This is a genomic window from Streptomyces sp. CC228A (genome assembly GCF_021390935.1).
GTDB lineage: Bacteria > Actinomycetota > Actinomycetes > Streptomycetales > Streptomycetaceae > Streptomyces.
This window is the reverse complement of record NZ_JAJPUI010000002.1, coordinates 916,255-972,615: the sequence shown is the minus strand read 5'-3', so window position 1 is coordinate 972,615 and position 56,361 is coordinate 916,255. Positions and strand designations below refer to the sequence as shown.

The 56,361-nt window shown below is 73.2% G+C and carries 48 protein-coding genes, 8 pseudogenes and 1 riboswitch (2 of these 57 cut by a window edge); of the genes and pseudogenes, 25 read left to right on the top strand and 31 right to left on the bottom strand.

The window, feature by feature from the left end:
• Together L6E17_RS09765 and L6E17_RS09760 are read right to left on the bottom strand one after the other, a co-directional pair.
• Positions 1–550: pseudogene (locus tag L6E17_RS09765) on the bottom strand (AAA family ATPase) (its annotated part extends 710 nt beyond the left edge of the window); the annotation flags it as partial.
• 298 nt (positions 551–848) lie between these two features.
• Positions 849–1,205, bottom strand: coding sequence for a CU044_2847 family protein (locus tag L6E17_RS09760; RefSeq protein ID WP_236240333.1), 357 nt, complete (start codon positions 1,203–1,205; stop codon positions 849–851).
• A 223-nt stretch (positions 1,206–1,428) separates the two neighbouring features.
• On the opposite strand from L6E17_RS09760, the gene L6E17_RS09755 reads away from it, so the two are divergent.
• Positions 1,429–1,860, top strand: a complete 432-nt coding sequence (locus L6E17_RS09755) for an Lrp/AsnC family transcriptional regulator (RefSeq protein WP_236240332.1) — start codon at positions 1,429–1,431, stop codon at positions 1,858–1,860.
• Positions 1,861–1,912: 52 nt separating this feature from the next.
• Here L6E17_RS09755 and L6E17_RS09750 read toward each other — a convergent pair whose 3' ends face one another.
• A complete protein-coding gene (locus tag L6E17_RS09750; protein ID WP_236240331.1) occupies positions 1,913–2,452 on the bottom strand; it encodes a carboxymuconolactone decarboxylase family protein in 540 nt (179 codons plus the stop codon).
• A 47-nt stretch (positions 2,453–2,499) separates the two neighbouring features.
• Between L6E17_RS09750 and L6E17_RS09745 the strand changes: the two are divergent.
• Together L6E17_RS09745 and L6E17_RS09740 are read left to right on the top strand one after the other, a co-directional pair.
• Positions 2,500–3,941, top strand: a pseudogene (locus tag L6E17_RS09745) (PLP-dependent aminotransferase family protein).
• 57 nt (positions 3,942–3,998) lie between these two features.
• Positions 3,999–4,118, top strand: a pseudogene (locus L6E17_RS09740) (GntR family transcriptional regulator); the annotation flags it as partial.
• Positions 4,119–4,321: 203 nt separating this feature from the next.
• On the opposite strand, the gene L6E17_RS09735 reads toward L6E17_RS09740, so the two are convergent.
• From L6E17_RS09735 to L6E17_RS09725, 3 genes are read right to left on the bottom strand one after another with little or no spacing between them, the layout of a single operon-like run.
• Positions 4,322–4,756, bottom strand: a complete 435-nt coding sequence (locus L6E17_RS09735) for a hypothetical protein (protein ID WP_236240330.1) — start codon at positions 4,754–4,756, stop codon at positions 4,322–4,324.
• The gene (locus tag L6E17_RS09730; RefSeq protein ID WP_236240329.1) at positions 4,753–5,022 is read right to left on the bottom strand and encodes a hypothetical protein; all 270 of its coding nucleotides are present in this window, start codon (positions 5,020–5,022) and stop codon (positions 4,753–4,755) included. Before L6E17_RS09730 ends, L6E17_RS09735 begins: the two co-directional genes overlap by 4 nt.
• Positions 5,019–5,210 carry a hypothetical protein gene (locus L6E17_RS09725; RefSeq protein ID WP_374109030.1) on the bottom strand — a complete coding sequence of 64 codons (192 nt, stop codon included), beginning with the start codon at positions 5,208–5,210 and terminating at the stop codon, positions 5,019–5,021. Before L6E17_RS09725 ends, L6E17_RS09730 begins: the two co-directional genes overlap by 4 nt.
• 180 nt (positions 5,211–5,390) lie before the next feature.
• Between L6E17_RS09725 and L6E17_RS09720 the strand changes: the two genes are divergently transcribed.
• The 4 genes and pseudogenes from L6E17_RS09720 to L6E17_RS09705 all read left to right on the top strand — a co-directional run bounded on the left by L6E17_RS09720 (position 5,391) and on the right by L6E17_RS09705 (position 8,676).
• On the top strand, positions 5,391–6,737 hold the full coding sequence (locus tag L6E17_RS09720; RefSeq protein WP_236240327.1) for a tetratricopeptide repeat protein: 1,347 nt from the start codon (positions 5,391–5,393) through the stop codon (positions 6,735–6,737).
• Between the two features lie 8 nt (positions 6,738–6,745).
• Positions 6,746–7,039, top strand: a pseudogene (locus L6E17_RS09715) (PLP-dependent aminotransferase family protein); the annotation flags it as partial.
• A gap of 147 nt (positions 7,040–7,186) precedes the next feature.
• On the top strand, positions 7,187–7,468 hold the full coding sequence (locus tag L6E17_RS09710) for a hypothetical protein (protein WP_236240326.1): 282 nt from the start codon (positions 7,187–7,189) through the stop codon (positions 7,466–7,468).
• Positions 7,469–7,494: 26 nt separating this feature from the next.
• Positions 7,495–8,676, top strand: a complete 1,182-nt coding sequence (locus L6E17_RS09705; protein WP_236240325.1) for a glutathionylspermidine synthase family protein — start codon at positions 7,495–7,497, stop codon at positions 8,674–8,676.
• A gap of 152 nt (positions 8,677–8,828) precedes the next feature.
• Here the strand turns inward: L6E17_RS09705 and rocD are convergent, their stop codons facing one another.
• A complete protein-coding gene (rocD, locus tag L6E17_RS09700; protein WP_236240324.1) occupies positions 8,829–10,037 on the bottom strand; it encodes an ornithine--oxo-acid transaminase in 1,209 nt (402 codons plus the stop codon).
• 118 nt (positions 10,038–10,155) lie between these two features.
• Positions 10,156–10,246: riboswitch (ZMP/ZTP riboswitch) on the top strand.
• Between the two features lie 33 nt (positions 10,247–10,279).
• Between rocD and glyA the strand changes: the two genes are divergently transcribed.
• The 4 genes from glyA to L6E17_RS09680 all read left to right on the top strand — a co-directional run bounded on the left by glyA (position 10,280) and on the right by L6E17_RS09680 (position 14,521).
• Positions 10,280–11,551 (top strand): serine hydroxymethyltransferase, encoded by a 1,272-nt coding sequence (glyA, locus tag L6E17_RS09695; protein ID WP_236240323.1) that lies wholly within the window; start codon positions 10,280–10,282, stop codon positions 11,549–11,551.
• Between the two features lie 66 nt (positions 11,552–11,617).
• The gene (gene trpS / locus L6E17_RS09690; protein WP_268984904.1) at positions 11,618–12,688 is read left to right on the top strand and encodes a tryptophan--tRNA ligase; all 1,071 of its coding nucleotides are present in this window, start codon (positions 11,618–11,620) and stop codon (positions 12,686–12,688) included.
• 93 nt (positions 12,689–12,781) lie between these two features.
• Complete coding sequence (locus L6E17_RS09685; protein WP_236240322.1) at positions 12,782–13,378, top strand: 2'-5' RNA ligase family protein; 597 nt, start codon at positions 12,782–12,784, stop codon at positions 13,376–13,378.
• Positions 13,379–13,432: 54 nt separating this feature from the next.
• Positions 13,433–14,521, top strand: a complete 1,089-nt coding sequence (locus L6E17_RS09680) for a YihY/virulence factor BrkB family protein (RefSeq protein ID WP_308315854.1) — start codon at positions 13,433–13,435, stop codon at positions 14,519–14,521.
• A gap of 340 nt (positions 14,522–14,861) precedes the next feature.
• On the opposite strand, the pseudogene L6E17_RS09675 reads toward L6E17_RS09680, so the two are convergent.
• Positions 14,862–15,584 (bottom strand): annotated as a pseudogene (locus L6E17_RS09675) (D-alanyl-D-alanine carboxypeptidase family protein); the annotation flags it as partial.
• Positions 15,585–15,768: 184 nt separating this feature from the next.
• Between L6E17_RS09675 and L6E17_RS09670 the strand changes: the two are divergent.
• The 3 genes from L6E17_RS09670 (at position 15,769) to L6E17_RS09660 (ending at position 19,182) form a co-directional block, all read left to right on the top strand.
• A complete protein-coding gene (locus L6E17_RS09670; protein ID WP_236240320.1) occupies positions 15,769–16,020 on the top strand; it encodes an SCO4848 family membrane protein in 252 nt (83 codons plus the stop codon).
• A gap of 11 nt (positions 16,021–16,031) precedes the next feature.
• Positions 16,032–17,522: a metallophosphoesterase gene (locus tag L6E17_RS09665; protein ID WP_236240319.1), complete on the top strand. Its 1,491-nt coding sequence runs from the start codon at positions 16,032–16,034 to the stop codon at positions 17,520–17,522.
• Positions 17,523–17,622: 100 nt separating this feature from the next.
• A complete protein-coding gene (locus L6E17_RS09660) occupies positions 17,623–19,182 on the top strand; it encodes an ABC transporter substrate-binding protein (RefSeq protein ID WP_236240318.1) in 1,560 nt (519 codons plus the stop codon).
• A 30-nt stretch (positions 19,183–19,212) separates the two neighbouring features.
• Here L6E17_RS09660 and L6E17_RS09655 read toward each other — a convergent pair whose 3' ends face one another.
• From L6E17_RS09655 to L6E17_RS09610, 10 genes are all read right to left on the bottom strand, one after another.
• Positions 19,213–19,974 (bottom strand): TetR/AcrR family transcriptional regulator, encoded by a 762-nt coding sequence (locus L6E17_RS09655; protein WP_236240317.1) that lies wholly within the window; start codon positions 19,972–19,974, stop codon positions 19,213–19,215.
• Positions 19,975–19,983: 9 nt separating this feature from the next.
• Entirely contained in the window at positions 19,984–20,322 is a 339-nt protein-coding gene (locus L6E17_RS09650) for a hypothetical protein (protein ID WP_236240427.1), read from the bottom strand.
• 66 nt (positions 20,323–20,388) lie between these two features.
• Complete coding sequence (locus L6E17_RS09645) at positions 20,389–20,796, bottom strand: hypothetical protein (protein ID WP_236240316.1); 408 nt, start codon at positions 20,794–20,796, stop codon at positions 20,389–20,391.
• A 136-nt stretch (positions 20,797–20,932) separates the two neighbouring features.
• Complete coding sequence (locus L6E17_RS09640; protein ID WP_236240315.1) at positions 20,933–21,127, bottom strand: ferredoxin; 195 nt, start codon at positions 21,125–21,127, stop codon at positions 20,933–20,935.
• Between the two features lie 13 nt (positions 21,128–21,140).
• Positions 21,141–22,331, bottom strand: a complete 1,191-nt coding sequence (locus tag L6E17_RS09635) for a cytochrome P450 (RefSeq protein WP_236240314.1) — start codon at positions 22,329–22,331, stop codon at positions 21,141–21,143.
• A 167-nt stretch (positions 22,332–22,498) separates the two neighbouring features.
• The gene (locus L6E17_RS09630) at positions 22,499–23,257 is read right to left on the bottom strand and encodes a succinate dehydrogenase iron-sulfur subunit (protein ID WP_071265587.1); all 759 of its coding nucleotides are present in this window, start codon (positions 23,255–23,257) and stop codon (positions 22,499–22,501) included.
• On the bottom strand, positions 23,257–25,011 hold the full coding sequence (gene sdhA / locus L6E17_RS09625) for a succinate dehydrogenase flavoprotein subunit (protein WP_236240313.1): 1,755 nt from the start codon (positions 25,009–25,011) through the stop codon (positions 23,257–23,259). The genes L6E17_RS09630 and sdhA overlap by 1 nt, the downstream gene beginning before the upstream one ends.
• 19 nt (positions 25,012–25,030) lie before the next feature.
• Positions 25,031–25,507: a succinate dehydrogenase hydrophobic membrane anchor subunit gene (locus L6E17_RS09620; RefSeq protein ID WP_236240312.1), complete on the bottom strand. Its 477-nt coding sequence runs from the start codon at positions 25,505–25,507 to the stop codon at positions 25,031–25,033.
• Between the two features lie 8 nt (positions 25,508–25,515).
• A complete protein-coding gene (gene sdhC / locus L6E17_RS09615; RefSeq protein ID WP_308315852.1) occupies positions 25,516–25,896 on the bottom strand; it encodes a succinate dehydrogenase, cytochrome b556 subunit in 381 nt (126 codons plus the stop codon).
• Positions 25,897–26,079: 183 nt separating this feature from the next.
• Positions 26,080–26,496, bottom strand: coding sequence for a 2-oxo-4-hydroxy-4-carboxy-5-ureidoimidazoline decarboxylase (locus tag L6E17_RS09610; protein WP_374109029.1), 417 nt, complete (start codon positions 26,494–26,496; stop codon positions 26,080–26,082).
• 1,152 nt (positions 26,497–27,648) lie between these two features.
• On the opposite strand from L6E17_RS09610, the gene L6E17_RS09605 reads away from it, so the two are divergent.
• Both L6E17_RS09605 and L6E17_RS09600 read left to right on the top strand, forming a co-directional pair.
• Entirely contained in the window at positions 27,649–29,226 is a 1,578-nt protein-coding gene (locus L6E17_RS09605) for a glycoside hydrolase family 20 protein (protein WP_374109021.1), read from the top strand.
• 88 nt (positions 29,227–29,314) lie between these two features.
• Positions 29,315–29,899 (top strand): hypothetical protein, encoded by a 585-nt coding sequence (locus tag L6E17_RS09600; RefSeq protein WP_236240311.1) that lies wholly within the window; start codon positions 29,315–29,317, stop codon positions 29,897–29,899.
• Between the two features lie 105 nt (positions 29,900–30,004).
• Here the strand turns inward: L6E17_RS09600 and L6E17_RS09595 are convergent, their stop codons facing one another.
• The 4 genes from L6E17_RS09595 to L6E17_RS09580 all read right to left on the bottom strand — a co-directional run bounded on the left by L6E17_RS09595 (position 30,005) and on the right by L6E17_RS09580 (position 34,082).
• Positions 30,005–30,316 carry a hypothetical protein gene (locus L6E17_RS09595; RefSeq protein ID WP_236240310.1) on the bottom strand — a complete coding sequence of 104 codons (312 nt, stop codon included), beginning with the start codon at positions 30,314–30,316 and terminating at the stop codon, positions 30,005–30,007.
• Positions 30,317–30,449: 133 nt separating this feature from the next.
• Positions 30,450–32,381 carry a hypothetical protein gene (locus L6E17_RS09590; RefSeq protein WP_236240309.1) on the bottom strand — a complete coding sequence of 644 codons (1,932 nt, stop codon included), beginning with the start codon at positions 32,379–32,381 and terminating at the stop codon, positions 30,450–30,452.
• 39 nt (positions 32,382–32,420) lie between these two features.
• Positions 32,421–32,852 (bottom strand): DUF4440 domain-containing protein, encoded by a 432-nt coding sequence (locus tag L6E17_RS09585; protein WP_236240308.1) that lies wholly within the window; start codon positions 32,850–32,852, stop codon positions 32,421–32,423.
• A 585-nt stretch (positions 32,853–33,437) separates the two neighbouring features.
• Entirely contained in the window at positions 33,438–34,082 is a 645-nt protein-coding gene (locus L6E17_RS09580) for a histidine phosphatase family protein (protein ID WP_236240307.1), read from the bottom strand.
• 266 nt (positions 34,083–34,348) lie between these two features.
• Between L6E17_RS09580 and L6E17_RS09575 the strand changes: the two genes are divergently transcribed.
• On the top strand, positions 34,349–34,945 hold the full coding sequence (locus L6E17_RS09575) for an RNA polymerase sigma factor (RefSeq protein ID WP_236240306.1): 597 nt from the start codon (positions 34,349–34,351) through the stop codon (positions 34,943–34,945).
• A gap of 151 nt (positions 34,946–35,096) precedes the next feature.
• Here L6E17_RS09575 and L6E17_RS09570 read toward each other — a convergent pair whose 3' ends face one another.
• From L6E17_RS09570 to L6E17_RS09545, 6 genes are all read right to left on the bottom strand, one after another.
• Positions 35,097–35,390 carry a DUF6087 family protein gene (locus L6E17_RS09570; protein WP_236240305.1) on the bottom strand — a complete coding sequence of 98 codons (294 nt, stop codon included), beginning with the start codon at positions 35,388–35,390 and terminating at the stop codon, positions 35,097–35,099.
• A gap of 42 nt (positions 35,391–35,432) precedes the next feature.
• Complete coding sequence (gene tgmC, locus L6E17_RS09565) at positions 35,433–36,596, bottom strand: ATP-grasp peptide maturase system methyltransferase (protein WP_236240304.1); 1,164 nt, start codon at positions 36,594–36,596, stop codon at positions 35,433–35,435.
• Positions 36,593–37,558 carry an ATP-grasp ribosomal peptide maturase gene (gene tgmB / locus L6E17_RS09560; RefSeq protein WP_236240303.1) on the bottom strand — a complete coding sequence of 322 codons (966 nt, stop codon included), beginning with the start codon at positions 37,556–37,558 and terminating at the stop codon, positions 36,593–36,595. The genes tgmC and tgmB overlap by 4 nt, the downstream gene beginning before the upstream one ends.
• Positions 37,558–37,842, bottom strand: a complete 285-nt coding sequence (gene tgmA / locus L6E17_RS09555) for a putative ATP-grasp-modified RiPP (RefSeq protein ID WP_236240302.1) — start codon at positions 37,840–37,842, stop codon at positions 37,558–37,560. The genes tgmB and tgmA overlap by 1 nt, the downstream gene beginning before the upstream one ends.
• Before the next feature lie 497 nt (positions 37,843–38,339).
• Positions 38,340–38,696: an ATP-binding protein gene (locus tag L6E17_RS09550; RefSeq protein WP_308315851.1), complete on the bottom strand. Its 357-nt coding sequence runs from the start codon at positions 38,694–38,696 to the stop codon at positions 38,340–38,342.
• 809 nt (positions 38,697–39,505) lie between these two features.
• Positions 39,506–40,600, bottom strand: a complete 1,095-nt coding sequence (locus L6E17_RS09545; RefSeq protein WP_236239806.1) for an IS630 family transposase — start codon at positions 40,598–40,600, stop codon at positions 39,506–39,508.
• 584 nt (positions 40,601–41,184) lie between these two features.
• Here L6E17_RS09545 and L6E17_RS09540 point away from each other — a divergent pair.
• From L6E17_RS09540 to L6E17_RS09530, 3 genes and pseudogenes are all read left to right on the top strand, one after another.
• Positions 41,185–42,186: an IS630 family transposase gene (locus tag L6E17_RS09540; protein WP_236240391.1), complete on the top strand. Its 1,002-nt coding sequence runs from the start codon at positions 41,185–41,187 to the stop codon at positions 42,184–42,186.
• Between the two features lie 339 nt (positions 42,187–42,525).
• Positions 42,526–43,047 carry a GNAT family N-acetyltransferase gene (locus tag L6E17_RS09535; RefSeq protein WP_236240300.1) on the top strand — a complete coding sequence of 174 codons (522 nt, stop codon included), beginning with the start codon at positions 42,526–42,528 and terminating at the stop codon, positions 43,045–43,047.
• 565 nt (positions 43,048–43,612) lie between these two features.
• Positions 43,613–44,289: pseudogene (locus tag L6E17_RS09530) on the top strand (RNA polymerase sigma factor).
• A gap of 1,838 nt (positions 44,290–46,127) precedes the next feature.
• Here L6E17_RS09530 and L6E17_RS09525 read toward each other — a convergent pair.
• The gene (locus L6E17_RS09525; protein ID WP_236240299.1) at positions 46,128–47,111 is read right to left on the bottom strand and encodes a L,D-transpeptidase family protein; all 984 of its coding nucleotides are present in this window, start codon (positions 47,109–47,111) and stop codon (positions 46,128–46,130) included.
• A gap of 219 nt (positions 47,112–47,330) precedes the next feature.
• Between L6E17_RS09525 and L6E17_RS09520 the strand changes: the two genes are divergently transcribed.
• From L6E17_RS09520 to L6E17_RS09510, 3 genes are all read left to right on the top strand, one after another.
• Positions 47,331–48,911 (top strand): methylmalonyl-CoA mutase, encoded by a 1,581-nt coding sequence (locus tag L6E17_RS09520; RefSeq protein ID WP_236240298.1) that lies wholly within the window; start codon positions 47,331–47,333, stop codon positions 48,909–48,911.
• Positions 48,912–49,545: 634 nt separating this feature from the next.
• Positions 49,546–50,205 (top strand): leucine efflux protein LeuE, encoded by a 660-nt coding sequence (gene leuE, locus L6E17_RS09515; RefSeq protein ID WP_236240297.1) that lies wholly within the window; start codon positions 49,546–49,548, stop codon positions 50,203–50,205.
• 78 nt (positions 50,206–50,283) lie between these two features.
• Positions 50,284–51,159: a MerR family transcriptional regulator gene (locus L6E17_RS09510; protein WP_236240296.1), complete on the top strand. Its 876-nt coding sequence runs from the start codon at positions 50,284–50,286 to the stop codon at positions 51,157–51,159.
• Between the two features lie 681 nt (positions 51,160–51,840).
• Here the strand turns inward: L6E17_RS09510 and L6E17_RS09505 are convergent.
• Positions 51,841–53,223: an alpha-2,8-polysialyltransferase family protein gene (locus tag L6E17_RS09505; RefSeq protein WP_236240295.1), complete on the bottom strand. Its 1,383-nt coding sequence runs from the start codon at positions 53,221–53,223 to the stop codon at positions 51,841–51,843.
• Positions 53,220–54,212: a glycosyltransferase family 2 protein gene (locus L6E17_RS09500; RefSeq protein WP_236240294.1), complete on the bottom strand. Its 993-nt coding sequence runs from the start codon at positions 54,210–54,212 to the stop codon at positions 53,220–53,222. The genes L6E17_RS09505 and L6E17_RS09500 overlap by 4 nt, the downstream gene beginning before the upstream one ends.
• A 166-nt stretch (positions 54,213–54,378) precedes the next feature.
• Between L6E17_RS09500 and L6E17_RS09495 the strand changes: the two are divergent.
• Both L6E17_RS09495 and L6E17_RS31395 read left to right on the top strand, forming a co-directional pair.
• A pseudogene (locus L6E17_RS09495) lies at positions 54,379–55,652 on the top strand (DUF6716 putative glycosyltransferase).
• Positions 55,649–56,361, top strand: a pseudogene (locus L6E17_RS31395) (cytidylyltransferase domain-containing protein); it runs 852 nt beyond the window's last position. The pseudogenes L6E17_RS09495 and L6E17_RS31395 overlap by 4 nt, the downstream one beginning before the upstream one ends.

Here is a 56,361-nt window from a genome sequence, read left to right as displayed (position 1 = left end):
ACTTGCCGCAGCCCGACGGTCCGTAGAGGGTGACGGCGCGGTGCCCGCCGCGCAGGGCGGCGGCCACCTCCTCGACGTCGCCGTGCCGCCCGAAGAAGACGTCCTCGTCGTCCTCCTGGTAGGCCGCGAGGCCCCGGAACGGCGAGGGCGGGTCGAGGAGCGAGGCGAGGTCCGGCGGCAGCACGCCCAGCACCGTCCGCATGTGCAGGACGAACGCCTGGGCGTCCTCCCCTCGGAGCGTCGCCACGACGAGCCCGACCACCGCGCCCACCTCGTCGTCCCACACAGGGCTGCCGCTGAAGCCCTCCTCGATGCGCGTGGTCTGCCCGTCGGCGCGGGACAGCTGGAGCCACCCCTCGGCCGTGGCCCCGCCGAGCCTGCCCCGGAACCACCTCTCGCCCGGTTCGCCGCCCGTGAACCCGACCGTGCGCGTGCGGTGGTCCCAGACCTCCCCGGGTGCGGCGACGGGCAGCGGCCGCGCGCCTTCGGGGGCCGGGTCCCGCAGCCGCAGGACGGCGACGTCGCCGCGGCCGTGCCTGTCGATCCCCACCCAGTGCACGACCTCGGCGACCCGGCCGGCGGGCGGCTCCGGCAAGGGAGGCCGCCCCGGCCGGCGGGCGGCTCCAGCAGGGGGAAGCCGACCCGGACGGCGGTGCCGTCGGCCACCGCCGCCCCGCGCGGCCGGTCCAGGGCGTCGGACACCACGTGGGCGCAGGTCAGCACCACATCGCGGGCGACCAGGAAGCCGGCGCCGACCGGCTCCGCGCCGTCGTCGCCGCTGATGCTCACGACACCCGACGCCAGCGCCTCGTCCGCGCTGCGCCGCCCCGGCCCGCCGGGCACCCGCGTCACGCGGCCGGCCCGGTCCCCTCGGCCCTGTGCCAGGTGAGGGTCACGGAGAAGTTCGCCGCGGTCGCGGTGCTGGCGATGACGACGTCGGCGCCCGCCGACAGCGACACCCCGAACTCCAGGGTGATCTCGTCGGGCGCGTTCGCGAGGTCGCGGAAGCGCCCCACGAAGCTCTCCGCCACCGGCCGCACCGTGTCCAGCATCTGACCGAACGACCGCTCGGCGCGGACCACGGAGCGGCCGCCGCGCCCCACGCGGACCAGGGTCTCGTCCACTTCGCGGACCTGTACCAGGACCGTGTCGTCGCTGCCGTCGCCGAGGGGCACCTCGACGGTGCGGACAGGGCGGTCGCCCATGCCGTACCTCCAGAGTCGGGGGTGGCGAGCGTAGTGAGCCCGCCGGGGCGTCCGAGGGTGGTTTCACAGGTGCTTCACCAGGACGGGGAACGCCCGCGGACGGCCGCCGCAGGCCGGGCCGGGCCCCGCTGACCTGCGACATCTTAGGAAGGACCGCACCACACAGGGTTGCGGATCGTGGCGGTACGATCTTGCTGTGGGAAATCAAATCACTCTGGATGCGGTGGACCGCGAAATCCTGTTTCACCTGCGGCAGGACGGGCGACTGACCAACGTCGAGCTGGCCAAACGGGTCGGCCTGACCCCGCCGCCCTGCCTGCGGCGGGTCAAGCGCCTGGAGGAGGCGGGGGTCATCAGCGGCTACCGGGCCGACATCGACCCCCGCGCGCTCGGCCGCGGGCTGGAGGTCCTCATCGACGTGGAGATCTACGCCAGGGACCGGCAGGCCGTCGCGGAGTTCGAGGAGACCGTGGCCGCCTACGACGAGGTCGTCGAGTTCCGCCGCATGTACGGGCGGCCGGACTACGTCATCCGCGTCGCCGTCGCCGACCACGGGGCGTACGAGGCGTTCCTCACCGACCGGCTCAGCGGCCTGCCCGCGGTCCTGCGCCTCCAGTCCCACCTGACCATGAAGACCATCAAGGCGGGCGGCTGAGCCGCGCGCGTCCGCCCCGGCGCCCCTCCGGCCGCCCCCCGCTCCTTCTGCGCTACTTCTGCGCCGTGAACTGGCCCGGGGTGTAGTGGCCGGGCACCGAGCGGGACGTCACCGCGATCCGGTTCCAGGAGTTGATGACCAGGATCAGGGAGAGCAGCCGGGCCAGCTCCCGCTCCTCGAAGTGCTCCGCCACCCGCGCGTACACCTCGTCGGGCACGAAGCCGTCCGTCAGCAGCGTGACCGCCTCGGTCAGCTCCAGGGCGGCCAGCTCCTTCTCCGTGTAGAAGTGCCGCGACTCCCGCCACGCGCCGAGCTGGATGATCCGCTCCGCCGACTCCCCGGCCGCCAGGGCGTCCTTGGAGTGCATGTCCAGGCAGAACGCGCAGTGGTTCAGCTGCGAGGCGCGGATCTTGACCAGCTCCGCCAGCGCCGGATCCAGCCCCTCGTGGGCCACCGCGTCCAGCCGGATCATGGCCTTGTACACGTCGGGCGCCAGGCCGGCCAGGTTCAGCCGGGCAGGCTCCTCGGGTGCGTACCCGGGGGAGGCGGGAGAGTCGGAGGCAGTGGGCGCGGTGATCGTGTTCGTCGTCATGTCCTCGACGCTACGCGCCGGTTGACGCACCTGTATGGTCCACTTCCATGACGGATCCCTGGGCCACTTCCCCCGGCGGCACCGACTTCCACCTGGAGATACGCGGCCCCCGCCGGCGCGCGGGCCTCATGGAGGCGATCCGCGAGGCCGTGCGCACCGGGCGCCTCGCCCCCGGCGCCCGGCTGCCGTCCTCCCGGGCCCTCGCCGCCGACCTCGGCCTCGCCCGCAACACCGTCGCCGACGCCTACGCCGAACTCGTCGCCGAAGGCTGGCTCACCGCCCGGCAGGGCTCCGGCACCCGGGTCGCCCCCGCGCGCCCGCCCGCCGCACCCCCGCCCGCCCCGCGGGCGCCGCCCTGCGGCTGCCCTGGGCCCGCACCCCGGACGCACCCCGCCACACGCTCCACCCCGGCACCCCCGACCTCGGCTCCTTCCCCCGCACCGACTGGCTGCGGGCCGCCCGCCGCGCCCTCGCCGCAGCCCCGCACGAGGCCTTCGGCTACGGCGACCCGCGCGGCCGCCCGGAACTGCGCGCCGCCCTCGCCGACTACCTGGCGCGCGCCCGCGGCGTGCACGCGGACCCCGACCGGATCGTCGTCTGCTCCGGCTTCCAGCACGGCCTGATGCTGGTCGGCGCCGCCCTGCACGCCCGCGGCGCCCGGGCCGCCGCCGTCGAGCCGTACGGCCTCGACGTCTACTGGCGGCGGCTGCGGGAAGCGGGACTGCGCACCCCGGCGCTGCCGCTCGACGAGCGCGGCACCCGCACCGAGGACCTCGACGCCCGCGGCCCCGCGCGGCCCGCCGCCGTCTACCTGACCCCCGCCCACCAGTTCCCCCTGGGCGGCGCCCTCCCACCCGACCGGCGCGCCGCCGCCGTCGACTGGGCGCGCGCCTCGGGCGGGCTGGTGCTGGAGGACGACTACGACGGCGAGTTCCGCTACGACAGGCAGCCCGTGGGCGCGCTCCAGGGACTCGACCCCGAGCGGGTCGTGTACGCCGGCACGGCCAGCAAGTCCCTCGCGCCGGGGCTGCGGCTCGGCTGGCTGGTGCTGCCCCGCGACCTCGTGGCGGACGTCGTCCGCGCCAAGGGCGACGCCGACTGGGCGTGCGGCGCGCTCGACCAGCTGACGCTCGCGGAGTTCCTCACGTCCGGAGCGTACGACCGGCATGTGCGGGCCATGCGGCTGCGCTACCGGCGGCGCCGCGACCAGCTCGTGGCCGCGCTCGCCGAGCGGGCCCCGGAGGTGCGGGTCAGCGGGATCGCTGCCGGGCTGCACGCCGTGCTGGAGCTGCCGCCGGGCACCGAGCGGTCCGTCCTGAGGGCCGCCGCCCTCCACGGGCTCCACCTCCAGGGCCTGGACTCCTTCCGGCACCCGGACGCCCCGCGGCGCGCCGGTGGCGGCCCCGACGGCCTGGTCGTCGGCTACGCCACCCCCACCGACAGCGCGTGGACGGGCGCGCTGGACGCGCTGTGCCGGGTGCTGCCGTGAGAATCCGCGCATGAAACGCCCCGCCCGGCGCTTGGCCGAACGGGGCGGGGTGATTTCGCTCCGGGTGAGCGCATCCCGTCCGAAGCCGAGCTGTGCGAGCGACACAAGGCCGCCCGCGAGACAGCGCGCCGAGCGGTGCGCGTGCTCCGGGAACGCGGGCTCGTCGTCACCGAGTAGGGCAAGGGGACGTTCGTTGCCGGTCCCGCCGTGCGGGGCGAGGACGAGCACCAGGACGCGTAGGAGCAGGGGAGCCCCGCCCATGCGGCACAGGGGCAATGCACGGGCGGGGCGGTGTGGCAACGCTTCCGGTCGCGTTGCCACCGGCACACCGAAGGGCGGGGGGAGGGAACCCCGGTCTGCCGGGACTCAGCGGGGGCGGGTCAGATCGGGAATCGCCATGTGTCGTCCGGGGCGTTCGGCTCGCCGGCGGGCGGCCGGACCGGCCACACGCACAGGGTGTACGTGCAATCCGTGTCCGGGATCTCGACGAACAGCGGATGCCGGCCCTTGATGTGCTCGCGTGCCTCGCGTTGCTCGTCCGGGTCCGCAGCCCACGCGCGGAGTTCCGCGGGGCAGTCCGGCACGGGCACGGTCGCCGCGCGCATGGTCGGCTGCACCCACGCCGAACGTTGCGGGTCGGGGGCGAGCAGGTCCGCGATACGCAGCGCTTCCCCGCGGAGCCACCGGAGCACCAGCACGGAGGAAACGCTCTGCGTGGTGCCCAGGACGTACGGCAGGGTCTCGCCCGTGCCGTACACCGGCCCTTCCGCGCGTACCTCTGCCCAGTAGACCGCCGGCTCGGGTCTGTCGGTCATGACGGGCACCCCCGCCACATGACCCACGGGCGTTCGATCACCTCGGCATAGCTGGTGTGCTCCGGGTGCTCCCGCATGTGCATGAACGCCCAATCCTGCGGCCTGGCGGGGTCCCAGCTTGCGGGGGACCGTGCGGCACACTCGGTGTCGTCCTCGGTGAGCGCGAGGCACCGGAACGCGTAGGTCAGCGGCGGGGCGTCGTCGTCCTGGTCGGGCCGTAACGTCCAGTCGACGAACCGGAACGTGCGGCGGGCGGCGGCCGTCACAGCCGCTCCCCCCGGCTCCGGGCGTTCGCGCGGGCGATCTCGGCCCGCAAACGCTGCTCGGGACTCACCGGCCGCACGTGCTCGGGCTCCGCCTCCCACTCCGCGCCTCCGCCGACGGGACGCAGTGACCAGTACGGGCCGGCGACTCCGCGGAACTCTCCGACGCGGCGACGGCCCGTGTCCACCATCAGCGCACCCACGGAGGGCGGCACCGGCTCTCCACTCACCTCATCCATCCCCTTTCGCTGCGAGCCCGGCTGTTCGCTCTAGGCAACCGTGTGATGACACGCAGCGGTACCGTTAAGGGACGCGCAAGGATTAAGAGCGTTAAGCGCATGGCGCTGTCGTGCATGGGGAGTTGAGCATCTGTGGGCAGCAGCGAACCGAACACCGCGTTAGAGCGGCTGTTCCGCGAAACAGGGTGGACGCTGCGGCAGTGCGCGCAAGCCGTCAACCGGATCGCAACCGAGCGCGGAACCCCGAAGCAGTACCGTGCGCCATCCGTTCACCAGTGGTTGAACGGGACTGTGCCGCGCGACGATGCACGGTCGCTCATCTTGGAAGCGTTCGCCCGAAGGCTTGGGCGGCCCGTCACCCATGCGGAAGTCGGCTTTCCCGCTCCCAGGGCTGGGACGGAGGCGACCGCACCCAGCACGGTGGACGGGATCATTGATCTTGGGAGGCTGGACATGGACCCTTCCCGCCGTGGTGTGTTGAGCGCCGCCCTGTTCTCGGTCGCCCTGGCAGTCCCGGACTGGCCGGACGTGGTGGGGCGCATGGAAGCCGTCCGAAGAGGAGCCCGGACCCGACTCGGCATGTCCGATGTGCACACGGTCTCTGCGATGACGGAGCAGCTCTCGTCCATGGACGACCAGTTCGGGGGCCGCACCGCCCGCCCGCTCGCCGCGACGTTCCTGGTGAACACTGTTGCGCCCTTCCTGCGCACGGACGGCCCCGAGGACGTACGCAAGGCCATGATGTCCGCCGCATCCGACCTCTGCTACCTCACGGGGTACATGGCGGTCGACGAGGGTCTGCACGGACTCGCACAGCGCTACTACCTGAAAGCGCTGGAGCTTGCGGGAGCGTCGGAAGACCACTTGACGTACTGCACCACGCTCCGCGGCATGAGTGTGCAAGCGGTGGACCTTCATCAGGCCCCGATGGCCATGCGGCTTGCGGATGCGGCAGCTTCCGCCTCCCCGCAGGCGGGGCCGCGGATGCGTGCTTTCCTCGCCGGTCAGCAAGCACACGCAGCCGCGCAGATCGGAAACCGGCGATCCGCGCTCAGGTACTTGCAGGAAGCAGAAGTGGCCATGGACAAGGCAGAGTCCCGCGGCAAGGTTTTCGGGTCATACGACCCCGCAGCCCTTCAGTACCACACCAGCCAAGTGCGGTTCGAGATGGGAGACACGCACGGAGCAGTCGCCGCCATGCAGGAATCGGACCGGCTCCGGTACAGCGTTTATCGGCGCACCCGCGTCAAGGAACGAGCGATCCTCGCTGAGCGGCAACTGGCTGTGGGCCATCTCGAAGCCGCGTGCCAGACCTGGGCACTCGCACTGGAGGATTACCCCCTGGTCAACTCGGGTCGTATCGACAAGCGCATGACGGCCATGTTCCACCTGATTCGCCCCCACGCTCGAAACCACGACGCGCAAGCGCTGTACGAACGCGCCCGCGCTGTCGTCCGGCCCGAACTGATCCCGGCATAGCGAACCACCGGCGCCGCGACCAGCTCGTGGCCGCGCTCGCCGAGCGGGCCCCGGAGGTGCGGGTCAGCGGGATCGCCGCCGGGCTGCACGCCGTGCTGGAGCTGCCGCCGGGCACCGAGCGGTCCGTCCTGAGGGCCGCCGCCCTCCACGGGCTCCACCTCCAGGGCCTGGACTCCTTCCGGCACCCGGACGCCCCGCGGCGCGCCGGCGGCGGCCCCGACGGCCTGGTCGTCGGCTACGCCACCCCCACCGACAGCGCATGGGCGGGCGCGCTGGACGCGCTGTGCCGGGTGCTGCCGTAGGGCCTGCTGTTCCTGCCGGGAACCGGCAGGCGCCGGCCCCGTACGGCTTCCGTCACCCTGGCTTACGGCACCTCCCCGGCTGGCCCTACCCTGGCGGCGTCCCACGCGTCGACGGGGAAGCACAGAAGCACAACGGGGGAGAACGACATGCGCATACGGCGCTCACGCCAGGTGGTCCTGGGAGGGATGGGCGCGCTCGCCCTGACCCTCACGTCCTGCAGCAGCGAACCGGACAAGCGGTGCGTCGACCGCGTGACCCGCGAGCTGCTGCCCGACTACAAGTGCAGCAGCAGCGGGGGTTCCGGCGGCAGCAGCGGCACCTACTACTACGGCGGCAACGTCCGCAACGGCAAGGTCGAGGGCGGCAGCTTCGACAAGTCGGCCGTCCAGCGCGGGGGCTTCGGCAGCTCCGGCTCAAGCGGCGGCTGAGCCGGCACGGGACGGAGCCGCACACCATGAGACGCCACACCATCGAGCCGCGCCCCGACTGGCAGCGCACCGTCGAGGAGCAGGGCTGCATCTACCCGCTCACCCGCCACCCCGACGGTTCGCTGCGCCCCTACTGGGACGAGAGCGCCTACTACTCCTTCACCCTCCCCGAGGTGGAGGCCCTGGAGGAGACCGTCGAGGAACTGCACGCGATGTGCCTGGGCGCCGCCGCGCACATCGTGGAGCACGACCGCTTCGCAGACCTCGGCATCACCGACCCGCGCCTGGCCGAGCGGGTCGCCGAGTCCTGGCGGCGCCGCGCCGAACTGCCCTCGCTGTACGGCAGGTTCGACCTGCGGTACGACGGGGACGGCCCCGCGAAGCTGCTGGAGTACAACGCCGACACCCCGACCTCCCTCGTGGAGGCCGCCAGCCCGCAGTGGTTCTGGATGGAGGACCGCTTCCCCGGCGCCGACCAGTGGAACTCGCTGCACGAGCGGCTCGTCGACGCCTGGAAGCGGCAGGCCCGCCTGCTGCCGCCGGGGCCCGTGCACTTCGCGCACTCGGAGGGCGACGAGATCGGCGAGGACCTGATGACCGTCGCGTACCTCCGCGAGACGGCCGAGCAGGCCGGCCTGGAGACCGAGGCGCTGTCGATGGAGGAGATCGGCTGGGACCGGCTGACCGGCCGGTTCGTCGACGACCGGCTGCAGTTCATCCGCAGCTGCTTCAAGCTCTACCCGTGGGAGTGGCTCGCCACGGACGCGTTCGGCCCGCACGTCCTGGACACGCTCGACAACGGCGGCGGCACCGGCACAACCTGCTGGATCGAACCCGCCTGGAAGATGCTGCTGTCCAACAAGGCGCTGCTGGCCGTGCTGTGGGAGCTCCACCCGGGCCACCCGAACCTGCTGCCCGCCTACCTCGACGGCCCCCGGGAACTCGCCCGGGAGGGCGGCTACGTCGCCAAGCCGCTGCTGGGCCGGGAAGGCGCCGGGGTCACCGTCCACGAGCCGGGCGCGGACCCCGTCGTCCGCGACGAGCCCTGCTGCTACCAGGGGCTGGCGCCGCTGCCCGACTTCGACGGGAACCGGGTCGTGCTCGGCGCGTGGGTCGTCGAGGACGAGGCGGCGGGCCTCGGCATCCGCGAGTCGGACGGCCTGATCACCGACACGTACGCCAGGTTCCTGCCGCACGTGATCCTCTGAGGCGCCCGCCGGGCCCCCGGCCGTACACCCCTCCGGGGCGTACGCCGGTCCCGCCGCACGCGGCCACGTCGTCCGGTGGGGCGCCGCCCGGTGGGGAGGCCCCCGCCGGACGGCGCCCGCCCGCGCCGGTCCCGCCGGACGGCGCCCGCCCGTCAGGCCCCCAGCACCTCCCGCAGCTGGTCGAGGCCCCAGTCCAGGTCCTCCTTGCTGATCACCAGCGGCGGGGCGATGCGGATCGTGGAGCCGTGGGTGTCCTTCACCAGGACGCCCCGCTGCATCAGCCGCTCCGAGACCTCCCGCCCCGTGCCCTTCGACGGCGTGACGTCGACGCCGGCCCACAGGCCGCGCCCGCGCACCGCCTCCACCGCGCCACCGCCGACCAGCAGACCCAGCTCCTGGTGCAGGTGCTCGCCGAGCTCCGCCGCGCGCTGCTGGTACTCGCCGGTGCGCAGCATCGCCAGCACCTCCAGCGCCACCGCGCAGGCCAGCGGGTTGCCGCCGAACGTCGAGCCGTGCTCACCCGGCCGGTGCACGCCCAGCACCGCGGCGCTGGACACCACCGCCGACACCGGGACGACGCCGCCGCCCAGCGCCTTGCCGAGCACGTACATGTCCGGCACGACGCCCTCGTGCTCGCACGCGAACGTCCGCCCCGTACGGCCGAGGCCCGACTGGATCTCGTCCGCGACGAACAGGACGTTCCGCTCCCGCGTCAGCTCCCGCACACCCGCCAGGTAGCCCGGCGGCGGCACCAGCACGCCGGCCTCGCCCTGGATCGGCTCCAGCAGCACCGCCACCGTGTTGTCGGTCATGGCCTCCCGCAGCGCCCCGAGGTCGCCGTAGGGCACGATCTCGAAGCCCGGCGTGTACGGGCCGTAGTCCGCCCGCGCCTCCGGGTCCGTCGAGAAGCTGACGATCGTCGTCGTCCGGCCGTGGAAGTTGTCCGCCGCCACGATGATCTTCGCGGTGCCGTCGGGGACGCCCTTGACGCGGTAGCCCCACTTCCGGGCGGTCTTCACGGCGGTCTCCACCGCCTCCGCGCCCGTGTTCATCGGCAGCACCATCTCCATGCCGCAGAATGCGGCGAGCTGCTCGCAGAACTCCGCGAACCGGTCGTGGTGGAAGGCGCGGGACGTCAGCGTCACCCGCTCCAGCTGCGCCTTCGCGGCGTCGACGAGGCGGCGGTTGCCGTGCCCGAAGTTCAGGGCCGAGTACCCGGCCAGCATGTCGAGGTAGCGCCGCCCCTCGATGTCCGTCATCCAGGCGCCCTCCGCCGTCGCCACGACGACGGGCAGCGGGTGGTAGTTGTGCGCGCTGTGCGCCTCGGCGGAGGCGATCGCCTTCTCAGTGGTGCTCGACACGGGGTCTCCGTTCGTCTTTGTACGGCCGGTCGTAGAGCCCAGGTGGTGCTCTGGTCTCTATCGTCGCTCGCGATGCGGACGGGGAAACCAGGCCCCCGGCCCCGCGGTTAAGGTGGGGGGTACGCGCGGCGACTGGCGTACGGGGAAACGACCCCGGGGAAGCCGCGTGCGGCAGACCGCACAGGGTGCCGCCCGCCTGGGCACCCCGGCTCACGACCGACGCGCTGCCCCCGGAGGACGCCATGCCCGCACCCGCCGCCCACCACCCCGCCCTCGCCGCCGCCGACCCCGAGCTGGCCGCGCTCGTCGGCGCGGAGGAGCGCCTCCAGGCGGAGACCCTCCGCCTGATCCCCAGCGAGAACTACGTGTCCGCCGCCGTGCTGGAGGCGTCCGGCACGGTCCTGCAGAACAAGTACAGCGAGGGCTACCCGGGCCGCCGCTACTACGAGGGCCAGCAGGTCATCGACCAGGTCGAGCGGCTCGCCGCCGACCGCGCCAAGGCCGTCTTCGGCGTCGACCACGCGAACGTGCAGCCCTACTCCGGCTCGCCCGCCAACCTCGCCGTGTACCTGGCGTTCGCGCAGCCCGGCGACACCGTCATGGGCATGGCCCTGCCCATGGGCGGCCACCTCACCCACGGCTGGGGCGTCTCCGCGACCGGCACCTGGTTCCGGGGCGTGCAGTACGGCGTACGGCAGGACACGGGCCTCGTCGACCTGGACGAGGTCCGCGAACTGGCGCTGAAGGAGCGCCCCAAGGTGATCTTCTGCGGCGGCACCGCCCTGCCCCGCACCATCGACTTCCCGGCCTTCGCGGAGATCGCCCGCGAGGCGGGCGCGGTCCTGGTCGCCGACATCGCGCACATCGCCGGCCTGATCGCCGGCGGCGCCCACCCGTCGCCCGTACCGCACGCCGACGTGGTGTCCACCACCACCCACAAGACCCTGCGCGGGCCGCGCGGCGCCATGCTGATGTGCCGCGAGGAGCACGCCAAGGCGATCGACAAGGCCGTCTTCCCCGGCCTCCAGGGCGGCCCCCACAACCAGACGACCGCCGCCATCGCCGTCGCCCTCCACGAGGCCGCCCAGCCGTCCTTCCGCGACTACGCCCACGCCGTCGTCGCCAACGCCCGGGCGCTGGCCGAGGCGCTGCTGGCCCGGGGCTTCGACCTGGTCTCCGGCGGCACCGACAACCACCTCGTCCTCATCGACCTCACGGGCAAGGACGTGCCCGGCAAGACCGCCGCGAAGGCCCTCGACCGGGCCGGCATCGTCGTGAACTACAACACGGTGCCCTACGACCCGCGCAAGCCCTTCGACCCGTCCGGCATCCGCATCGGCACGCCCTCCCTCACCTCCCGCGGCCTCGGCGCGGAGCACATGGGGGCCGTCGCCGACTGGATCGACCGCTCGGTGGCGGCGGCGCAGAAGGGCGACGAGGACGCCCTCGCGGCCGTCCGCGCGGAGGTCGCCGACCTGATGGCGCAGTACCCGGCGCCGGGTATCCCCGCCTGAGCAGCGCGCGGTCGTTGCGTGAGGCACGGCAACGAGCGGTGGGCGGGACCTGAGACAATGAGCAGCATGGCCTCTGCTGATCGCGCTCCCGTCTCCCACCACCAGCCCCATGGGAATGGCTTCGCCCTGCAGTCCCGTCCGCGGGTGCTCTCCGGGATCCAGCCCACCGCAGGCTCGTTCCACCTCGGCAACTACCTCGGCGCGGTCCGCCAGTGGGTGGCGCTGCAGGAGACCCACGACGCCTTCTACATGGTCGTCGACCTGCACGCCATCACCGTCCCGCAGGACCCCGCCGAGCTGCGCGCCAACACCCGGCTGGCCGTCGCCCAGCTGCTGGCCGCGGGGCTGGACCCGGAGCGCTGCACCCTCTTCGTGCAGAGCCACGTCCCGGAGCACGCCCAGCTCGCCTGGGTCATGAACTGCCTCACCGGCTTCGGCGAGGCGTCCCGCATGACGCAGTTCAAGGACAAGTCCGCCAAGCAGGGCGCCGACCGCGCCACCGTCGGCCTCTTCACGTACCCGATCCTGCAGGTCGCGGACATCCTGCTCTACCAGGCCGACGCGGTCCCGGTCGGCGAGGACCAGCGCCAGCACATCGAGCTGACCCGGGACCTCGCGGAGCGGTTCAACCAGCGCTTCGGGGACACGTTCACCGTCCCGGCGCCGTACATCCTCAAGGAGACGGCGAAGATCTACGACCTCCAGGACCCCAGCGCGAAGATGTCGAAGTCGGCGTCCACGCCCAAGGGGCTGATCAACCTCCTCGACGAGCCGAAGGCCACCGCCAAGAAGGTCAGGAGCGCGGTCACCGACACCGACACGGTGATCCGCTTCGACCCCGAGGGGAAGCCCGGCGTCAGCAACCTGCTGACGATCATGTCCACGCTCACGGGCCGCCCGGTCGACGAGCTGGTCGAGGGCTACGAGGGCAAGATGTACGGCGCGCTGAAGACGGAGCTGGCGGAGGTCGTGGTCGACTTCGTCACGCCCTTCAGGACCCGCACCCAGGAATACCTGGACGACCCGGAGACGCTGGACTCGATCCTGGCCAAGGGCGCCGAGAAGGCCCGCGCGGTCGCCGCCGAGACCCTGGCGCAGACGTACGACAAGGTGGGTTTCCTGCCCGCGAAGCACTGAGCCCAAACGGCTCTGGCCACGGGACGGGCCGAGGCGCCACACTGACGACCGGACCATCGCATCACCGCGTGACCGACGGATGAGGAGAACGACGTGGGGACCGTAACGCTCGGCGTTTCGATCGCGGTCCCGGAGCCCTACGGCAGTCTGCTCCAGCAGCAGCGCGCGGGCTTCGGCGACCCCGCGGCCCACGGCATCCCCACGCACGTCACCCTCCTCCCGCCGACCGAGGTCGACGAGGACCGGCTGCCGGAGATCCGGGCCCACCTGGCCCGGGTCGCGGCCGGCGGCCGGGCCTTCCCGATGAGGCTCGCCGGCACCGGCACCTTCCGCCCGCTCTCCCCGGTGGTCTTCGTCAAGGTCGTCGAGGGCGGCGCGGAGTGCGCGGGCCTCCAGGAGCGCATCCGGGACGCCGACGGGCCGCTCGCCCGCGACCTGCCCTTCCCGTACCACCCGCACGTGACCGTCGCCCACGGCATCCCCGACGAGGCGATGGACCGGGCGTACGAGGAGCTCGCCGGCTTCGCCGCGGAGTGGACCGTGTGCTCCTTCGCCCTGTACGAGCAGGGCGCCGACGCCGTCTGGCGCAAGCTGCACACGTACGACTTCGCCCGCGGCGGGGCCGGGCCGACCGTGCCCGCCCAGGGCTCCCCGGTCGACGAGCACGCCACCACGACGCCCTCCTGCTGAACCGCGGGTGCGCCGAACGCCATGGCGGCCGCCCCGCGGTGGTAGGCGTACGGAATGGACTGGCTGACCAAGCTCCCCGTCATCGGCCCGTGGGCCGCCCGCCTCATGCGCACGCACCTGTGGCGGGCCTACGAGACCCTGGACCGCGCCCACTGGACGCGCCTGGCCGCCGCGATCACCTTCCTCAGCTTCCTCGCGCTGTTCCCGCTGATCACCGTGGGCGCCGCCGTCGGGGCCGCGCTGCTCAGCGACGAGCAGCTGCGCTCCATCGAGGGCAAGATCAGCGAACAGGTGCCCGGCATCTCCGAGCAGCTCGACATCGGCTCCCTGGTCGACAACGCCGCCACCATCGGTCTGGTCGCCGGCGCCCTGCTGCTCCTCACCGGCATCAGCTGGATCGGCTCCCTGCGCGAGTGCCTGCGGGCGGTGTGGGGCCTCGACGAGGAGGAGGGCAACCCGGTCGTCCGCAAGGGCAAGGACGCCCTGGTCCTGCTGGGCCTCGGCGTGACGGCCCTGCTGTCGCTCGCCGCCTCCTGGCTGGGCTCCACAGCGGTCGGCTGGACCGCCGACCAGCTCGGCATCGGCGGCGGCGGCGCGGGCGGCGCCCTGCTCCAGGCGGGCGCGCTCGCCGTCGCCGTGCTGGCCGACTTCCTGCTGCTCCTCTACCTGCTGACGCTGCTGCCCGGGGTGGAGCCGCCGCGCCGCGACCTGGTGGTGGCGGCGCTGATCGGCGCGGTGGGGTTCGAGCTGCTGAAGCTGCTGCTCGGCGGCTACATGCGGGGCGTCGCGGGCAAGTCGATGTACGGGGCGTTCGGCGTGCCGGTGGCGCTGCTGCTGTGGATCAGCTTCATGGCGAAGCTGCTGCTGCTGTGCGCGGCGTGGACGGCGACGGGCGCCCGGACGGACGGGCAGGAGGAGGTGGCGGAGAAGGCCCCTGACCGGCGGGAGACCCAGGAGAGCCGGGAGGGCGGGGAGGCTACAGGTCCCCGGAGCGGCTCCCGGCCGGATCCGCGACCTGCTCCGCGGCCGGCCCCGGAGCCACGCCCGCAGCCGGGTCCCGGGCCGGGTCCGCAGCCGGGGCCCCGGACGGACGTGCGGCCCGGTCCTCTTCCGGGGTCCTCCGGAGCGGCAGCCACCGATTGACGATCAGCACGACGGCGGCGAGCGCCACGAGCACCCCGCCGAGCACGGCCAGGGCGACCCCGGCACCGCTGGACGCCCGGGAGGCCCCGGTCCGCTGCTCCGCGTCCCCGCCGGCCTCGACCGTGCCCCCGTCCTGCTCCTGCCGCCCGGCCGGCTCCTGCGGCCGGGCGGACTTCGGCGGGACGAGCTGCCCGACCGGCTTCACCTTCCCGGCGGCGGCGAAGCCCCAGTCGAACAGCCGCTGCGTCTCCTTGTAGACGGCGAAAGGTTCCTTCGAGGAGGGGTTCATCACGGTCACCAGGAGCACGCGCCCGCCGCGCTCGGCGACGCCCGTGAACGTGGACCCGGCGTGCGTGGTGGTGCCGTTCTTCACCCCGGCGATGCCCTTGTACGGCTGGAGGTCGCCGGCCCCGGTCAGCAGCCGGTTGGTGTTCTGGATCTCGAACGTCCCGCGCTTCTTGCCCGGCTTCTCCTCCCCGGGGAAGGCCGCCCGCACGGTGGAGGCGTAGCGCCGGAAGTCCGCGTTCTGCATCCCGCTCCGGGCTATCAGCGTCAGGTCGTACGCCGACGACACCTGGCCCTCGGCGTCGTAGCCGTCGGGGGAGACCACGCGGGTGTCGAGCGCCTGGAGCTCCTCGGCGCGCGCGTTCATCTCCGCGACGGTCTTGGCTATGCCGCCGTTCATCGCCGCCAGCACGTGCACGGCGTCGTTCCCGGACCGCAGGAACACCCCCATCCACAGGTCGTCGACGGTGTAGGTGCTCTTCTCCTTGATCCCGACGAGGCTGGACCCCTCACCGAGCTGCGCCAGCTCCTGCGGGGCCACGCGGTGCTTCTGCGTCCTGGGGAACTTCGGCAGCAGCGTGTCCGCGAACAGCATCTTCAGCGTGGACGCCGGGGCGAGCCGCCAGTGCGCGTTGTGGGCGGCCAGCACCTGCCCGCTCTCGGCGTCCGCGACGATCCACGACCGGCCGCTCAGCTCCTTGGGCAGCACGGGCGCCCCGCCCGCCAGGTCCACCTGCGTGCCCGGCTTCGCCAGCCGCTCCCCGCCGACGTTCGACATGACGGCGGGCGGCTTCGGCTGCGGGGCGGGTACGGGCTCCTCCGCCAGGGCGGGACCCGCGGCGAGGGGCACCAGCAGGGCGGCGGCGGCGACGGCGGCCGGGACCTTCGTGAGAGCAAGCACGAGCGAGAACGTACCGCCACCCGGCTCCGCGGCCGACACCGGTGCACCCGATACTGGCTCCATGAAGCTGAGCCGCCCCGTCTCCTGGTTCCTGCTCGCCTTCGGCGTGTGGAGCTGGTTCATCTGGATCACTTTCGTCAAGAACCTGTGGAACGACGCGAGCGGCCTCGCTTTCGACGACGCGGGTGAACCGACCGGGTACTTCTGGGTCCATCTTCTGCTCGCCGTCACGTCCTTTCTCCTGGGGACGGCCATCGGCGTGATCGGGTTGCGGGGCCTGCGCGCGCTGCGCCGCCAGGACCCGGCGCGCTAGGGGCCCCGCACATGCTGCTCTTCGCCGCCGTCCTGGCCCTGGTCCTCACCCTGCTCGCCGTCGTCCACTGGTACGTGTGGCGCCGCCTCGTCCGCGACGTCACCCGTCCGGGGAGCGCCCTGCGCCGGGCCGGCACGGCGGCGGCCGTCGCCCTGCCGCTGCTGTCCCTCGGTGCGCTGACCGCCTCCCGCGCGGGGGCGCCGTTCTGGCTCCAGCAGGTCGTGGCCTGGCCCGGCCAGATGTGGCTGGCCCTGCTCCTGTACCTGGTCCTCGCCCTCCTGGTGACGGAGGCGCTCCGCCCGGTGCTCATGCGGTGGCCCCGCCCCCGCGGGTCGGCGGACCACCCCGTGCGGTCCGCCGACGCCCCCGCGCCGGGCGGTGCATCCGCGTCCGCCCCGGGCGGCAGCCCCGCGCCCGCGTCCGGTGCGGGCCGCGCCGCCGCGTCCCCGGCCGGCGCAGGACCCGCGCCCGCGGCGCCCGGCGGCCCGCGCCCCGCCGCGGCCCCGGCCGCGACGGCGGTGGCCGAGGCGGCGGGGCCGGAGCCCGCGGGGGAGGCGACGGAGCCGGAGGCACCGCAGTCGCCAGGGCAGGAGTCCGCCGGGCAGGAGGCACCGGAGCCCCGGCCGCAGGGGCCCGCCGGGGAGGAGGCCCGCCCGCAGGGGCCGGCCGGCGGGATGCCCCGGCGGCTGTTCGTCAGCCGTGTCCTGGGCGGCGGCGCCGCCGCCGCGGCGACCGCCACGGTGGGCTACGGCACGTACGGCGTGCTGCGCGGCCCGCAGGTCAAGCGGGTCACCGTCCCCCTCGCCCGGCTTCCCCGCGCCGCGCACGGACTGCGCGTCGCCGTGGTCAGCGACATCCACATCGGCCCCATCCTCGGCCGCGCCCACACCCAGCGCATCGTCGACACGATCAACCGCACGCAGCCCGACCTCGTGGCCGTCGTCGGGGACCTCGTCGACGGCTCCGTGGAGAACCTCGGCCACGCCGCCGAGCCCCTCGCCCAGCTCCGCGCCCGCTACGGCAGCTTCTTCGTCACCGGCAACCACGAGTACTTCTCCGGGGCCGAGGAATGGGTGGAGGAGGTCCGCGAGCTCGGCCTGCGGCCGCTGCGCAACGAGCGCGTCGAAGTCCCCGGCGGCTTCGACCTGGCCGGCGTCAACGACGTGGCGGGGGCGAACTACGGCGACGGCCCCGACTTCGCGCGGGCCCTCGGTGACCGTGACCCGGCCCGCGCGGCCGTCCTGCTCGCCCACCAGCCGGTGCTCATCCAGGAGGCGGTGCGCCACGGGGTGGACCTCCAGCTGTCCGGGCACACCCACGGCGGGCAGATGTGGCCGGCCAACCACCTGGCGGAGCTGGCCAACCCGACCCTCGCGGGCCTTGAGCAGTACGGCGACACCCAGTTGTACGTCTCACGCGGGGCGGGCGCCTGGGGCCCGCCGGTGCGGGTCGGCGCGCCCTCGGACATCACGGTGGTGCAACTGGCATCGCGTCAAGCGTAGTTGCGCGACCGCGCAGCGAATCCTATCCCTTTGACAAGTTAACAACCTGTGATTGAGTTTGCGCCATCGCACTGGGGAGGGCGTGAAAGGAATCACGGTTATGCGAGCGATCCGTGTCCGGATCATCATAGTTTGTCTTGCTCTGGTAGCTGCCGGGATAGGGGCCTGGCACCTGCTTCCGGTCAGAGGGGAGAACGGCCGGCCCATCGTGGTCGGCACCACCGACACCGTCACGTCACTCGACCCGGCGGGCGCGTACGACGCCGGGTCCTGGGCGGTCTACAGCAACGTCTACCAGTCACTGCTGACCTTCGAGGCGGGGTCCACGACCCCGGTCCCGGACGCCGCGAGCACCTGCGGGTTCCTCGGGACCTCGCTGACGGCGTACCAGTGCACCCTGCGGGAGGGGCTGACGTTCGCCAACGGCCGGGAGGTGACCGCCCAGGACGTCAAGTACTCCTTCGACCGGATGCTGGGCATCGCCGCGGACGTGGGCCCCGCGCCGCTGTTCCCGACGCTGGAGAGCGTCACGGCGGACGACCGCTCCGTCGTCTTCCACCTCGACGCGCGGGACGCGACGTTCCCGCAGAAGCTCGCCACGGGCGCCGGAGCCATCGTCGACCGCGACCGCTACCCGGCGCAGGGGCTGCGGGAGGACGCGGCGGTGGACGGCTCGGGGCCGTACGTCCTCGCGGAGTACCAGCCCGGCGTCCGCGCCCTGCTGGAGCCCAACCCGCTCTACCGGGGCGCCAACGACCGCCCTGCCGCGTCGATCGAGGTGCGCTACTACGCCGACGGCGAGCAGCTCGCCGCCGCCTGGCGGGACGGCGAGGTCGACGTGACGCACCGCCAGCTCCCGCCGAAGACGCTGTCCGCCCTGGACCCGGCCAAGGACGGCATCCAGATGACCGAGGCGACGAGCGCGGAGATCCGCATGCTGGTCTTCAACCTGCGCTCGGCGTCCCCGATGTCGGAGAAGGCGGTGCGGCAGGCCGTCGCCTCCGTCGTGGACCGGCCCGGGATCGTCACGAGCCCCTACGAGTCCACGGTCGAGCCGCTGTACTCGCTGATCCCGCGCGGGTTCCTGGGCCACGGCACGCCGTTCTTCGACCGCTACCCGGACGACGCCGGCCGGGTCGAGCGGGCGCGGAAGCTGCTGGAGGAGGCGGACGTCGAGACGCCGGTGGCCTTCACGCTCGGCCACCGCGAGGGCGCCGTCTGGGCGGCCGAGGCGGCGGAGCTGCGCCGGCAGCTGGAGGAGTCGGGGCTGTTCCGGGTGACGGTGAAGTCGGCCGAGTGGACGAGGTTCCAGGAGGGGTACGGGAACGGCGAGTACGACGCGTACGGCCTGGGCTGGGTACCGGACTTCCCGGACCCGGACAACTTCACCCAGCCGCTCGTGGGCCGCGACAACGCCCTGCAGAACGCGTACGAGAGCCCCGGGGTGGACAAGCTCGTGGCCGCCACGCAGGGCCGTGCGGACCGGTCGCGGGCGGTGCGGGACTTCCGGCAGATCCAGGAGGCGGTGGCGCAGGACGTGCCGGTGCTGCCGCTGTGGCAGAAGAAGGACTACGTCCTGAGCACGGGCGACGTGGCCGGGTCCCAGTACCTGTCGGACGGCACGGGCATCTGGCGGCTCTGGCACCTCAGCTGGCTCTAGACCGGGCCGCCGAGGGGCCGGCCGGCGCCGCTACGGCGCAGCCGCCCCCCGGCTGCCCCGCCCCTGCGCGTCCCGCTCCATGGCGTCCTTCGCGCCCGGCATGAACTCGACGATGACGTCGTGGGCCTGCCGGGCGAGCGGGCGCACCACCCGGAACCGGGACAGGGTGATGGCGCGGGCGGCGAGCGGTGCGGTGCGCTCCACGAGGCGGCGGCTGCGCTCGGCGCCCTCGCTCCGGTCGTAGACCCAGTACAGCACGAGCCCCATGTGCATCAGCCACATCATGTGGGGCAGCAGCGGGGCGAGCTCCGGGGCGGTCTTGGCGTCGGAGCCGTGCAGGACCCGCTCGTGGATGGAGATCACGGCGCGCCGGGCCTCGACGGAGTCGGGGGAGAAGGGGCTGAGCGGGCTCTCGGGGTCGGCGGCGTTCTTGAAGAACTGCGCCGCGAACCGGTGGTAGGGCTCGGCCACGTCCAGCCAGGTCAGGAGCGAGTCCCGGATGCGTACGGCGAGGTCCTTGTCGCCGTCGAGCACGGGCTGCACGGCCGTCTCGTGCTCGGCGGCGAGCCGGTCGTAGAACCCCTGGACCAGGTGCTCCTTGGAGGCGAAGTAGTAGTAGGCGTTCCCGACGGAGACGCCGGCCTCCTGGGCGATGGCCCGCATGGTGGTCTTGTCGAAACCGCGCTCCTGGAACAGGCGGAGCGCGGTTTCGAGGATCAGGGTGCGGGTCTGCTCGCTCTTGGCCGCCCTGGCGCCGGCCTTCGCGTCCTTCTGCTCCTGGTGCTCCTTCACAGGAGGAGCCTAACGGGGTGTTCCCGTGGTCCCGCACCGCCCGCCCGCGCAGGTCGGCGCGGTGGCCTCGCGCCACCTGGCGGCTGCGAGGACGGCCATCCGGGCGAACGGCCGACCGGTGGGGCCGGCCAGCCAGTGGGCCGTGCCGCGGTGTTCGGCGAGCGCCCACAGGCAGGTGATCCAGGCGTCGGTGCCCCGGTAGACCTGCCCGCCGTCCCCCACGACGGTGATCTCCTCCAGCGTGGCGCCGTGGTCCAGCGCGGGGAACCGCCGCCGGGCCTCCTCGGACCCGGCGGGCACGAGGTCGAGCGGTACGAGCACGGGCTGCCGGAGCAGCCAGTGCCGCATGTGCACGCACAGCGGGCACTGGTGGTCGTACAGCACGGTGAGCCGGGTGACGGGCTCCACGGCGGATCAGGCCCGGGCGGTGGGCGCGGTCCACGCCTGCGGCGGGACGGGCGGCTGCTGCCGCTGCTCCAGGGTGCCGCGGCGGCGGATGCGGTTGAGCACGTAGAAGTTGAACAGGTGCAGCACGCCGAGGACGAGCAGTACGACGCCGAGCTTCACCGAGAGCGCCTCCAGCAGCATCCGCGCGTCCGTGACGGCCGACTCCCGGCTGAGGTAGAGGGCCACGAACCCGAGGTTGACGAGGTAGAACCCCACCACGAGCAGGTGGTTCACGGCGGGGGCGAGCTTCTCGTTCCCCTTGAAGACGTCGGTGAGGAAGACCTGTCCGTTCTTGCTGAGCGTCCTCGCCACCCAGATGGTCAGAGCCACGCTGATCAGCAGGTAGACGACGTAGGCAACCACCGTGAGGTCCATGCCCCACCCTCCTTGAACACGTTCAAAACGCTGTCGGGAATGACTGTACGCCTTCTTTTGAACATGTTCAATGCGATCGGCGGGTGCTGCCCGTGCAGGGGCGGCACCCGCCGGACAAAAGGGGGGTGAGGTCGGTTTACGGCTCGGTGAGGGTGACGGCCCGGACGGGGCAGGCGCGGGCGGCCTCGCGGACCAGCGGGCTGCCCCCGCCGTCCTCGCGGCCCGGCAGCACCGCGCCGAACCCGTCGTCGTCCTGGGTGAACACGTCAGGTGCCGTCAGGGCGCACTGCCCGGCGCCGATGCACACGTCGCTGTCGAGGGAGATCTTCATGGGTCCAGGCTCCTCACCAGACGACCGGCAGCTCCACCATTCCCTGCAGCGTGTCGCCCGGTGTGAACGGGATGTCCTCCGCGGGGGCCGCCAGCCGCAGCCCCGGGAACCGGGCCAGCAGGGCGCGCAGGGCGATCTCCATCTCCGCGCGGGCCAGGTTCTGGCCGAGGCACTGGTGGATGCCGAACCCGAACGCCACGTGGTGGCGGGCCGCCCGCTCCCAGTCCAACCGGTCGGGGTCCTCGTACACCTCCGCGTCCCGGTTGATCACCGACGTCGGGAAGACCAGGCCCTCACCCGCCGCGATGGTCGTGCCCGCCACCTCGATGTCCTCCGTCGCGAAGCGCAGCATGCCGTCCGCGATCGACAGGAACCGCAGCAGCTCCTCCACCGCGGCCGGCATGCGCGACGGGTCGGCGCGCAGCTCCGCCAGCCGCTCCGGGTGCCGCAGCAGGGTGAAGGTGCCCAGCGACAGCATGTTCGCGGTCGTCTCGTGGCCCGCGATCAGCAGGATCAACGCCAGGTCGACCAACTCCCGGCGGTCGATGCGGCCCGGCGCGTACTGCTCCCGTACGAGGTCGTCGAGCAGGCCGCCGCCGGGCTCCGCCTGCTTCCGGTCGGCCAGGTCCCCCAGGTACTCCTCCAGGCGCTCCAGCGCCGCCAGGGAGTCCTGCGCCCGCGGCCCGCGCAGCGCCCGCCGCGACTGCTCCTCGAAGAACTCGTGGTCCGCGTACGGCACGCCGAGCAGCTCGCAGATCACCATGGACGGCACCGGCAGCGCGAACGCGCTCACCAGCTCCGCGGGCGGACCGGCCGCCTCCATCGCGTCCAGCAGCCCTTCCGTGATCCGCTCGATGCGCGGCCGGAGCGCCGCGACGCGCTTCACGGAGAAGCCGGAGATCAGCATGCGCCGCTGCCGGTTGTGCTCCGGGTCGTCCTGCCCGAGCAGGGCGGCCCGGCGCCGGCTGCGGACGGCCTCGGCGCGCTCCGCGGGGACCGGGAACGCCTCATGGGTGGTGTCCGTGGACAGCCGGGGGTCGGCCAGCAGCTCGCGGGCCGCCGCGTGGCCGGTCACCAGCCACACCGGGCGGCCGTCGTAGAGCCGGCCGCGGGCCAGCGGCCGGGAGGCGCGCAGCGGGGCGTAGCCGTGCGGCGGGTGGTAGGGGCACGTGCGGTCCTGCGGGAAGGTGACGTCGTTCGCCATGGGGGACCTCGCACTCGGACGGGGACGGCGGACACGCAGACGTGATCGGCACGCCTGCCGCTCCCACTACATGCCGACTGCACCTATTCCGGCTACGTGCGTACCGGCCAACATGGCGAAGGCCCGCCCCCCGGGAAGGGAGCGGGCCTCGCGCGGTGCCTGGGCGGTCAGTAGCGGCGCGTGATGAGCGCCCGCTTGACCTCCTGGATCGCCTTCGTCACCTCGATACCGCGAGGGCAGGCGTCCGTGCAGTTGAACGTGGTGCGGCAGCGCCACACGCCGTCCTTGTCGTTGAGGATCTCCAGGCGCTGCTCGCCCGCCTCGTCACGGCTGTCGAAGATGAAGCGGTGCGCGTTCACGATCGCGGCCGGACCGAAGTACTGGCCGTCGTTCCAGAACACCGGGCAGGACGACGTGCAGGCGGCGCACAGGATGCACTTCGTCGTGTCGTCGAAGCGCTCCCGGTCCTCGGCGGACTGCAGCCGCTCACGCGTCGGCTCGTTGCCGGACGTGATGAGGAACGGCATGACGTCGCGGTACGCCTGGAAGAACGGCTCCATGTCGACCACGAGGTCCTTGAGGACCGTCATGCCCTTGATGGGCTCGACCGTGATCGGCTTCTCCGGGTTGATGTCCTTGATCAGCGTCTTGCACGCCAGCCGGTTCTTGCCGTTGATGCGCATGGCGTCCGAGCCGCAGATGCCGTGCGCGCAGGAGCGGCGGAACGTCAGCGAGCCGTCCAGGTCCCACTTGATCTTGTGGAGGCCGTCGAGGACGCGCTCCTTCGGATCGATGTCGACCTGGAAGTCCTGCCACTGGGCCTCGTCCGACACCTCGGGGTTGAAGCGGCGGATCCGGAACGTGACCGTGATGTACGGGGAGGCGGCGGCGGTGTCGGCCGCCTTCTCCAGGGTCGGGGTAGCCATCAGTACTTACGCTCCATCGGCTGGTAGCGGGTCTGGACGACCGGCTTGTAGTCGAGGCGGACGGACTCGGAGCCGTCGGCGCCGACCTCGCGGTACGCCATGGTGTGGCGCATGAAGTTGACGTCGTCGCGGTTCGGGTAGTCCTCGCGGTAGTGGCCGCCGCGGGACTCCTTGCGGGCCAGCGCGGAGACGGCCATGACCTCGGCCAGGTCGAGCAGGTTGCCCAGCTCGATGGCCTCCAGCAGGTCGGTGTTGAACCGCTTGCCCTTGTCCTGGATGGCGACGTTCTTGTAGCGCTCGCGCAGCTCGGCGATCTTCTCGACCGCGGTCTTGATCGTCTGCTCGGTGCGGAACACCATGACGTTGGCGTCCATCGTCTCCTGCAGCTCGCGGCGCAGCTCGGCGACCCGCTCGCTGCCCGTGGAGTTGCGCAGCCGCTCGACCTGCTCCTGCACGAGGGAGGCCGGGTCGTCCGGCAGCTCGACGTAGTCGGCCTTCGCCGCGTACTCGGCGGCGGCGATGCCCGCGCGCCGGCCGAAGACGTTGATGTCGAGGAGCGAGTTGGTGCCCAGGCGGTTGGCGCCGTGCACCGACACGCAGGCGACCTCGCCGGCCGCGTACAGGCCCGGGACGACGGTGGTGTTGTCCGCGAGGACCTCACCCTCGACGTTGGTCGGGATGCCGCCCATGGCGTAGTGCGCGGTGGGCTGGATCGGGATCGGGTCCGTGTACGGCTCGATGCCGAGGTACGTACGGGCGAACTCGGTGATGTCCGGGAGCTTGGCGTCCAGCTGCTCCGGCGGCAGGTGCGTCAGGTCCAGGTACACGTGGTCGCCCTCGGGGCCGCAGCCGCGGCCCTCGCGGATCTCCGTGTAGATGGAGCGGGAGACGACGTCGCGGGAGGCGAGGTCCTTCATGACGGGCGCGTACTTCTCCATGAAGCGCTCGCCGTCCTTGTTGCGGAGGATGCCGCCCTCACCGCGGGCGCCCTCCGTTAGCAGGATGCCCATGCGCCAGATGCCCGTCGGGTGGAACTGGAAGAACTCCATGTCCTCCAGCGGCAGCCCGCGGCGGTAGACGGCGGCCTGGCCGTCGCCCGTCAGGGTGTGGGCGTTGGAGGTCACCTTGAAGAACTTGCCGCAGCCGCCGGAGGCGTAGATGACGGCCTTCGCCTGGAAGATGTGGATCTCGCCGGTGGCCAGCTCGTACGCGACGACACCCGCCGACTTCCTGACGCCGTCGACCTCGGTGATCAGCTGGTCCAGGACGTAGAACTCGTTGAAGAACTCCACGCCCTCCTTGACGCAGTTCTGGTACAGCGTCTGGAGGATCATGTGGCCGGTGCGGTCCGCGGCGTAGCAGGACCGGCGGACCGGGGCCTCGCCGTGGTTGCGGGAGTGCCCGCCGAAGCGGCGCTGGTCGATGGTGCCGTCCGGGGTCCGGTTGAACGGCAGGCCCATCTTCTCCAGGTCGAGGACGGCGTCGATGGCCTCCTTCGCCAGGATCTCGGCGGCGTCCTGGTCGACCAGGTAGTCACCGCCCTTGACCGTGTCGAAGGTGTGCCACTCCCAGTTGTCCTCCTCCACGTTCGCCAGCGCGGCGGCCATGCCGCCCTGCGCGGCGCCCGTGTGGGAGCGGGTCGGGTACAGCTTGGTCAGCACGGCGGTGCGGCTGCGCTTCGTCGCCTCGATGGCGGCGCGCATGCCGGCGCCGCCGGCGCCGACGATGACGGTGTCGTACTTGTGGATCTTCATGTTCTCGTCAGCCCCGGCTTCAGCGGATGTTCGGGTCGAAGGTGAAGATCACCAGCGTGCCCAGCAGGATGGTGAACACCGTCGCGGTGTACAGCAGGCCCTTCAGCCACAGGCGGGAGTTCGGGCGCTCCGCGTAGTCGTTGATGACGGTACGCAGGCCGTTCGCGCCGTGCAGCATCGCGAGCCACAGCATCAGCAGGTCCCAGACCTGCCAGAACGGGGACGCCCAGCGGCCGGCCACGAAGGCGAAGCCGATCTTGGAAACGCCGCCGTCCAGCACGAGCTGGATCAGCAGGTGGCCGATGATCAGGACCACGAGGACCACGCCGGACAGGCGCATGAAGAGCCACGCGGCCATCTCGAAGTTGCCGCGCGTCGACTTCGCGGTCTTCTTCGTCCGCTTGCGGGGCGGCTCGATCAGCGGGGCCGGGTTGTCGGCGTCGTACAGGCTCGCGCCCTCGACGGAACCCGCGGCGGGGGTGGTGTCAGCAGACATGTGTGGCGTCAGCTCCCGAAGACTTCACGTGCGGCGTGGCCGAGGACGGGGTAGATGGCACCCGCCATCAGCACCACCCAGATGCCCATGACGGTCCACAGCATCTGCTTCTGGTAGCGGGGGCCCTTGGACCAGAAGTCCACGGCGATGACGCGCAGGCCGTTGAGCGCGTGGAAGAGGATGGCGGCGACGAGGCCGTACTCCAGCAGCGCCACGAGCGGCGTCTTGTAGGTGGCGACGACATCGTCGTACGCCTCGGGGGAGACGCGGACGAGAGCGGTGTCCAGTACGTGCACGAACAGGAAGAAGAAGATGAGGACGCCGGTGACTCGGTGAGCCACCCACGACCACATGCCTTCCCGGCCGCGGTACAACGTTCCAGCCGGCACGGAAATGTCCTCCGGGAGCGGGATTGGGGTCGGCCGGCTTCTCTGTCGGTCGGACCCGGCCGGGTACGGTCCACCGGCCCCGGTCATGGTAGCGACGCGATGTCGGTTCCCTCGCGCGGGGTCCGAAGGGTGTGATCAAACAGGCATGCAAAGAGCCACGGACGGGCTACTGGACTGTGAGGTTCAGTCCGTATTGTCCGGACTTCCAATGAGTTGGGCGAGTCGGGCGCGCGCCAGCCGCCGGAGTTCGTCGGCGGCGATGGCCCGCTCCTCCTCCGGTTCGTTGCCGAGTCGTGATCTGATCCCGCCGAGGACGGCGTCGAGGTGCTCCTCTCGCGGGTGCCCGGCCAGGCAGATCACGAAGGCGTGGCCGAACCGGCTCTCGTACGCGTCGTGCGCGGCGCGCAGCGCGGTGTGGGCGGCCGCGGGCGTGCCGGTCGGCAGCGCGGGCGCGACCTCGTCGGCCAGGGCCTCGTCGAGGTCGGCACCTGACAGGTCGTACCCCGCCTCGTCCGCCGCGGCGAGCAGCGCCTCGACCGTGGGGTACGGGCGGTGGGCGGCGATCCGGTGCGCCCAGCGGTGGCTGCCGCAGCAGGCCAGCAGCGAGGTCTCCGCCGCCTCGGCGGGCGCCGCGTTGAAGCAGCCGAGGGCGTCGCGGGGCCGGGCCGGTATCGGCCCGCGGGCGCTGACGGTCGTCGGGGTGCCGGTGGCGGATTCGCGGGACAGCGTGGGCTCCTCGAACGGGACAGCGGGGGGTGGGCGCCCGGGGGCGCGTCAGTCGTGCGAAAGGTGCGAGGGAAGCGACACAACGCTACCGAGGGTGAGCAAGTGTGGTCCCAAGCCTTTCCGTATTTCACTCGGAAGGCAGAGTTTCGCCACAAGGAATGGACGCACTCGGCGCGTCGGGGTTCCACCGGAACACGAGCGGATCGACCGGCGGGGGGCCGTGGCGCGGCGAACGGAAGGCGGGCACGTGAACGGACCGGGTGGTGCGCCTCGTCCGGGGCGCGGGGACGCGGATCCGCGCCCGGCGGCCGCGCCCGTGGAGCCGGGCGGCGGCGGGCCGGACGATGGTGGCGGTCCCGGGGGACCGGGCGGCGGCGGGCCCGGCGGCGGGGTGATCCGTGGGTCCCGGTGGGTCTGGGGCCGGGCGGACGATCCGTGCGGGCGGGTGTGCGGGGCCCGGTGGGACGGGTGTCTCCGGGTGGACGATCGGTGGGGGCGGGCGGGTGCGCGGCGTCCCGGGGGCGGGTGCCTCCGGGCGGCCCGGTCGGCCTCGATGCGCGGGAAGGGCAGGGGGTCCGTTGGGGGCGGCCGGCCGGGTGAGGCAGGGTGGCCGGACGGGGTGCACCTGGTGGAGCGAGTGGGCGGTGGTGGAGCGATGAGCAGGGCAGTGCAGCCGGACAGGGCCGATGCTGCGGGGCGCGGCGGCGCGTACGGATCCGGCGGTGGACAGGGCGCCGCCCGGCCCGGCGGCGGTGCGGGGTCCGGTGGGGCGGCGAGTGGTGCCCGGCCCGGCCGTGGCGCGGATGCGGCCGGTGCCGGTGCCGGTGCCGGTGGCGGTGCGGGTGCTGCCATGACCGCGGGTGCCGCCCGGATGGGTGGCCGTGCGGGCGCCGGGCCCGGAGGCCGCGGCGGGGCCGGTGGCGGTGCGGGCGCCGGCGGGCCCGGCGGTGGCAGCCGGGGCGTGCGGCGGCCGCGGATATCCCGGGCGCGCCGCCGGGTCGCCGTCACCGCCCTGGTCGTGGCGCTGTGCGCGGGGCTCGCGGGCTGCGGCGGAGGCGGGGGCGGCGGTTCCGCCGCGAGCCCCGCCACCGCGGCCCGTACGCCGTCTGCGGCGCCCTCCTCCTCCCCGCCGCGAGCCCCGCGCCGTCGCCGAGCCCCACCCGCAGCTACGCCCTGTCGCAGCCGCCCCGCACCATCCCCGCCGTCCGGGAGCACACTCCCGCCCGCGGCCCCGGCTGGCGCCCCGCCCCCGGCAGCGGGGTCTCCGTCGCCGCAGGCAGCGGGGCCCTGGACGACGAGGCGCGGCTCCTCGCCCGGGAGCTGGGCATCGCCCACCGCGGCGAGGCGCCCGCCCGCGCGGGCGACATCGAGCTGGCCCTCGACACCCGCCAGGCCGGCGGCCCCGAGTCGTACGCCCTCACCGTCCGCGACGGGCGGGTCAGGATCAGCGGCCCCGACGAGGCGGGCGTCTTCTACGGCACGCGTACCGTCAAGCAGGCCCTGCGCTCCGGCGGCGCGCTGCCCGAAGGGGTCGTGCGCGACCGCCCCGACCGCCCGCAGCGCGGCCTGCTCGTCGACATCGCCCGCAAGCACTTCACCGCCGAGTGGCTGGAGGCGCGGGTACGGGAGCTGGCCGACCTGAAGCTGAACCAGCTCCACCTGCACTTCGCGGACGACCAGGCGGTCCGTATCGAGTCGGCCGGGCACCCCGAGGTGGTCGCCCCGCAGCACCTGACCAAGGCGGAGGTCCGCAGGATCATCGCCCTCGCCGACTCGCTGCACGTCACCGTCGTCCCCGAGTTCGACTCCCCGGGCCACCTCGGTGCCGTGCTCGACGCGCACCCGTCCCTGCAACTGCGCACCGCGGGCGGTACGCCCGTGCGCGGCGCCATCGACATCGCGAACCCGGCGTCGGCGCGGCTCGTCGACGAGCTGCTGCGGGAGTACGCGGAGCTGTTCCCCGGGCCGTACTTCCACGTCGGCGCCGACGAGTACCGGGCGCTGACGGCCCGGAACCCCGAGGCCACGTACCCGGCGCTCGCGGCGGAGGCCCGCGAGAGGTACGGCCCGCGGGCCCGGGTCCAGGACCTGGCGACCGGCTGGCTCAACGACCGCGCGGCGGTGGTGCGGGCGGCGGGCAAGCAGCCCAAGGCGTGGAACGACGGCATCCACGGCGGCGGGGTGGTGACGGCGGACCGCGGCATCGAGGTCGAGTACTGGACGGGCCGGGAGATCGGGGCGCGGCCGCCCGCCGCGTACCTGGCCGAGGGGCGCAGACTCGTCAACCTGAACAGCCGCTACCTCTACTACGTGCTCGGGGAGCCGAACCAGTTCACGTACCCGACGGGCCGCGAGGTCTACGAGCAGTGGGCGCCGCTCGTGCTGCGCGGCTCGCAGCCGGTCCCGGAGCGCTACTCCGGGCAGATACTCGGCGGGCGCTTCGCCGTGTGGTGCGACCTCGCGAACGCGCAGACACCGGAGCAGGTGGCCGCGGGGATACGGCTGCCGCTGCGGGCGCTGGCCCAGAAGGTGTGGGACCCGCGCGAACCGCAGCTCGCCTGGGCGGACTTCACCCGTCTGGCGGACCGGCTGGACCGCCCGTAGCGCTACGGTGGGCCACCGCGGCGTGACGCTTTCCGGTCATGCGGCGCAGTAAGGGGAAGTACCGCGTCCGTACGCGACGGGAGACGTCATGAGCCCGAGCACGAGCACGACCCCCCGCCTGGTGGAGCTGATCGCCCAGGCCGACGACCGGGGCCTGGCGGCCTCCGCGCTCGCCTGCCTGGACCGCTGCCTGCCGCTCCTCGTCCCGGAGGCCGCCGACCAGCTGCGCCCCCTGTGGGTGGGCGTCGCGCGCGGCGGGGACGCATGGCAGGCGCGGCTCGCGGAGGCGGCCGAGGCGGTGGAGGCGAGCGCGTCGCAGGACGCCGCGGAGGAGGCGGAGCTGGTCCGCCGGATGCTGGCCGCCGCACCGTCGACGTGGGAGGTGCGGGCCCTGCGCGCCTGGGCCGACACCTGCTCGCTCGCCGCTCTGGAGCTGCACCACCGGCTGTGCGCCGCGCCGTCCCCGGACCTGCCCGAGGTCCTGGAGCGGTGCCGGGCCGGGGAACCCGACGGCGTCGGGCCCCTGGCCGCCGGCGAACTGCGGCGGCAGGTGCGCGTGCTGGAGATCCTCGCGGACGGCGCCACCCACGGGCTGCGCCGGGCCCTGGACCTGTCGGCCGAGGGCCGCCGGGTCCTCCAGGCGGTGGTCTCCCGCCGCGCCCGCACCGCCTGACGCCCCCACGGGACGAGCGCCCGCCGGGGCCGGGGAAGCGGCGGGGCGCCCGCGCGCGGGACACGGAGAGGCGGGGCGGCGGGTCCGCCGTGGCCGCCGCGCGGTTCAGCGCTGCGCGGCCTCCTGCACCAGGCGGTTCGCCGCGGCGAGACCCAGGCCCGGCGCGGCCTCCCGTACGGCCTTGACGGACCGGACGTGCTCGCGGGCGGCGTCGAGCCCCGCGGCGTCCAGCACGCTCGCGGTCCACCGCGCGAGCACCTCGTCGTCGGACCGCGCGCACTGGGCCTCCACCAGCAGAAGGGCACGCTCAAGGCCGGGGCGCTCCTCCGAGGTGGCGCAGGCCAGGGCCCGCCGGAGGTCCTCGCGCAGGTCCGGCCCGTCCCGGAACACGATGAAGGGCGCGGTGCGGAAGGTCATGGTCTGCTCCTCGTCGACAGGGTGAGGCGATGTCACCCTGGAGGACGCGCGGCGGAGGCTCCAGGTCACCGGGTGCGGCCGGATTCCTTGGGCGGGCGGCCGGGCGGGACCGCAGCGGCGGCCCCCGGGGCCCTCAGCCCAGGAGCAGCACCGCCGCGCCCCACAGCACCGAAAGCGCCACCAGCGCGGGCCCCAGCGGCATGCCCTGCTGCCCCGCGGACGCCTCCTCCCAAGGCCGCAGATCCGGGTCGTGGACCAGGGCCCGCACCTCGTCGGCGGTGCGCACCGCGTGCGGCTCGCGCCCCAGGCGGCGCTCCAGCCATGCCCAGCCCGTGGGGGAGAGGGACGTGTGCTCGCCGTCGGCGCCGCGGATCACGATCCGGTCCTCGGTGTGCCGTACGCCCGTGACCGCGTCCCACGGGATGCGGCGCACCCGCCAGGCGCCCGTCACCCACAGGCTCCGGCGGTCGGCGGTGATCCGCCAGTTCAGCGCGGTGGACACGGCGTTCACCAGCCACGGGACGGTGAGGAGGAGGAAGAACCAGCGCCAGGACAGGCCGTCGGACACGGCGGTCCAGATGCCGGCTCCCTGCACCAGCAGCAGCACCAGCCCGACCGCCCGGGACATGCCGCGGGCGGTGTACACGCGGGGGGCGACGGTGGGCGCCATCCGCGCGGCGACCTCCGCCGCCGGGCGCTGTGCCGGTGCCTCGCCCCCGTGCGGGGAGGCGCCGCGGTCGCGCTCCGCTCCGGGGCGGCGTCCGCTGAGGAGGCGGGGCACGGCGGGCTTCACCGCGGTGACGCTGCACTCCACCGACGCCTCCGGGTCGTCCTCGTCCTCGCGCGCCACGAAGGCGAGTTCGGCGCCGGCGCACGGCACGCCGTAGAGGACGGCCTCGCGCAGCGGCGGGGGAGGGTCCTCGCCCTTGAGGATCGCGCTCATCCGCTGGAGCCCCTCCGCGGCGGCGTCCACGTCCGGCTCCTCCTCGTCCTCCGCGTCGTGCCCGTCCTCGTCGTCGGGGGTGGCGAAGAGGGAGTGGAAGTGCAGGAGGGGCCGTTCACCGGCCGGGTCGTCGGCGGCGTACACCCAGGTCCGCGCGTCGTCGTGGCCTTCACGCACGAGTACGCGCAGCACCGGCAGCGGGCCCCGCCGCAGCCGCTCCGCGCGGGACCTGCCGTCGACGCCGTTGGCGAGGAAGGCCAGGCCGAGGACGGTCGCGGCCATCATCAGCAGCTCCCAGCCGACGGAGTCGTACGGCTCCGCCAGGAGCCGCACCCAGTCGCCGTCGACAAGCACGTCGACGCGGCTGCCGACGGGGAAGTCCTCCGGGTGCAGCGTCTCCACGGTCCGGGTGCCGACGAGGCCGCCGACGTCCAGGGTGAGCACGGACGCGCCGTCGTCGTTCTCGGACGACTTGGTGACCTCCGCGGTGACGGGGGCGAGGCGGGCCGCCCGCTGCTCGTAGGCGTCGGCTTCCTCCCCCGCCTGCCAGAAGCCGTATCCCGCCACGGACAGCAGGACGGCGGCCACTGCGAAGGACAGCCGCCCGCGCCGGAAGGCGTGGGCGGCGCGCGGGAGTCGGGCCGTCGCGGGGCCGGCCGCGGCCAGGGCCAGGGCGTGCTGCCGGGCCGCGGCGCCCAGCCGGTGCAGGGCTCCGGCGGCGGCGAAGGCGAGGGCCAGCACGAAGCCGGTCCAGGAGGGCTCGGCCAGGGAGCCGCCGCCCGTCGCGACCTCGTCCGCGACGAGTGCGGCCGCGACGCAGCCGAGCCCCGCGAGGGCGAGCCGGGGCTGGCGCCACAGCCAGTAGAAGGTGAGGAGCAGCACCGTGAGGAGGCCGAAACCGAGCCAGTCCTGCACCCCGCACGGTGATGCGGTGGTGCAGGACGGCTCGGGTCCGCTCTCCATGAACCAGGCGGCCGCGCCCGCCAGCGCGGCCGTGGCCCACAGCGGATGCGCCCACCGCGCGGGGACGGCGGCCAGCCAGGCCCGGGCGTCGGCGGACCGCCACTCGGCGGTGCCCGGCGGTATGTGCTCCGCGGGCAGGGAGACCGGAGGAGTGTTCACCGACGCATTATCGCCGTCCGGCGAACGACGTTCGGACGGTCAGAGGTTGTCGCCCCAGCCGCTCTGGATCATCGTCTGGAACGCCCACGCCCCGTCCTGCCGGACGAGGATGTCGGCGTACCGCAGCCGCTGGGTGGTGCCGCCCGCCGTCATCACGGAGTCGGTGAAGACGACGGCCATGGACGGGGAGAGGAACACGGGGGTCCGGGTCGACTCGAACGAGAGGTCCTCGCTGCCGTCGCCCATGACGTGCGTCATGGTGGCGACGAACTGCTCCCGGTCCCACTGCGCCGACCGGCCGTTGCCGGCCGAGTCGTCGCTCACCAGGTTCAGTGGGAACACCGCCATGTCGGCCATGCGCTCGATCTCGCGCCGGGCGCTGCGCGCGTCGTACTCGGCGAACCAGGCGTCGAGCCCGGCGCGGTCCTCGGGGGTGGGGGTGTATCCGGTGGTGTCCGGGAGGAAGGTCACACGGGCTCCTTGCGCAGTCGTGCTGGTCAAGTTTGACTACCTGTTGGAAGGTATGCCGCTTGGGGCTCGTAGTCAAACTTGATTAAAGGTGACCTGCGTCACCCATGGCCTCAGGCGGTGTCGTGCGCGACCGGCCGGGGCGCGGCCCCCACGGCGCGGGTGTTCTCGGCGCGCCCCCGATCACCGGGCCCGCCGACCGGCCCCGTACGGGCCTCACGGCGCAGCTCCCCGTGCAGGTGCCCGGTGCCGCGCCGACCGGCTCCGTACGGGCCCTCGCCCCCGGAGTGCCCCCGCCGGCCTCGGGCCCCGGAAGGGCACCCGAACGACCCGGCACATGCAACCCGGCGGGACGCCTTTCGCCGCCGGGCCCGCGACCGCCGCCGAAGAGCGCCCCTTCGCCGCCACCGTGGGACTGCCTCCGGAGAGCACCTTTTCGCCGCCACCGCAGGACCGCCTCCGGAGAGCACACCTTTGCCGCCGCCGTGGGCTTGCCCCCGCAGGACCGCCCCCGCGGGACCGCCTCCGGAGAGCACCCCTTCGCCGCCGCCCGCGCGACCACGCGCGAAGTGCACCCTCCCTCCCGGCTCAGACCCGCAGTTCCGGAGGGAAACCGGTCCAGCGCAGCTCCGCGGGCAGGTGCCCGGTGTCGTTGTAGAGCAGCACGGACACCGGCCGCCCGGGGGCGTAGCGGACCACGGTCAGCGCGGCGTTGGCGTGCTGGAAGCCGACCCAGCGCCACGCGGGCGCGTCGAGGGCGGCCCGCAGGATCCAGCCGACCAGGAAGTTGTGCGTCACGACCAGTTCGTGGCGGGGCGCGTCCCCCGGCACCGGCCCGGTGAACCGCGCCAGCGCCTCCCGGGCGAGCCGCGGGCCGTCCTCCCGCTCCCGAGCGGGGAACCCCGCGAGCCGCTCCACCGTGGCGTCCCCGGAGGCCGCCGGTATCTCGCCCTTCGCCGGCAGGTACGGGATGTAGTCACCCGCCGCCTTGGCCTCCCGCACCGGAACGGCCGGGCCGAGCCGCTCCCCGATGATCCGCGCCGTCTCGGCGGCCCGGACCAGCGGCCCGTGGTGCACCACCGACACCGGACCGCCGCGCAGCCGCTCCCCGAGCAGGGCGGCCTGCCGCCGCCCGGCGTCGGTGAGCCCGCGCTCGTCCGGCGTGGCCTCCGCGTGCCGTACGAGGTACAGATAGCGGTCGGCGGCGCCCTCCGCGGGCAGTTCGTTGTCCATGCGGCCTCCCGGGGGATGTGAAGATCCGTTTCCGCAGAGGACGCGGCGGCCCCGGGGGCCGGTTCTGGCACCGGACCCCGACCCCGCTCCGCCGGGCAGGCGCTCAGGGCAGGCCGCAGGGCAGCGCAGGCCGTCCACCCCTGCCTGCCGACGCCGGTCGACCTTGCTTCAACGGCCCTCCCACACCACCTCAGTGACATTTCGGCAGCTCCGCGCGCAGACCTCTGCAGGGGCACGAACCGGGCACGCGGCGCGAAGAGGTCGGTGTGGGGGGACACGAGACGGAGCTCGGCGCTGCGGTCCGGCGCGCCCAGCTCGGCGACGAGGCGGCGTTCGCGCAGGTCTACCGCTCCGTGCAGCCGGGGCTGCTCGGCTTCGTACGGGGACTGGTGGGCGAGGACGCCGAGGACGTGGCCGCGGAGGCGTGGCTGGAGATCGCCCGCGACCTGGGCCGCTTCCGGGGCGACGGCGGCGCCTTCCGCGGCTGGTCGGCGACGATCGCACGCAACCGGGCGCTGGACCACCTGCGCAAGCAGCGGCGCAGGCCGCGGACCACCGCCCTGGAGGACGACGTACTGGAGCTGCCGGGCCGACCGGACACGGCCGCGGCGGCGCTGGAGGCGCTGTCGACGGCGCGGGTCCTCGCCCTGGTCCGCGGGCTCCCGCCCGACCAGGCCGAGGCGGTCCTGCTGCGCGTCGTCCTCGGCCTCGACGCGCCCTCGTCCGCCCGCGTCCTCGGCAAGCAGCCCGGGGCGGTGCGGACGGCGGCGCACCGCGGACTGCGACGGCTCGCGGTCCGGCTGGCCGAGGAGGAGCCGCCGCAGCGATCACCGGACCGCAGGGGCGGCGCCACCCCGCGGTGACCCGCGCACCCGCGCCCCGAGCGGAAACCGCCCGCCTCGACGAGGCCGCGGCTCGGGCCCGTGCGCACGGCTGACGCCCACGGCGGCCGGTGACGTCGTGTGCGGACCGCTGCTGGTCACGCGGCCGGGCCCAGAGCAGCAGGCCGACGCTCTACGGCTTTCGGTGCCTGCCGGTTCCGGGAGCGAGAGGCAGCCGGGCAGGGCCAGGAGCGGGGGTGGGCGGAGTGTGGGCTTCGGGGTACAGGATGCGCTTGGCGTCCGCGAGGTCGGCCGCCAGGGCGTACGGTTCCCAGACGTGACCGTTCCACCGCTCGATGGCGCGCGGCGCGTCGGGATTCAGGTGGGATGCCCTCGGGCCGTCGCCGGAGACAATCGGCACGGCTCGCAGGCGGCCGATCTTCGCGTCGCGGCGCTCGGCCCACTCTGACAGCGGCTCGTCGTCCATCGCCCTTCCTGTGGCTGGGGGACCTCCGGGCAGCGTATCGGCCTACGCGAGACGGTGTTCCCACCGCAGCGCAGGGCTTGCGTCGATCCAGTACAGGTGGGATGCGGCGGTGACGCGGAGCCGCACAGTGCCGATATCCGGAGCCCCGGCGTCCTGCCAGGCGACGACGGAGCGTTCCACGCGGTCCCACAGCGGGACGGGACCGCCCTGGCGGACCCGCCGGCCCTCGCCGCCGGGGAGGAACTCGGCGAACGACTCACGCTCGGGTGCGAAGAGGTGGAGGAGCTGCACGCCCTCGCTCGTTGTGGCGCGTACGAACTGTGCGCCGGGCGCCGCGAGCTGCGCGAGGAAGGCGGGCATCCACTCGTCCAGCACGAGGGGTGACACCTTCGCCTGCCGCTCACTGTCGGCGTAGGCCGTCCGGGCGGAGAGATCGCCCGCTACCGGCGCTGCGGCCTGCGACCGGGCCTGCATGAACGACGAGCGGCCGATGATGCGGCCCTCAGCGGTGCCGTCCTCGTTCACGGTGACCTTCGCCAGGCCGGTCCCGTAGGGCCATGAGCCGATCGTCGCCAGGATGCTGCCGCCCGGTTTCGTCTGCCTGATCCACGCGTACGGGATGCGGCGTACGGCACAGGTGGCGATCACCCGGTCGAACGGCGCCCTGCGGGGGTGCCCGAGAAGCCCGTCACCGGTCACGGTCCACGTCGAGAATCCGGCTGCTTCCAGTGCGGCGTCCGCGCGGGCTGCTACCTCCGGGTCCACCTCGACCGTGGTGACGTTGTCCTCGCCGAGGTAGTGGCACATCAGGGCGGTGGAGTACCCGGTGCCGGTGCCGATCTCCAGGACGCGGTGACCTGCGTCCAGGTCCAGGCTCTCGATCATGCCGGCGACGGTGGTCGGGTCGGTGGACGACGACGTGGGAACTCCCGTCACCGGCCCGCCGCACTGGTCGGCGGTCAGGTGGCCGTCAAGCTGGGTGGTGAGCGTTTCCGCGCTGTAGGCGAGCCGCAGCCACTCTTCCCGGGTCGTGCCGCGGGGGGTGATCGGCCGCCAGGCCCTTCCCTCGTCGAGAAACACGCCAGGGTTGAGGAACTGCTCGCGTGGCACGGACTCCACGGCAGCCCGCAGCCACGGGAGGGTGAGAACCCCCTTGTCTGCCAGCAGACCGGCCAGGCGGCGCCGCTCCGGTGCCGAGTCGTTCACAGGCTGTCTCCTTGCATGAGCAGTTCGGCGAAGGCCGCGGACATCTCAAGTCCGGTCTCCGGTTCCAGCCATCCCCATTGGCCGTTCGGGTTCAGCTCCAGCCACCAGTGGTGGCCCGTCCCATCGACGGCCAGGTCGAAGCTGCCGGACACAAGTCCGAAGTGGTCCAGGTAGGCGAGGAGCGCCCGGTCCATTCCCTCGGGCAGCTTCGCCACGGTGTAGGAGAGGGCGGAGTAGTCCTTGCGCCAGTCCAGCAGACCCGAGTCGATGCGTACGGCGAACACCTGTCGGCCCACGACGAGAACGCGAAGGTCGGCGACCTTGTCCACACGGGCCTGGAAGAGGTGCGGCGTCACACGCACGCTGTCGTCGATCTCGTCGGCGGTGACGGGGTCTGCCCACCCCGTCACGCGGATGCCGTCCCTCTCGTACGGCGTCCATCGCAGAGTCTTGTAGATCACCTGGTCGTGCGACGCGATGAAGCTGCGGGCCTCAGCGGGGTCGTTGGTCACCAGGGTGGGGGGAACCGTGAAGCCCAGGTGCTGTGCGACCGCGAGCTGGGTGGGTTTGTAGTCGGCTGCGGCGTTGCGGAGTGGGTGGTTGACCCACAGCGGGCCGTCGAGGGCGTAGAGGGTGCCCCCAAGGCCGTAGCGGGCCTGCGCGGACGCGAACCGCGCGTCGTGTTCTCTCAGGTGCGGGAAGGCGGGCCACTCAGGCCGACGCCAGTACACGGACCGCACGTCGGTCAGGTCGGCGGTTCTCGACGGGGTCCGCACCTGCCCGGCCACGGGGGCCGGGCAGGTGCCGAACCGAGCCGAGACCGTCAGGTCCGCGCCGATGTCGGCGGGATTGAACCTGACCACCGGCACGTCTCTCCGGTTGAGTTCGGTGATCACCATGTCGGCGGTGATGTCGTCCGCCTCAGTGGCCACCAGGACCGGCCTCTCCTCGGTCGCGGTCATCAGTCCTGCCGGCTGTCCTGGTCGTGGCCCTGATCGTTGCGGGAGTCCGAGTTCGTGGTCGTGGATGTCTCGGTGCCGGAGCTGGTGCCGTGCTTGCCCATCTCGACGACTTGGCCGTCACGGTCGCGGAACACCCCGAGCTGCGTGACGGGGTCGATGGCGACCGTGGCGTGCGGGAGGCGGGTGGTGGTCGGGTACGGCGCGAGGCGGCCGACGCCCCACGGGCTCGCGACGCTGAGCTCCGGGAGGGCGCCCATGCCGGTCTCTTCGGCGATCGCGCTCATTGTGCAACGTCCTTTCTCTGGTCGACCCCGACTCGAACGAGCCAGGGTGTTGTCCGCTGCGTGCAGTGGACGTCCACACGCGTGGAGATCTCCCGAGTGCGGAAGCGTGGAGTGAGCCGTCTGCTGGTGCTTGGCGGTGACGGCGTCCGGGAGGCGCTGGAGACGGGCCTGAGGTCTCCGCGTGCTCCGTTGATCTCTGAGGGTTATCGCGACCTTGAGGTGGCCGACGAGTACGAAGTCGACCGTTTGCCGGGCGGACTGCGCCGTCACGTGCACCGCGCGTTTCGCTTGCTCAATTACGAGCTGCCGTCCCATGGCGCCGAGTACGCGGGGAACCGTGGCGGTGTCAGCTGGACCGGCTCCCGGCGTGACGGCGAAGCCCGCTTGCAGGAGTCGATGTTCCCAGGCGGTGCCCTGCTTCCGACGTGCCCCGACAGGCTGGGGCGAGGATCCGGGCCGAACGAGGACGAAGGCCCGGCGCTTGGCCCGTCGGGGCGTCACTGCCCCTCCGTGTCGAGCAGCTCGGCCCACACGACCTTGCCCCAACGCCGAAAGTCCGTGCCCCAGCGGGCGGCGACACGATCGACAAGGAACAGGCCGCGCCCGGCCTCGTCGTCGAAGTCCGGGTCCCGGAGTGTCGGCGTGATGGTGGACCGGTCGGACACAGCAATCCTGACCCGCGTCCGAGAGGGGCGCCACACGCGAACGCGCAAGCGCTCGCACCGGCCGTGTTGAACGGCGTTTGCGACCAGCTCGGAGACGATGAGTTCCGCGTCTTCGACGAGGCTGCCCAGCCCCCAGGAGCTGAGAGCCGAGTCCACCAGCCGCCGAGCCCTTCCTGCGGACTCGGCCATCCGCGGCATCGTTTCGCTGTGGCCCGGGGCGCCAGTCGATGGTGTTCTGGTCGCTGGAATGGTCAAGGGGTGTCCCCTCCGGGGCGATGGAGCACCGATGCACACGAGGCGGAGGCGCTCTCCGCCGCGCAGGCGGGCGGCGAGGCGTGCCGCCCCGGCATGCACCGCAGCGGCGGTACGACGAGAGAAGTTCACCGCCGGTCCAGCCTCGGGGTACAGGCGAATTCCGCACACGCTGTGCGCGTGACCCCGGTGATTTTTACCTTCGGGGTGTTGCAGCCTCTGAACGCACCGCTACCTTGCGGGTGTGGGAGAGAACCGGAAGCTCGCTGCCGCAATGGTTGAGCGCCAGATGGGCCAAGCCGAGTTAGCTCGACAGGCAAATGCGGAGATCGAGGTGATGACCGGCAGGCCAGGCCGGCTCACAGACCGAGATATTCGGCGGCTGCTGGCAGGCGAGACTCGGTGGCCGCACGCTCGACAGCGGTTGGCCTTGGAGGCTGTCCTTGGCCGCTCGGCGGTCGAGTTGGGCTTCGTCCCGCGGTCCAAGATGGCGACCCAAGCACCTACGGAGGACCCCATGCGCCGCCGCGGATTCGTCAACGCCGTCACGGGTGCCGCCGTTGGAGCTGCCGTCGGGACGCCGCGGCCTCGGCTTGGGCAGACTGATGTGGGTCGTTTTCAGGCCGAGTACGCCGACATCATCACCCAGGACCAAAGGATCGGCGGCGCCCTCGCCATTGAGAACAGGGCCGTCGAGTTGGCCATGGGGATCAAGTCGTCACTAGTGTCTCGTGATCCTGTTCATGTCAGTTCGAGTTGTTATTGACGAGTTTCTTCACGTTGGTCGCGACGAGTTTGACCTTCGCAAGGACCTCGCCGGCAGTCGCGGTCCAGGTGAACGGCTTCGCCGTCGCGTTCCAGGAGCTGATGTAGTCACGGATCTGCTTGATCAGGACGTTGACGCTGGAGAACGTGCCGCGGCGGATGGACTGCCGGGTCAGGATTCCGAACCAGATCTCGATCTGGTTCAGCCACGAGGAGCCGACGGGGGTGAAATGGAAGTGGATGTGCGGGTTCTTGGCCAGCCACTCCCTGACCTCCGGAGTGGTGTGCGTGGAGAGGTTGTCCAGGACGACATGGATGTCCTTCCCGGCGTGCGGCTTCACCGCCTTCTTCAAGAAGGCCAGGAAGTCCTTGCCGTTCCGGGTCGGCTTGCACTCGCCAAGTACTTCGCCGGTGGTCACGTTCAGGGCAGCGAACAGATTTGTGGTGCCGTGCCGGACGTAGTCGGCGGTGCGCTTCTCGCTCGCCGCGAAGGCGACCGGCAGCACCGGCTGGGTCCGGTCCAGGGCCTGGATCTGCGTCTTCTCATCGATCGAGAGGACCACCGCGCCGCCCGGCGGGGCCAGATACAAGCCGATCACATCGGCCACTTTCGCCGCGAACGCGGGGTCTTTCGAAAGCTTGAAGGTGCCGGAGCGGTGCGGCTTCAGGTTCTCCTCCCGCCAGATCCGCGCGATGTAGTGCCAGGACACGGTGATGTTCTCGGTCCGCCTCAGGTACTTCGCCAACTCGCGCGTGGACCAGTGCGAAAGGCCGGTGCCGTCCGGCGGCGTCATGCGCGTCAGCGCGATCACGCGGGCCCGCACCCGCGCCGGCACTTGTTCCCGGGCTCCGCCGGGCCGGTCGCCTTCCAGCCCAGCCAGTCCGAGCTCGACATAACGCCGCTTCCAGCGGTCCACCGTCGGCAGGGATACGCCAAGCAGTTCAGCGATGTCCTTGCGGCGACGGCCTTCGCTCGACCACAGCACGATCCGGCCCCGCGTCGCTATGTCGGCGGGCACGTCCGGGCTATTTACCAACTCCCGCAACACGGCGGCCTGTTCTACAGAGAGCTCCACACCAAGCGACCCTGCCACACAGGATCAAGTAACGCCAACGGAATCACGAGACACTAGCGGGAGGCGGGGCTTCCGCACGTGTCAGGTCGAAACTCTATTCGCTCGCGTCGAATGTGACGTGCTCGGCTGCATTCGCGGCCATCGACGCACGAGCCCGTACGCGGGCACGTGACCACCTGGACTCGGCGGTGACTCTGGCCGGCCTGTCAGGCGACAGCGAAACGCAATACCACGTCTGGAATCACTTGGCTTTGGTCGCCAGCCAGTGTGGGGACTTCGCCGAAGTCTCTGCCGCAGCGGAAGCAGCCAAGGGTCAACGGGTCGCCAAAGCCGACCCCCTATACGCCTCACTGGCTCACATGCGCAACGCCCACGCGCATGCGGGCAGAAGGGACCAAGCTGCGGCCTTGAAAGCGCTCGCGGCCGCTGAGCGTTCGTTCGGCAGGGCAGCACCTGTGGAACGCCCTCCGTGGATCGGCTTCTATTGATCAGAAACGGTTTGGGTTCTGGGTCGTTGGGTGGGTGTGAGCGATCTGGTGGGGGACGCGCGGCATCTGTCGCCGTCGGCGCAGGAGGCCCTGCGGCTGCGGGCGGTGGCCGCTCTGATGGCGGGGCGGGACCGCGAGGACGTGGCGGCAGTGTTCGGGGTGTCGCTGAAGGCGGTCGACGGCTGGTGGGCGAAGTGGCAGGCCGGTGGTCGGGAGGCCCTGGTCATGCGTCCTCGGGGTAAGCCGGTCGGTGTGCACCAGGTGCTCGGGGAGGCCGAGCAGGCCGCGGTGCGGCAGGCGGTCCTGGACCACCGGCCGTGTGACGTGGGGCTTTCCGGTCAGCTGTGGACACGGCGGCTGGTGGGCGAGCTGATCGCGAAGCTGTACCGGGTGCGGCTGACCGAGGTGGGGGTGGGCAAGTATTTGAAGCGATGGGGGCTGTCCTTCCAGCGCCCGGACAAGCGGGCCGTCGAGCAGGACCCCGAGGCCGTCCGGCGCTGGCATGAAGAGACCTGGCCGAAGATCCGCGTGCAGGCGAAGAAAGACGGCGGCGAGATCCTCTTCGCCGACCAGGTCGGCATCCGATCCGACCAGGTCACCGGCCGCACCTGGGGTGAGAAGGGGAAGACGCCCGTCGTGCGGCGGAGCGGGAACCGGTTCTCCGTGAACGCGATGTCGGCGATCAGCACCAAGGGCCGGATGCACTTCATGGTCTTCACCGAGTCCTTCACCGCCGAAGTGATGTGCCGCTTCCTGGGCCGGCTCGCCGGCCACTTCGACCACAAGGTCCACCTCGTGGTCGACGGTCACTCCGCGCACCGCTCGAAGAAGGTCCGCGACTGGCTCGCCGCCCACCCCGATGATGTAGAGCTGCACTTCCTGCCCCCGTACTCGCCCGAGCTGAACCCCGACGAGCTGGTCAACGCCGACCTCAAGCACAGCCTGCCCAAGCAGCACCGGGCCCGCGACCAGGCCGAACTCGCTGCCGAAACCCGCCGCTTCTTCCGCAGGCGTCAGCGTCAGCCGCACATCGTCCGCGGCTACTTCGGTGGCCCACACGTCCGCTACGTCATGGACGAGAACCCCATGAGTTTCTGATCAATACGACGAGGCCGAATTCGACGGCCTGACCTCGATCGTCTGGTTCCGACTCGGAGTCAACGACCGTGCCGAGTACCACCTGCATCGCGCCCTCGGGGCAATCAGGGGCGACCTCGTTCGGAACCGTACCTACTACACCGCGTACCTTGCGCTGGCGCAGGCCAGGCAGGGAGACCTGGAGCTGGCCTGCCACACTGGCGACCAGGCGGCAGGACTGCTGGCCAAGGCTCGCGGGTCCAAGAGATCAACTGAGGTTCTGGTCGGTGTGAAGAAGCTCGTCACTTCGTCCGGATCAAGGGAAGCCGGCATGAGAGAAGGGGTCGAGAGGGCACAGGCATGGATCTGAAGACGTACTTCCAGAAGGACGCCGCCGGCATTCGGGAGATGCTCCTCGACATGCATGACGCTGTCTATGACGGCGAGGAGGACCGATTCCACGAGAGGGAGCGCTTCGCCTGGTTCGTCGACCGCTGGAGCAGCAAGCAGTCGTGGTGCTGTGTTGTCGGCTTCGACAAGGGAGCCCCCACGGGCTTCGCCTACGGCGCGACGTTCGAGAACGGCGGGTGGTGGAAGGGCTCCGACCGGCCGGCATCGGTGCCTCCGCATCAATCCGTCTTCGCCTTGTCCGAGCTCCTTGTGATGCAGGCGTGGCGGAAGACGGGGGTGTCTGCTCAGCTCCACACAGCTCTGGTCGAGGGCAGGGGCTGTGACGTCGCCACGCTGCTCGTCGACGTGACACACCCGAAGGTTCAGGGGCTCTACGAGTCGTGGGGGTACGGAAAGGTGGGCGAGCAGAAGCCCTTCGACGACTCGCCCGTCTTCGCAGTCATGGTGAAACGGCTCTCAGTCCCCGCCTGAACGTCGTCCCTTCCAGCACGCGGAGGTCCCCGCGTGGCTTCGGGTGGCCTCGTAGGAGAGGTGGCCGGCTCGGTGCCCGGCCCCGGTCAGCCGGCGATCGCGAAGCCGCTGCGCCGACCGACGAGGAACCGTGCCGGGACCTCCGCCGGTGAGTAGGCGGCGCCCGGGAGGCGCGTCCCGCCCCGACCATGACGGCTTCCTGGCGGGCGTCCTCGTATTCCAGCGTCAGGCCGTGTCGCAGGCTGCGGGAGGCGTTGGTCACGCGGTTGGTCACGGCGGCAGCCGATGTGGCACATGACCGCAGGCCGGAGCCATGGAAGAAGGAAAGACGACCGGGGCCGCCACCCCCCACAGGAGAGGCCCCGGTCGCCGTCCGTGAGACCGCAGAACGGCCCCGTACTCCTCTCAGCGCCGCGGGTGCGTTTTCTGTCACACCTGCCTGCGACCGAAGCTGTTCCATGTTGTACAAACATGGACGAGATGCGGCAGCAGCACGTAGCGTGCTGCTGCGCGCCGGGCGGAGCGGCTTGGATGGACCTGCCGCGCTAACGAACGGGTTGTGGGAGTGCTGGGGGACGACGCGGAGCTGACCGCCGCAGTGCTCGCGGCGCAGGACGGGGACGAGGACGCCTTCCGTACTGTGTACCGCGCCGTGCACCCGCGGCTGCTCGGATACATACGCACGCTGGTCGGCGACGCGGACGCGGAGGACGTGGCGTCCGAGTCGTGGCTGCAGATCGCCAGGGACCTCGACCGGTTCAGCGGCGACGCCGACCGCTTCCGGGGCTGGGCCGCGCGGATCGCCCGCAACCGCGCCCTCGACCACCTGCGGATGCGGGGCCGGCGCCCCGCGCAGGGCGGGGACGAGACCGAACTGACCGACAAGCCGGCCGACGCCGACACCGCCGTGGAAGCCATGGACGCCCTCGCGACCGGACACACCATGAGCCTGATCGCCCAGCTGCCGCAGGACCAGGCCGAGGCGGTCATCCTGCGCGTCGTGGTCGGGCTCGACGCCAAGAGCGCCGCGGAGACGCTCGGCAAGCGGCCGGGCGCGGTGCGCACGGCCGCGCACCGCGGCCTCAAGCGGCTCGCCGAGCTCCTGGGCGCCGCCGACCAGAGCGGTGTGCCGCTGACCGCCGTGCCGCCCCAGCCGGGGCCGCGGGCGGCGGGCGGTGCGCGGCCCCGATCGTGCGCCGCGCTGTGACGCATTCGCGCGTGCGGACGCAGAAGGACATGTGATGGCCGACGAGCGGTATGGGTGGCTCGACCCGCAGGCGGCGGAGCGACTGCTGCGGGGTGAGCCGGTCGTCGCCGACGATGACTACGTACGGTTGCAGGCCGAACGCCTCGCGGAGGCACTGGAGGATGTACGCGCGGCCCGCACCCCTCCGCCCGGACCGGCCGGCGAACTGCCCGGCGAGGAGCAGGCGCTGACGGCGTTCCGCGCGGCCAGGGCCGCGGCCGGCGCCCGGGCGCAAGGCGCCGCCCCGGATCGCCCGCCGGGGACCTCGGCTCCGTGCACATCGGCGGCACGGCGACGCATCCGCTGCGGCGCCCCCGCTCCGGCCGGTGGCTGCGGCCCGCCCGCTGGGGCCTCGCCGCCTCGGTGGCCGGCCTGGCGGTGGGCGGCGTCGCCGTCGCCGCGGGCACCGGCGTGCTGCCCGCCCTCGGCGGCGACCCCGAGCCGGCCCCGTCGCCTCGGCCTCCGCCACGCCCGGCCCCCGGACCACCGGTGAGCCCGCCGCCTCGGCGCCCGGCGCGCGTACGCCGTCCTGGTCCGCCGGACCGGCCACCCCGGCGCCGCAATCCTCCGCCCCGCGTACGCACGGGCCGTCCCCTACGGGCGAGCCGGCTGCGGGCCCGTCCTCTGACAACGATGGCGCCGCGCGGCGCCGTCCCGGGACGGCGCCGGCCGCGAGCAGGACGGCACCCCGACCGCGGGCGCCACCAAGGCGCCCGACCCCGACTGGAAGACCCGGGCCACGCAGGCGTGCCGCGACTTCCGCGACGGCACCCTCGACGCGGAACGCCGCCGGCAGCTGGAGTCGGCCGCCGCGTCGCGCGGCGGTGTGCAGAAGTTCTGCGACCAGTTGCTCGGCGGTCGCCAGAGCGGCGGCAAGCCCACCGCGGGCGGCAGCGGCGACCGCGACGCCGACGCGGAACCCGACGGGGACCGCCCCCGCCCGAAGCCCGACCGGGGCCGCCCGCCCGCGGGCGGCAAACCCGCGGACGCCCCCGGCCCGCCCCGGGCAAGCGCTGACGCCTCCGCCTCCTGCCGGCGGTCGGCCGGCGACCCTGCGGGCATGCGCTGGCGCCTCCGCCTCCTGCTTCCGCCCGCTGTCGGCTCCCGGTCCGCCCGGCGGGTACTCCCTGGCCTGCCCCCGCCTGCGGTCCGCCCGGCTGTCTTGCAGCAGGCGCTGACCCGGCGTGTCCCGCACCCGGGGTCGCCCCTGTGCCGCCGGGGGCATGCGCTGACCGCCGGTGCCCCCGGCCCGTGGTCGGCTCCGGTGGTTCCCGCGGGCGTGCGCTGACGGTCCCGCTTCCCCGGCCTGTGGTCGGGCCCGGTGGCTTGCGCGGGCAGGCGCTGACCGTTCCGTACCCCCGGCCTGTGGTCGGGCCCGGCGGCTTCCGCGGGCAGGCGCTGACCGTTCGTACCCCCGGCCTGTGGTCGGCTCCGGTGGTTCCTGCGGGCGTGCGCTGACGGTCCCGTCTCCCCGGCCTGTGGTCGGGCCCGGCGGCTTCCGCGGGCAGGCGCAGGACCGCCCCGCTCCTCAGCAGCCCCCACCTGCGGTCGGCGCCCCGTTCGCCCGCGGGCGGGCGCAGGCCCGTCCCATCCCCGTACGGCCCCCGGCCTGAGGTTTCCGCTCGTGTCACCGGGGGTGTGACACGGGGTGTGACACTTTTCGGGGCCGTGACGCAGTACTGAGTGAGCCGACTGGTCATCGGCGGCGCGAGAAGAGCCGGGGTTCCCCCCGTACCTACGGCTCAGCGCATCAGGCGCGGGCGGGACACGTTCCCCCGGTCCCGCCCGCGCCCACTTCCCCCGCCCCTCTCGCAGGGGCTCGCCTCTCAGCGGCTCACCAGTAGACGACGACCTTGTCGCCCACCCGCACCTCGCCGAACACCTTCGCCAGCCGGGCCTTGTCGCGGACGTTCACACAGCCGTGCGAGTTGCCGTTGTAGCCCTTCGCCGCGAAGTCCGCCGAGTAGTGCACGGCCTGGCCCCGGCTGAAGAACATCGAATACGGCATCGACGTGTGGTAAAGCGTCGACGTCCACGTCCGCTCCTTGCGGTCCACCTTGAACGTGCCCTCACGGGTCGCCAGCTCCGTGCCCTCCACGCCGAAGCGGACGTCCATCGCGGAGACCACCTTGCCGTCGATCATCCAGGCGAGGGTGCGGCTCTCCTTGCTGATGCACAGCACCCGGCCCGTCATGCAGCGCTCGTCGGGCTTGGCCAGCGGGTTCGACGTCGCGGGCCGCAGCTCGTCGGCGGTCGGCTTCCGGGTCATCGCGACCAGCCGCTGCCACGTCGTCGCGTCGACGGTCCCGGTCACCGGCAGCCCCCGCTTCTCCTGGAACGCGGACACCGCCTCGCTGGTGATCGTGCCGTAGAACGCGGTGGGGCTCCGCTTGAAGTACCCGAGCTGGCGCAGCCGCGCCTGGAGCTCCCGCACCTGCTCGGTCTCCGAGCCCTTCTTCATCAGCACCGCGCCGCCGGAAGGCTGCCCCTCCGCGCTGCCGGAAGGCTTGCCGTCCGCGGCGTCCGCGCCGCCGGAGGACGACGGCGACGCGGAGGTCGGCTCGGACGGGGCCGCGGTCGACGGCGCCGCCGCCGAGGGCGACCCGGCCGCCGCCGACGGCGCCGCGGACGGTGCCGTGGCGGACGGCGACACCGCCGTGGACGCGGTGGCGGCGGACGGCGACGCCGACCCGGCCGCCCCCACGGCCTGGGCGGTGCAGCCGGTGGCCAGCGCCACCGCCGCGGCGGACAGCAGCGCCTTGCGGACCGCGCCCCGGCGCCCCGCGCCTCTGTGGATTCCCTGCGTACGACGGTGCATGTCAGCCCCCCGGGTTGGTTTGTCTGCCCGTAGGGATCGTTCCCGGGGGTGGATGGTTGCGTGCCCCCGGGGGCGTTGTGACGATGCTGTGACCCGGCCCCGGCAGGAGGCTGTGAGGAAGCTCCCAGCGTGCGGCTCTCCACCGGTCGCACGCCCGCCGCTACAGTCCGTCGCGAGGGTCGGATACCTGCGAGTAGGTCTACCGGAAGGCACAAGCACATGGCGCGCGAGTCGGAGTCGGGACTGCCCATCGAGCCGGTGTACGGGCCGGATGCCCTCGACGGGTGGGACCCGGCGGAGAAGCTGGGCGAGCCGGGTTCGTTCCCGTACACCCGAGGCGTCTACCCGACGATGTACACCGGCCGCCCGTGGACCATGCGGCAGTACGCCGGCTTCGGCACCGCCGTCGAGTCGAACGCGCGCTACAAGCAGCTCATCGCCAACGGCACCATGGGCCTCTCCGTCGCCTTCGACCTGCCGACCCAGATGGGCCACGACTCCGACGCGCCGATCGCGCACGGCGAGGTCGGCAAGGTCGGTGTCGCCATCGACTCGGTCGACGACATGCGGGTGCTGTTCGGCGGCATCCCGCTGGACAAGGTGTCCACGTCGATGACCATCAACGCGCCCGCCGCCCTCCTGCTGCTGCTCTACCAGCTCGTCGCGGAGGAGCAGGGCGTCAGCGCCGACAAGCTCACCGGCACGATCCAGAACGACGTGCTGAAGGAGTACATCGCCCGCGGGACGTACATCTTCCCGCCGAAGCCCTCCCTCCGCCTGATCGCGGACATCTTCAAGTACTGCAAGGCCGAGATCCCGAAGTGGAACACCATCTCGATCTCCGGCTACCACATGGCGGAGGCCGGCGCCTCGCCCGCGCAGGAGATCGCGTTCACCCTCGCCGACGGCATCGAGTACGTGCGCACCGCCGTGGCCGCGGGCATGGACGTGGACGACTTCGCGCCCCGCCTGTCGTTCTTCTTCGTGGCCCGGACGACGATCCTGGAGGAGGTCGCGAAGTTCCGCGCGGCCCGGCGGATCTGGGCGCGCGTCATGAAGGAGGAGTTCGGGGCGAAGAACCCCAAGTCGTGGATGCTGCGCTTCCACACGCAGACCGCCGGGGTGCAGCTCACCGCCCAGCAGCCCGAGGTGAACCTCGTGCGGGTCGCCGTGCAGGGTCTGGCGGCGGTACTCGGCGGCACGCAGTCGCTGCACACCAACTCGTTCGACGAGGCCATCGCCCTGCCGACCGACAAGAGCGCCCGGCTCGCCCTGCGCACGCAGCAGGTCCTGGCGTACGAGACGGACGTGACGGCGACCGTCGACCCGTTCGCGGGCTCCTACGTCATCGAGAAGATGACCGACGAGGTGGAGGCCGCGGCCCTGGAGCTGATGGGCAAGGTCGAGGACCTGGGCGGCGCGGTCAACGCCATCGAGCGCGGCTTCCAGAAGAACGAGATCGAGCGCAGCGCCTACCGGATCGCGCAGGAGACGGATTCCGGAGAGCGGGTCGTCGTCGGCGTCAACCGCTTCCAGCTGGAGGAGGAGGAGCCGTACGAGCCGCTGCGTGTCGACCCGGCCATCGAGGCCCAGCAGGCCGAGCGGCTCGCCAAGCTGCGCGCCGAGCGCGACCAAGAGGCGGTGGACGCGGCGCTCGCGGCCCTGAAGAAGGCCGCGGAGGGCACGGACAACGTGCTGTACCCCATGAAGGACGCGCTGAAGGCCCGCGCCACGGTCGGCGAGGTCTGCAACGCCCTGCGGGAGGTGTGGGGCACCTACGTCCCGACGGACGCGTTCTGAGCCGGGTCCCGCACGGAGGGGCCGCGCCCTGGGGGTGGCGGATGCCGGGCCCGCGTTGCGGCCTCACGGGAAGTGCCCTGGCGTGGCGGGTGCCGGGGCCGCGTGGCCTCACGGGTGTGCGCTGGGCGTGGCGGGTGCCGGGGCCGCGTGGCCTCACGGGCGTGCGCTGGGCGTGGCGGGTGCCGGGGCCGCGTGGCCTCACGGGCGTGCGCTGGGCGTGGCGGGAGCCGGGGCCGCGTGGCCTCACGGTGTGCGCTGGGCGTGGCGGGTGCCGGGGGCCGCGCGGCCTCGGGACGGTGTCTGCCGGCGGGGCGTGCCCGGAGGCCTCGGAGGTGCGGTGTGCCGCCTGCCGGGCACGGCGGTCGCCGCGGTGGTACGGGCCGCGCCGGGATCCGCGCCGAACCGGCACCCGGCACTCGGCACCCCGGCACCCGGCGCCGGCTGCGGCGTTCGGTGCCGTTGGGCGGGTGCTGACCGGGGGGTTCGCCGGGTCGCCGGGCGGGTCCTGACCGGGGGGTTCGCCGGGTCGGCGGACGGGTGCTGATCGGGGGGTTCGCGGGGTCGGCGGGTGCGTCCGTCTCGTCCTGCGGAGCACCGAGGAGGAGTGTCGTGCCCGCGTGCGACACTCCTCTCTATGCTCGGTGTCGTCGACCTGCCCACGTACCTCGCGGGCCTCGCCTTGATCGTCCTGCTGCCCGGCCCCAACTCCCTCTACGTGCTGTCCGTCGCGGCCCGCCGGGGAGTCCGCGCCGGGTACTCCGCCGCGGCCGGCGTCTGGTGCGGGGACACGGTGCTGATGACCCTGTCGGCGGCGGGCGTCGCCTCCCTGCTCCAGGCCAACGCCCTGCTGTTCGGGATCGTGAAGTACGTGGGCGCCGGCTACCTGACGTGGCTCGCCGTCGGCATGCTGCGGGCCGCGTGGGGCATGTGGCGCACCCGGCGGGACGCGGACCCGGAAGAGGGCGCGCCGTCCGCCGCCCGCGCCGGCTCCGAGGAGCGCCCCTTCCGTCGCGCCCTCGTCGTCAGCCTGGTCAACCCCAAGGCGATCCTGTTCTTCGTCGCCTTCTTCGTGCAGTTCGTGGATCCGGCGTACGCCCACCCCGCCCTCTCCTTCGTCGTGCTCGGCACGCTGGCCCAGGCCGCCAGCGTCCTCTACCTCAGCGCCCTGATATTCGGCGGCACGAAGCTGGCCGCGACGTTCCGGCGCCGCAGGCGGCTGTCCGCGGGGGCCACCTCGGCGGCGGGCGCGCTGTTCCTCGGCTTCGCCGTGAAACTGTCGGTGGCGAGCGCGTAGGGGGCGCGGCGGCCCGGCCCGCCTTTGGGGAGCGTGCTTGACCCTGACACGGTGTGAGGCGGTGCCGTAGGAGGCGTCATGTTCACCATCGGAGACTTCGCCCGGCACGGCCGTGTGTCCGTCCGGATGCTGCGGCACTACGATGCCGTGGGACTGCTGCGGCCCGCCCGGGTCGACCCGCACAGCGGCTACCGGTACTACGAGGCCGGGCAGCTCGCCCGGCTCAACCGCGTGATCGCGCTCAAGGACCTCGGCTTCACGCTCGACCAGGTGCGGGCGATCGTGGACGGCGAGGTGGGCGCCGACGAGCTGCGCGTCATGCTGCGGCTGCGGCGGGCCGACCTGGAGGCGGCGGTGGCCGAGGCGGCCGCCCGCCTCGACCAGGTCGCGGCGAGGCTCCGAGCCATCGAAAGCGAGGGACACATGTCCACGCACGACATCGTCGTCAAGCGCCTCCCGGCCGTGCGGCTCGCCGAGCTCAGCGGCGTCGCCGCGAGCTTCCAGCCGGAGCACGTCTCACCCGTCGTCTCCCCGCTGTACGAGGAGCTGTGCGCCCGGCTGGAGGCGGCCGGCGTCACGGGCTTCGGGCCCGGACTCGCGTACTACGAGGACTCCGGCGCCGGGGACGGCTCGGTCGTCGTCCACGCGGGGGTGGCCGTGCCCGACGGCACCCGCGTGCCGGGAGTGGAGGTCCTGGTCCTGCCCGCCGTCGAGCGGGCGGCCACCGTGATCCATCGGGGGCCGATGGACGGCGTCCTGCCGACCGCGCAGGCGCTCGCCTCCTGGATCGACGCGCACGGCCACCGGTCGGTCGGGTACGCCCGCGAGCTGTACCTGGAGTGCCCCGAGGACCGGAGCCGGTGGGTCACCGAGCTCCAGGAGCCGCTGGAGGGTGCGGCCCCCGCCCGGCCGGCACGACCGGCGGGCCGGGCCGGCAGCGCGCCCAGGACGTAGCCGACCGGCAGGGACGCCGCCGACACGGCGGGCACGGGCGGACGGGAGCGGGCGGGCATGGGGGACGGGAGCGGGCGGCCCGGCCCGGTACCCCCGCCCCGGCGGCGGCCCGGCCCGGTTCCCCGCCTCTGCCCCCGGCGGCGGCCCGGCCCGGTCGCCCGCCTCTGCCCCGGCGGGTCGGTCGACCGCGGTCAACCTGGGGAGCTCCCGCCGCGCAGGAACCCGCCTCGGCGGGGAGCCCCCACTGTCCTGCCCCGCCGCCTCGACCCCCGCCCCGCAGCACCCCCGCCCCGAGGGCGAGCCTCTCCGCCCCGGCCCGCAGCCGCCCGGCAGCCGCCGCCGGGCAGTCGGCGGCCCGCATCCGCTGGCCCCGCAGTCGGCGGCACCCGCGCCGCCCCGCGCCGCTCCCGCGGTACCCGCCGCTCCCGTGGTACCCGCCGCTCCCGTGGTACCCGCGCCGCCCCACAGCACCTCCGCCCCGAGGGCGAGCCCCACAGCCCCGGCCCGCAGCCGCCGCCCGCGCCGCTCCCGCGGCACCGCGCCGCCCCGCGGTACCTGCGCCGCTCCGCGGTACCTGCGCCGCCCCGGGGCCTCCGCGCCGCCTCGCGGCACCGCGCCGCCCCGCCGTACCCGCGCCGCCCTGCGGCACCCGCGCCGCCCCGCGGCCTCCGCGCGGGTGCGTTACCGCAGGCGGGCTGCTGCCCGTCGGAGGGCCGGTACGCGGCGGGCCACGCGCCGTACTGCCTGGCCGCGGGGCACCGGGAGGCCGCCGGGCAGGCCGAGCACCGTCAGGCGGCGGCGCTTGAAGTAGCGCGCGACATGGTCAGGGGTGCTCCGCTCCAGGTACTGCTCCGCCGCCTCCCGCAGGTCGGGCCGCAGGTCCGGCTGCATCGCGAAGCCGACGGCCCGTACCAGCCCCGGCACGTCCACGTCGGCGGGAGCCGTGCCGGCGGGTGCCTCCAGGTCCGGCAGCAGGGCGTCCGCCAGGGTCACCGGGATCCGGTTGCTGTTCTGGTACGGGGCCAGCCGCCGCAGCAGCAGGTCCGTGCCGACCCGCGCCACCGGGATGCCGTGGAACCGGTCCGCGGTGAAGAGCGCCGTGGAGAAGCAGCCCGCGACCAGCTCGGGCCGCATCCGCCGGAACACCACCTCGGCGAGCACCGGCCGCTCCAGCAACGTGAGTTCGGCGCCCAGCGCCGCCGCCTCCCGCTCCAGCCGCCGCGACCAGGACGGCGGGGCCACCGGGTGCGGCTTGAACACCAGGCGGCGGTGCCCGCGCGCGACGGCGCCGCGCACCATCCGCAGGTGCAGCTCCTCCTCCTCGTCCGCCGTGAGGATGTCCAGCGCCGACAGGTACTGGCCGAGCAGCAGCGCCCCGCCCTCCCCGCCGTCCCGCTTGCCGCCGTCCCGGTCCCCGCCGTCCCGGTCCGGGCCGGACGCGGTGTCGTGCGCCGCGAGGTCGTCCAGCACCTTCGTGAAGGCGTCCACCGGGACGGTCTCCGGGACGGCCCCGAACTCACCGAGCAGCAGGGGCCGCAGACCCGGCACGAGGTCCGGGTGCAGCACCCGCCGCACCCGCTCACCGACCAGCGGGTCGATCCTGTTGCGCGTCGGGCCGTACGTCATCAGCCCGTCCGCGTACACCGTCAGCGGTGCGTCCTGGAAGATCCGGGCCAGCGTCAGCGCGGGCGCCACCTGGAGGGACTCCAGGACGAGTTCGACCCGCCCGGTGTCCCCCAGCCCCCACAGCAGCCGCAGGTACCGCTCCCACAACGGCAGCTCGTCCCCGCGCGGCGACCAGCCCGCCGGGTGCAGGGGCGCGATCGTCCCGTTCCAGGACAGCACCTCGTCGAAGCGGCCGCCGCCGCCCTCCCGCAGCCGTGCGAACCCCGGCATCCGGTCCAGCGGCGGCGTGGTCTCCGGGACCGCCGCGTTGGTGGACACCAGCAGCACCCGCCGCCCGGCCGGGGGCAGGCAGCCGCCGTCCAGGGCGGCGGCGAGCGTCGCCGCGCCGTACAGGCTGGAGGCGTACAGCAGTTGCGTGGTCCCCGGTCGCGCCGTCACGCCCCCACCTCCGCCGCCGGCGTCCCCACCGGAGCGGGGCGTCGCCGCAGCCTGCGCAGGAGCCGCGCCCGGTCCGGGTCCATGGTGGCGAGGACGTCCTTCAGGACGTCCTGCGGCATCCGCCGCAGCGCCGCCGCGCTCAGCGACCGCAGCCGCCGTGCGACCGGCGGTTCGAATTGCGTGATCCGGCCGCAGTGATGGGCGATGATCGCACAATACGTGCGCACCGCTTTCGGGAGAAGTCGATCAGCTTCCGGATCCGCCGCCGTCTCCTCGATCACCTGGTCGAATGCGCGGAGGAAATCGAGTTGCCTCACATCTCCGATCTGCGTGAGCGACGTGGCCACCCCTCTCCGGTAGAAGACGCCGAGCGAACTCACCACGGCGAAGGACTCGGCTTCCCGGTGCAGCCGCCAGATCCACGGCCGGTCCTCCGCCGTCCGCAGGCCGTGCGGGAAATGCAGGATTCCCCGGTCGAGGAGCCGCCGGTGATACATCCCGGCCCACGCGTACGGATAGTCGACCGACGTCGAGCGGTGCGCCGGGAGGATCGCGTCGCGGGGCCGCAGCACCTCACCGCGCCTCCCCACCGGCACCCGCTGCACCGACCGGTCGCGGCCCGTGCACCGCACATGGTCCGTACGGACGAAGTCGCATCCCAAGTCCTCCATGTCGGCCAGCAGTCGGGCGAGGTGCCCGGGAGCCAGCCAGTCGTCGCCGTCGAGGAACGCGACGTACTCGCCGCGCGCCGCGTCCAGTCCGGTGTTGCGGGCGGTCGCCAGGCCGCCGTTGGCTCCGTGCCGGAGCAGCACCGCACCGGGGACCTCCCGTGCGGCCCGTTCGAGGATTTCCGGAGTGCCGTCCGTCGAGCAGTCGTCGACGAACAGGAACTCGAAATCGTCCCGGGCGTTGGCGTGCAGGCTTCTGAGGGTGTCGGGCGCGTATCTCTGCACATTGAAGAACGGCACGACGACGGAGAGCTTGACCACGCACCGGACGCTAGGCCGCCCGCCGCTTCCTCTTTCCTTCCCAGGAGGGGCGGCCAGGTGAACAATGCGCGGCGCACCGCTGAACCGGACGGCGGAAAGAAGCTGTTCACTGTTTGTTGCCGCCGAGTTGGGCCGCGAAGCGAAACGCCTTCCTAACGTCCTCGGCGTGCCCTCGCTCACGTATCGGACCGCGGTCGTCGCGGATTCCGACACCCGATGGAAATGGGGCGCGCTGACCGCGCGCCGCCTCGCCCCGCCCGGTGCCGCCCCCGATGTCACGGGCTTCGCCCTCCGCGGCCGGGCCACCCCGACGGCCCGGCAGCTCACCGAGACCGGCCTCGGCACGCCCCGGGAGGTCACGGCAGCCGCACTCCTGCGGGCGCTACGGGAGGAGGCGTACGACGTCGTGGTCCTCGCCACCGTCGGCGGGACCGTCCAGGCGCTGCTGCACGGGCTGGCCGCCCAGGGCGGGGAGCGCCGCCCGGTGACGGTCACCGGCTACGTCGGCGTCGTCTACGAGAAGCTCACCGACGGCCTGCTGCTGCGGCACGGCGCGGACGTCGTCCTCGCCAACTCCCCCTTCGACGCCCGCCGGTTCCGCCGGGTGTACGAGGGCGTGGGCGCCGACGCGTCGCCGGTCGTGGAGGCGGCCCTGCCGTTCCTCGGCGGCACGCCGTACCGGCCGGTCCCCGGGCGGCACACGGTGGTGTTCGCCGCGCAGCCGTCCGTGCCGGCGGCCCGGACGGAGCGGCTCTACCTGCTGCGCCGGCTCGCCGGGTACGCCCGGCTGCACCCGGGCCGCGAGGTGCTGCTGAAGCTGCGCTCCAAGCCCGGCGAGCACACCACGCACATCGAGGAGCTGCCGTACCAGCGGCTCGCCCGCACCCTTCCGCTGCCGCCCAACCTGCGCCTCGTGTACGGGAACATGGGCGAGGTCCTCGACCGCACCGACCTGCTGGTCACCGTGTCGTCCACGGCCGCCATGGAGGCCCTGCACCGGGGTGTGCCGACGGCGGTGCTCAGCGACCTGGGCGTACGCGAAGCCCTCGGCAACCACTACTTCGCCGGCTCCGGCCTGCTCACCTCCTGGGACCGGCTCGACGCGGGAGAGGCGCCGCAGCCCGACCCGGACTGGCTCACCGACCAGGGCCTGCGGGCCGCACCGGGCACCGACGCGTTCGCCGCGGCCCGCGCCAGGGTCGAGGAGCTCCTGCAACGCGGCGCGCCGCCGCCCTTCGCCCCCTACTACACCGCGGCCACGGCCCCCGGCTACCTGCCGGGCATCCTGGGCCGCCACCGCCTGGAGGCCGCCGGGGACGCGCCGGAGGCGCGGGGGTGCGCCGGGTGCTGCGGGACGCCGTCCGCGGGACGGCCCGCGGGGCGTACCGGCACGGCGTCCAGCGTGTTGCGCCGCTGGTCCGCAGGCTGGGGGAGCTGTGAGCGCCGGCGACCGCAGGACCGTCCTCGCGGTCATCCCGGCCCGGGGCGGCTCCAAGGGCGTCCCCGGCAAGAACCTCGCCCCGGTGGGCGGCGTCCCGCTGGTGGCCCGCGCCGTGCACGCCTGCCTGCGGGCCCGGCTGGTGACGGACGTGGCCGTGTCGACGGACGACCCCGCGATCGCGGCCGCCGCCCGCCGGGCGGCGCGGCGGTGGTCGTCCGCCCGGCCGACCTGGCGGGCGACACGGCCACGAGCGAGGCCGCCGTGCTGCACGCCCTGGACGCCCGCGAGGCCGAGACGGGGCGCGCTGCCGACGTGGTCCTGCTCGTGCAGTGCACCAGCCCGTTCCTGACGCCCGAGGACGTGGACGGCGTGGCGGACGAGGTGCTGCGCGGCGGCGCCGACACGGCCCTGACGGCCGCTCCCTTCCACGGCTTCGTATGGCGCGGAGCCCCGCCCCGCCCGGCGGCGGACACCGCGGACTCCCCGCCCGCCGGCGCGGCGGGAGCGGGCGGCCGCGAAGCCCCGTACGGAGCCATGGGCGGGACGGGTCCCAAGGACGCGTACAGCGCCGAGGACCTGCACGGCGCCCAGGCCCCGCCCTGCGCCACGGAGACGCACGGCGCCACGGAGACGTACGGCGCCCAGGCCCCGCACGGCGCCACGGAGACGTACGGCGCCCAGGCTCCACACGGCGCCACGGAGACGTAC

Bases quoted from the DNA above. Each gene is read 5' to 3' on its own strand.
- L6E17_RS09760 (WP_236240333.1), bottom strand. From the start codon at position 1,205: ATGGGCGACCGCCCTGTCCGCACCGTCGAGGTGCCCCTCGGCGACGGC.
- L6E17_RS09750 (WP_236240331.1), bottom strand. From the start codon at position 2,452: ATGACGACGAACACGATCACCGCGCCCACTGCCTCCGACTCTCCCGCC.
- L6E17_RS09735 (WP_236240330.1), bottom strand. From the start codon at position 4,756: ATGACCGACAGACCCGAGCCGGCGGTCTACTGGGCAGAGGTACGCGCG.
- L6E17_RS09725 (WP_374109030.1), bottom strand. From the start codon at position 5,210: ATGGTGGACACGGGCCGTCGCCGCGTCGGAGAGTTCCGCGGAGTCGCC.
- L6E17_RS09710 (WP_236240326.1), top strand. From the start codon at position 7,187: ATGCGCATACGGCGCTCACGCCAGGTGGTCCTGGGAGGGATGGGCGCG.
- L6E17_RS09705 (WP_236240325.1), top strand. From the start codon at position 7,495: ATGAGACGCCACACCATCGAGCCGCGCCCCGACTGGCAGCGCACCGTC.
- glyA (WP_236240323.1), top strand. From the start codon at position 10,280: ATGCCCGCACCCGCCGCCCACCACCCCGCCCTCGCCGCCGCCGACCCC.
- trpS (WP_268984904.1), top strand. From the start codon at position 11,618: ATGGCCTCTGCTGATCGCGCTCCCGTCTCCCACCACCAGCCCCATGGG.
- L6E17_RS09680 (WP_308315854.1), top strand. From the start codon at position 13,433: ATGGACTGGCTGACCAAGCTCCCCGTCATCGGCCCGTGGGCCGCCCGC.
- L6E17_RS09670 (WP_236240320.1), top strand. From the start codon at position 15,769: ATGAAGCTGAGCCGCCCCGTCTCCTGGTTCCTGCTCGCCTTCGGCGTG.
- L6E17_RS09665 (WP_236240319.1), top strand. From the start codon at position 16,032: ATGCTGCTCTTCGCCGCCGTCCTGGCCCTGGTCCTCACCCTGCTCGCC.
- L6E17_RS09660 (WP_236240318.1), top strand. From the start codon at position 17,623: ATGCGAGCGATCCGTGTCCGGATCATCATAGTTTGTCTTGCTCTGGTA.
- L6E17_RS09650 (WP_236240427.1), bottom strand. From the start codon at position 20,322: ATGCGGCACTGGCTGCTCCGGCAGCCCGTGCTCGTACCGCTCGACCTC.
- L6E17_RS09645 (WP_236240316.1), bottom strand. From the start codon at position 20,796: ATGGACCTCACGGTGGTTGCCTACGTCGTCTACCTGCTGATCAGCGTG.
- L6E17_RS09640 (WP_236240315.1), bottom strand. From the start codon at position 21,127: ATGAAGATCTCCCTCGACAGCGACGTGTGCATCGGCGCCGGGCAGTGC.
- L6E17_RS09635 (WP_236240314.1), bottom strand. From the start codon at position 22,331: ATGGCGAACGACGTCACCTTCCCGCAGGACCGCACGTGCCCCTACCAC.
- L6E17_RS09630 (WP_071265587.1), bottom strand. From the start codon at position 23,257: ATGGCTACCCCGACCCTGGAGAAGGCGGCCGACACCGCCGCCGCCTCC.
- sdhA (WP_236240313.1), bottom strand. From the start codon at position 25,011: ATGAAGATCCACAAGTACGACACCGTCATCGTCGGCGCCGGCGGCGCC.
- L6E17_RS09620 (WP_236240312.1), bottom strand. From the start codon at position 25,507: ATGTCTGCTGACACCACCCCCGCCGCGGGTTCCGTCGAGGGCGCGAGC.
- L6E17_RS09600 (WP_236240311.1), top strand. From the start codon at position 29,315: ATGAGCCCGAGCACGAGCACGACCCCCCGCCTGGTGGAGCTGATCGCC.
- L6E17_RS09595 (WP_236240310.1), bottom strand. From the start codon at position 30,316: ATGACCTTCCGCACCGCGCCCTTCATCGTGTTCCGGGACGGGCCGGAC.
- L6E17_RS09580 (WP_236240307.1), bottom strand. From the start codon at position 34,082: ATGGACAACGAACTGCCCGCGGAGGGCGCCGCCGACCGCTATCTGTAC.
- L6E17_RS09570 (WP_236240305.1), bottom strand. From the start codon at position 35,390: ATGGACGACGAGCCGCTGTCAGAGTGGGCCGAGCGCCGCGACGCGAAG.
- tgmB (WP_236240303.1), bottom strand. From the start codon at position 37,558: ATGACCGCGACCGAGGAGAGGCCGGTCCTGGTGGCCACTGAGGCGGAC.
- tgmA (WP_236240302.1), bottom strand. From the start codon at position 37,842: ATGAGCGCGATCGCCGAAGAGACCGGCATGGGCGCCCTCCCGGAGCTC.
- L6E17_RS09550 (WP_308315851.1), bottom strand. From the start codon at position 38,696: ATGGCCGAGTCCGCAGGAAGGGCTCGGCGGCTGGTGGACTCGGCTCTC.
- L6E17_RS09535 (WP_236240300.1), top strand. From the start codon at position 42,526: ATGGATCTGAAGACGTACTTCCAGAAGGACGCCGCCGGCATTCGGGAG.
- L6E17_RS09525 (WP_236240299.1), bottom strand. From the start codon at position 47,111: ATGCACCGTCGTACGCAGGGAATCCACAGAGGCGCGGGGCGCCGGGGC.
- L6E17_RS09520 (WP_236240298.1), top strand. From the start codon at position 47,331: ATGGCGCGCGAGTCGGAGTCGGGACTGCCCATCGAGCCGGTGTACGGG.
- leuE (WP_236240297.1), top strand. From the start codon at position 49,546: ATGCTCGGTGTCGTCGACCTGCCCACGTACCTCGCGGGCCTCGCCTTG.
- L6E17_RS09510 (WP_236240296.1), top strand. From the start codon at position 50,284: ATGTTCACCATCGGAGACTTCGCCCGGCACGGCCGTGTGTCCGTCCGG.